The sequence below is a fragment of the Collinsella aerofaciens ATCC 25986 genome, assembly GCF_010509075.1.
Lineage (GTDB): Bacteria > Actinomycetota > Coriobacteriia > Coriobacteriales > Coriobacteriaceae > Collinsella > Collinsella aerofaciens.
The window spans coordinates 2187678-2245348 of record NZ_CP048433.1 but is presented as its reverse complement, the minus strand read 5'-3'; the positions used below and the strand labels follow the sequence as shown (position 1 = coordinate 2245348).

The 57671-nt window shown below is 60.6% G+C and carries 47 protein-coding genes, 1 tRNA gene and 1 other RNA gene (2 of these 49 cut by a window edge); 15 read left to right on the top strand and 34 right to left on the bottom strand.

Going from position 1 to position 57671, the window contains the following annotated elements:
* Together GXM19_RS09965 and GXM19_RS09960 are read right to left on the bottom strand one after the other, a co-directional pair.
* Positions 1–918 carry the 5' portion of a site-specific integrase gene (locus tag GXM19_RS09965; RefSeq protein WP_006234664.1) on the bottom strand. It extends 153 nt beyond the left edge of the window, so 918 of the gene's 1071 nt are visible here — the first part of the coding sequence; the start codon lies at positions 916–918; the stop codon falls past the left edge of the window.
* 1 nt (position 919) lies between these two features.
* Positions 920–1123 (bottom strand): hypothetical protein, encoded by a 204-nt coding sequence (locus GXM19_RS09960; RefSeq protein WP_006681531.1) that lies wholly within the window; start codon positions 1121–1123, stop codon positions 920–922.
* 140 nt (positions 1124–1263) lie between these two features.
* On the opposite strand from GXM19_RS09960, the gene GXM19_RS09955 reads away from it, so the two are divergent.
* Positions 1264–1677, top strand: coding sequence for a helix-turn-helix domain-containing protein (locus GXM19_RS09955; protein ID WP_006234666.1), 414 nt, complete (start codon positions 1264–1266; stop codon positions 1675–1677).
* A 617-nt stretch (positions 1678–2294) separates the two neighbouring features.
* Here GXM19_RS09955 and guaA read toward each other — a convergent pair.
* On the bottom strand, positions 2295–3893 hold the full coding sequence (guaA, locus tag GXM19_RS09950; RefSeq protein WP_006234667.1) for a glutamine-hydrolyzing GMP synthase: 1599 nt from the start codon (positions 3891–3893) through the stop codon (positions 2295–2297).
* Positions 3894–4160: 267 nt separating this feature from the next.
* Between guaA and GXM19_RS09945 the strand changes: the two genes are divergently transcribed.
* Entirely contained in the window at positions 4161–5174 is a 1014-nt protein-coding gene (locus GXM19_RS09945) for an asparaginase (RefSeq protein WP_006234668.1), read from the top strand.
* 21 nt (positions 5175–5195) lie between these two features.
* On the opposite strand, the gene GXM19_RS09940 is transcribed toward GXM19_RS09945, so the two are convergent.
* Positions 5196–5414 (bottom strand): helix-turn-helix domain-containing protein, encoded by a 219-nt coding sequence (locus GXM19_RS09940; protein ID WP_006234669.1) that lies wholly within the window; start codon positions 5412–5414, stop codon positions 5196–5198.
* Between the two features lie 76 nt (positions 5415–5490).
* Between GXM19_RS09940 and GXM19_RS09935 the strand changes: the two genes are divergently transcribed.
* A complete protein-coding gene (locus tag GXM19_RS09935) occupies positions 5491–5880 on the top strand; it encodes a hypothetical protein (protein WP_040358750.1) in 390 nt (129 codons plus the stop codon).
* Between the two features lie 9 nt (positions 5881–5889).
* Here GXM19_RS09935 and GXM19_RS09930 read toward each other — a convergent pair whose 3' ends face one another.
* The 7 genes from GXM19_RS09930 to GXM19_RS09900 form a co-directional block, all read right to left on the bottom strand.
* Positions 5890–6273 carry a DUF1648 domain-containing protein gene (locus tag GXM19_RS09930; RefSeq protein ID WP_006234671.1) on the bottom strand — a complete coding sequence of 128 codons (384 nt, stop codon included), beginning with the start codon at positions 6271–6273 and terminating at the stop codon, positions 5890–5892.
* An 11-nt stretch (positions 6274–6284) separates the two neighbouring features.
* Positions 6285–7361 (bottom strand): redox-regulated ATPase YchF, encoded by a 1077-nt coding sequence (gene ychF, locus GXM19_RS09925; RefSeq protein ID WP_040358752.1) that lies wholly within the window; start codon positions 7359–7361, stop codon positions 6285–6287.
* Between the two features lie 114 nt (positions 7362–7475).
* On the bottom strand, positions 7476–8729 hold the full coding sequence (locus GXM19_RS09920; protein WP_006234673.1) for a 4Fe-4S binding protein: 1254 nt from the start codon (positions 8727–8729) through the stop codon (positions 7476–7478).
* 151 nt (positions 8730–8880) lie between these two features.
* Positions 8881–9681, bottom strand: a complete 801-nt coding sequence (locus GXM19_RS09915; RefSeq protein ID WP_006234674.1) for a glycerol dehydrogenase — start codon at positions 9679–9681, stop codon at positions 8881–8883.
* Positions 9682–9696: 15 nt separating this feature from the next.
* A complete protein-coding gene (locus tag GXM19_RS09910) occupies positions 9697–9948 on the bottom strand; it encodes a dehydroquinate synthase/iron-containing alcohol dehydrogenase family protein (RefSeq protein WP_006234675.1) in 252 nt (83 codons plus the stop codon).
* A gap of 113 nt (positions 9949–10061) precedes the next feature.
* A complete protein-coding gene (locus tag GXM19_RS09905) occupies positions 10062–11162 on the bottom strand; it encodes a glycerol dehydrogenase (RefSeq protein ID WP_006234676.1) in 1101 nt (366 codons plus the stop codon).
* Between the two features lie 83 nt (positions 11163–11245).
* Positions 11246–12469, bottom strand: a complete 1224-nt coding sequence (locus GXM19_RS09900; protein ID WP_006234677.1) for an iron-containing alcohol dehydrogenase — start codon at positions 12467–12469, stop codon at positions 11246–11248.
* A 500-nt stretch (positions 12470–12969) separates the two neighbouring features.
* Here GXM19_RS09900 and GXM19_RS09895 point away from each other — a divergent pair, with 500 nt between their 5' ends.
* From GXM19_RS09895 to GXM19_RS09875, 4 genes are all read left to right on the top strand, one after another.
* Positions 12970–14046, top strand: a complete 1077-nt coding sequence (locus GXM19_RS09895; RefSeq protein ID WP_006234678.1) for a tetratricopeptide repeat protein — start codon at positions 12970–12972, stop codon at positions 14044–14046.
* Positions 14046–15089: a hypothetical protein gene (locus GXM19_RS09890; RefSeq protein ID WP_006234679.1), complete on the top strand. Its 1044-nt coding sequence runs from the start codon at positions 14046–14048 to the stop codon at positions 15087–15089. The genes GXM19_RS09895 and GXM19_RS09890 overlap by 1 nt, the downstream gene beginning before the upstream one ends.
* 45 nt (positions 15090–15134) lie before the next feature.
* Positions 15135–17309, top strand: a complete 2175-nt coding sequence (locus tag GXM19_RS11015; RefSeq protein ID WP_203572364.1) for a MurT ligase domain-containing protein — start codon at positions 15135–15137, stop codon at positions 17307–17309.
* 101 nt (positions 17310–17410) lie between these two features.
* Positions 17411–17487, top strand: a tRNA-Glu gene (locus tag GXM19_RS09875).
* Positions 17488–18006: 519 nt separating this feature from the next.
* Here the strand turns inward: GXM19_RS09875 and GXM19_RS09870 are convergent.
* Complete coding sequence (locus GXM19_RS09870; protein ID WP_115596167.1) at positions 18007–20094, bottom strand: glutamine synthetase III family protein; 2088 nt, start codon at positions 20092–20094, stop codon at positions 18007–18009.
* Between the two features lie 426 nt (positions 20095–20520).
* Here GXM19_RS09870 and GXM19_RS09865 point away from each other — a divergent pair, with 426 nt between their 5' ends.
* The 6 genes from GXM19_RS09865 to GXM19_RS09840 all read left to right on the top strand — a co-directional run bounded on the left by GXM19_RS09865 (position 20521) and on the right by GXM19_RS09840 (position 27875).
* The gene (locus tag GXM19_RS09865) at positions 20521–21393 is read left to right on the top strand and encodes a methylenetetrahydrofolate reductase (RefSeq protein ID WP_006234684.1); all 873 of its coding nucleotides are present in this window, start codon (positions 20521–20523) and stop codon (positions 21391–21393) included.
* A complete protein-coding gene (locus GXM19_RS09860) occupies positions 21393–22181 on the top strand; it encodes a hypothetical protein (RefSeq protein ID WP_006234685.1) in 789 nt (262 codons plus the stop codon). Before GXM19_RS09865 ends, GXM19_RS09860 begins: the two co-directional genes overlap by 1 nt.
* A 9-nt stretch (positions 22182–22190) precedes the next feature.
* Positions 22191–24740, top strand: coding sequence for a homocysteine S-methyltransferase family protein (locus GXM19_RS09855; protein WP_006234686.1), 2550 nt, complete (start codon positions 22191–22193; stop codon positions 24738–24740).
* Between the two features lie 108 nt (positions 24741–24848).
* Entirely contained in the window at positions 24849–26213 is a 1365-nt protein-coding gene (locus GXM19_RS09850) for a PFL family protein (protein WP_035136908.1), read from the top strand.
* Positions 26214–26469: 256 nt separating this feature from the next.
* Entirely contained in the window at positions 26470–27417 is a 948-nt protein-coding gene (locus GXM19_RS09845; RefSeq protein ID WP_115596166.1) for a class I SAM-dependent methyltransferase, read from the top strand.
* A 158-nt stretch (positions 27418–27575) separates the two neighbouring features.
* Positions 27576–27875: a YhbY family RNA-binding protein gene (locus GXM19_RS09840; RefSeq protein WP_006234690.1), complete on the top strand. Its 300-nt coding sequence runs from the start codon at positions 27576–27578 to the stop codon at positions 27873–27875.
* 69 nt (positions 27876–27944) lie between these two features.
* On the opposite strand, the gene GXM19_RS09835 is transcribed toward GXM19_RS09840, so the two are convergent.
* The 8 genes from GXM19_RS09835 to ssrA all read right to left on the bottom strand — a co-directional run bounded on the left by GXM19_RS09835 (position 27945) and on the right by ssrA (position 37540).
* Positions 27945–30944 (bottom strand): AfsR/SARP family transcriptional regulator, encoded by a 3000-nt coding sequence (locus tag GXM19_RS09835; protein ID WP_006234691.1) that lies wholly within the window; start codon positions 30942–30944, stop codon positions 27945–27947.
* Positions 30945–31392: 448 nt separating this feature from the next.
* Positions 31393–32121: a glucosamine-6-phosphate deaminase gene (gene nagB / locus GXM19_RS09830; RefSeq protein ID WP_006234692.1), complete on the bottom strand. Its 729-nt coding sequence runs from the start codon at positions 32119–32121 to the stop codon at positions 31393–31395.
* A gap of 271 nt (positions 32122–32392) precedes the next feature.
* Complete coding sequence (locus tag GXM19_RS09825; protein WP_006234693.1) at positions 32393–32890, bottom strand: PTS sugar transporter subunit IIA; 498 nt, start codon at positions 32888–32890, stop codon at positions 32393–32395.
* A gap of 71 nt (positions 32891–32961) precedes the next feature.
* On the bottom strand, positions 32962–34299 hold the full coding sequence (gene glmM, locus GXM19_RS09820) for a phosphoglucosamine mutase (protein WP_006234694.1): 1338 nt from the start codon (positions 34297–34299) through the stop codon (positions 32962–32964).
* A 123-nt stretch (positions 34300–34422) separates the two neighbouring features.
* Positions 34423–34818 (bottom strand): 30S ribosomal protein S9, encoded by a 396-nt coding sequence (rpsI, locus tag GXM19_RS09815; RefSeq protein WP_022094634.1) that lies wholly within the window; start codon positions 34816–34818, stop codon positions 34423–34425.
* A gap of 2 nt (positions 34819–34820) precedes the next feature.
* A complete protein-coding gene (gene rplM, locus GXM19_RS09810; protein WP_022094635.1) occupies positions 34821–35264 on the bottom strand; it encodes a 50S ribosomal protein L13 in 444 nt (147 codons plus the stop codon).
* 193 nt (positions 35265–35457) lie between these two features.
* Positions 35458–36336, bottom strand: coding sequence for a patatin-like phospholipase family protein (locus tag GXM19_RS09805; RefSeq protein ID WP_006234697.1), 879 nt, complete (start codon positions 36334–36336; stop codon positions 35458–35460).
* Between the two features lie 840 nt (positions 36337–37176).
* Positions 37177–37540, bottom strand: a transfer-messenger RNA (tmRNA) gene (ssrA, locus tag GXM19_RS09800).
* Positions 37541–37777: 237 nt separating this feature from the next.
* Between ssrA and GXM19_RS09795 the strand changes: the two genes are divergently transcribed.
* Positions 37778–38212: a hypothetical protein gene (locus tag GXM19_RS09795; protein WP_006234698.1), complete on the top strand. Its 435-nt coding sequence runs from the start codon at positions 37778–37780 to the stop codon at positions 38210–38212.
* A 58-nt stretch (positions 38213–38270) separates the two neighbouring features.
* Here the strand turns inward: GXM19_RS09795 and GXM19_RS09790 are convergent, their stop codons facing one another.
* The 6 genes from GXM19_RS09790 to GXM19_RS09765 all read right to left on the bottom strand — a co-directional run bounded on the left by GXM19_RS09790 (position 38271) and on the right by GXM19_RS09765 (position 45384).
* Positions 38271–38786, bottom strand: coding sequence for a type II toxin-antitoxin system VapC family toxin (locus tag GXM19_RS09790; RefSeq protein WP_162010704.1), 516 nt, complete (start codon positions 38784–38786; stop codon positions 38271–38273).
* On the bottom strand, positions 38783–39136 hold the full coding sequence (locus tag GXM19_RS09785; protein WP_162010705.1) for a hypothetical protein: 354 nt from the start codon (positions 39134–39136) through the stop codon (positions 38783–38785). The genes GXM19_RS09790 and GXM19_RS09785 overlap by 4 nt, the downstream gene beginning before the upstream one ends.
* Before the next feature lie 143 nt (positions 39137–39279).
* The gene (locus GXM19_RS09780) at positions 39280–41295 is read right to left on the bottom strand and encodes a heavy metal translocating P-type ATPase (RefSeq protein WP_203572363.1); all 2016 of its coding nucleotides are present in this window, start codon (positions 41293–41295) and stop codon (positions 39280–39282) included.
* 78 nt (positions 41296–41373) lie between these two features.
* Positions 41374–41619 (bottom strand): DUF6110 family protein, encoded by a 246-nt coding sequence (locus tag GXM19_RS09775; protein WP_006234704.1) that lies wholly within the window; start codon positions 41617–41619, stop codon positions 41374–41376.
* A gap of 180 nt (positions 41620–41799) precedes the next feature.
* On the bottom strand, positions 41800–43557 hold the full coding sequence (locus GXM19_RS09770) for an ABC transporter ATP-binding protein (protein ID WP_006234705.1): 1758 nt from the start codon (positions 43555–43557) through the stop codon (positions 41800–41802).
* Complete coding sequence (locus tag GXM19_RS09765) at positions 43558–45384, bottom strand: ABC transporter ATP-binding protein (protein WP_006234706.1); 1827 nt, start codon at positions 45382–45384, stop codon at positions 43558–43560.
* 114 nt (positions 45385–45498) lie between these two features.
* Between GXM19_RS09765 and GXM19_RS09760 the strand changes: the two genes are divergently transcribed.
* On the top strand, positions 45499–46503 hold the full coding sequence (locus GXM19_RS09760; protein ID WP_040358772.1) for a helix-turn-helix domain-containing protein: 1005 nt from the start codon (positions 45499–45501) through the stop codon (positions 46501–46503).
* Positions 46504–46725: 222 nt separating this feature from the next.
* On the opposite strand, the gene gatB is transcribed toward GXM19_RS09760, so the two are convergent.
* The 8 genes from gatB to GXM19_RS09720 all read right to left on the bottom strand — a co-directional run.
* Positions 46726–48402 (bottom strand): Asp-tRNA(Asn)/Glu-tRNA(Gln) amidotransferase subunit GatB, encoded by a 1677-nt coding sequence (gatB, locus tag GXM19_RS09755; protein WP_006234708.1) that lies wholly within the window; start codon positions 48400–48402, stop codon positions 46726–46728.
* Positions 48402–49916 (bottom strand): Asp-tRNA(Asn)/Glu-tRNA(Gln) amidotransferase subunit GatA, encoded by a 1515-nt coding sequence (gene gatA / locus GXM19_RS09750; RefSeq protein ID WP_006234709.1) that lies wholly within the window; start codon positions 49914–49916, stop codon positions 48402–48404. The genes gatB and gatA overlap by 1 nt, the downstream gene beginning before the upstream one ends.
* On the bottom strand, positions 49916–50227 hold the full coding sequence (gene gatC / locus GXM19_RS09745; protein WP_040358775.1) for an Asp-tRNA(Asn)/Glu-tRNA(Gln) amidotransferase subunit GatC: 312 nt from the start codon (positions 50225–50227) through the stop codon (positions 49916–49918). Before gatC ends, gatA begins: the two co-directional genes overlap by 1 nt.
* Positions 50228–50574: 347 nt before the next feature.
* Positions 50575–51480: a class C sortase gene (locus GXM19_RS09740; protein ID WP_162010706.1), complete on the bottom strand. Its 906-nt coding sequence runs from the start codon at positions 51478–51480 to the stop codon at positions 50575–50577.
* A 131-nt stretch (positions 51481–51611) separates the two neighbouring features.
* Positions 51612–52385, bottom strand: coding sequence for a hypothetical protein (locus GXM19_RS09735; RefSeq protein WP_006234712.1), 774 nt, complete (start codon positions 52383–52385; stop codon positions 51612–51614).
* Positions 52367–53335 carry a MarR family transcriptional regulator gene (locus tag GXM19_RS09730; protein WP_040358777.1) on the bottom strand — a complete coding sequence of 323 codons (969 nt, stop codon included), beginning with the start codon at positions 53333–53335 and terminating at the stop codon, positions 52367–52369. Before GXM19_RS09730 ends, GXM19_RS09735 begins: the two co-directional genes overlap by 19 nt.
* 1166 nt (positions 53336–54501) lie before the next feature.
* The gene (locus GXM19_RS09725; RefSeq protein WP_162010708.1) at positions 54502–56304 is read right to left on the bottom strand and encodes an isopeptide-forming domain-containing fimbrial protein; all 1803 of its coding nucleotides are present in this window, start codon (positions 56302–56304) and stop codon (positions 54502–54504) included.
* Between the two features lie 114 nt (positions 56305–56418).
* On the bottom strand, positions 56419–57671 hold the 3' portion of the coding sequence (locus GXM19_RS09720; protein ID WP_040358783.1) for a SpaA isopeptide-forming pilin-related protein. Its footprint extends 418 nt past the window's final position; only the last 1253 of its 1671 coding nucleotides appear in the window; its start codon lies beyond the right edge, outside the window — the gene reads right to left on this strand; its stop codon occupies positions 56419–56421.

Below are 57671 nucleotides of genomic sequence, written 5' to 3'. Positions count from 1 at the left end.
GCTGTGGCGTATGTCGTGTACGCGGATGCGCTTCACTCCAGACGCCTTGCACCCGCGCTCCATCTCGTGGGCCAGGAAGTGCTTGGTCACGGCGAACAGGCGCTCGTCGGGCGCAACGTCGTCGCGCAGTTCGATGAAGTCCGCCATCTCGTCGCGCAGGAAGGCGGGCATGACGATCGTGCGCACCGACTTGGGCGTCTTGGGGTCGGTCACGGTGTCCACGCCGTGGAGGCTCTGGTACGACTTGTTGATGCGAAGCCGGGAGCTCTCCAGCATGAAGTCGGACGGCGTGAGCGCCAGAAGCTCGCCGCAGCGTATGCCCGTCCAGTAGAGCAGCTCGAAGGCATGGAACGAGAGCGGCTTGTCCATGACGGCCTCGCTGAACCTCAGGTACTCGTCCTTGGTCCAGAACTGCATCTCGCCGCCCTTCTTCGAGCCTATCTTGTCGACCCTGCGCACCGGGTTGTCGGTGAGGCCGTAGTAGCGCTCGGCATGGTTGAAGATGGCGTTTAGCTGGTTGTTCACTGTGCGCAGGTAGGTCGGCGCCCAGGACTTCCCCTCGGCGTCCCGGTGCTCGGTGAGCTCGTTTTGCCACCTGATGACGTCGATCGGCCTCACGTCGCACATGCGCATGTCACCGAAGAACGGCACGAGCTTGTCGTTGATGATGTACTCCTTGGTGATCCACGTGTGCTCGCGTATGCGAGGCTTCACCTCGGAGGCGTACACCTCGACGAACTCGGAGAACGTCATATCCATGGCCCCGCCGTTAAGGCTCTTGAACTGGCCTTCCCACACGGCGGCCTCCACCTCGGAGGAGAAGCCGCGCTTCGTCTTGTGGCGCTTCGAGCCGCGGGCGTCGCGGTAGTAGCACTGCACGTAGAACGTGCCGTTGTTGTCGTCCTTGTACACGGGCATGTCAGTCCACCTCCGGGAAGTACAAGGCGTCGAAGACGTCGCTCCGGACGCGCCCGCGGATCACCACGCGCCCGCGCGCCTCCTGCTCGGCGTTTATCTTCCTGATCACCTCGTAGGCGCTGCCTTTCTTAATCCTCAGCAGCTCCGCGACCTCGTCGGCATCCAGCATGTGCGGCCTCGGCGTCTTCGCCACCTTCTCGTCCATGGTTCCTCCTATCAACAGCGTACGCATACGTACGGTTTACAGATTCAGAGTAAACGTACATATCTGTACTGTCAATAGAATTGCGTACATTTGCGTACGCTGATAAGATGTGTGGGTACGTAATTCCAGGAGGAGGGCGCATGTCCGTAGGCGAGAACATAAGGCGGTACCGCAAGTTGCGCGGCATGACGCAGGCGCAGCTCGCCGAGGCGGTCGGCCTGACCGAAGGGGCCGTGCGCCACTACGAGAGCGGCATCCGCGCCGTGAAGCCCGAACTGCTCGAATCCATCGCCGCAGCGCTCGGCGTGTCCGTCAACGCCCTCAAGGATTACGGCGTCGAGACCGCAGGCGACCTCATGTCGCTGCTCGTGCGGCTGGAGGACTCCTTCGGCATCGTGCCCGCAGCCGACGGCTCGGGGCTCTCCCTGAACCCCAAGGCTCCGCACGCACCCAAAGCCGCGATGGCCATCAAGCTGTGGGCAGAGAAGCGCGCGCAGCTCGAGAACGGCGAGATCGACGACAGCGAGTACGAGGACTGGAAAGCCTCGCTGTAGCGACTCCTAGCTTTTTGCAATCAACGCAACCAAATCAGAACGCCAGACTAGGCGGTGATCGCCGCCCGCTCCTGCGTCTGCTGAGTTTTTACTCCCCATTGCATGTCAAGGCATTTTCGGCGCTCCTGGGGAGTAAATGACGCGGTGGCTTATATGACGGCACGCGGCAGTACGCCGCGGCATTTCCCCTGGTTACTCCCGTTTTCCTTGGGACGGCGAGATTCTTTACTCCCCATTAACCACCTGGGGAAACGCCGTGCGGAGGCTGCCGAAAAGCCTATTGAGTTCGATTTGAGTTTCACGGGCCCTGAAACGGCCTGTTTTCGCCCTCGGGGACAAAAACAGCGCGTCTACTCACTAGGGATAAATCATTACTCCCATTCCTCCGAATACCGCCCCGTGCCTTGCTGTCTCGAAACACGGGGAGTAAATCGCGAAATCGCAGGTGAGAGGGAGTAAAACGGCAAAGAAAAAGCCTCCGTCCCAACGCGGGAACGGAGGCTCGGTTATCGTATTTACTCAACGCCGTCGCTGGCGGCTTTGCCATGACTCTCGTACGAAACGAAACTCAGCGGCACAGTGCGGCACTCAAAATCGCAGGTCAGAACCCTATCGGCCTACTCCCACTCGATGGTCGCGGGCGGCTTGGACGTAATGTCGTAGCAGACGCGGTTGGCGCCGGGAACCTCGGCCACGATGCGGCCGGAGATGCGGGCCAGCACGTCGTAGGGCAGCTTGGCCCAGTCGGCGGTCATGGCATCGCTGGACTCAACGGCGCGCAGGATGATCGGGCGCTGGTAGGTGCGCTCGTCGCCCATAACACCGACGGACTTAATGTCGGGCAGGACCGCAAAGTACTGCCAGCAGCTGTGCTCGGAGTTGCGCTCGCCGGTCTGCTCAAACAGACGCTGGTTGTAGGCGTCGAGCTCCTCGCGCACGATGGCGTCGGCGTTCTTGAGGATTTCGAGCTTCTCCTTGTCGACCGCACCAATGATGCGGATGGCAAGACCCGGGCCCGGGAAAGGCTGGCGGAACACGATGTGGCCCGGCAGGCCCAGCGCCAGACCAAGTGCGCGGACCTCGTCCTTAAAGAAGTGGTCGAGCGGCTCAATAAGGTCGAAGTGCACGCCCTCGGGGAACGGGATCAGGTTGTGATGGCTCTTGATGGTGGCCGTCTTGCCGCCCGTCTTGCGAGCGCCGGACTCGATGATGTCGGGGTAGATGGTGCCCTGAGCCAGATACTTGACCGGTTTGCCATCGGTCTCGAGCTGCTGCGCCACGGCGAAGAACTCTTTCCAGAACTGCGTACCGATGATGCGGCGCTTCTCCTCGGGCTCGGTCACGCCGGCCAGAAGCTCGGCATAACGGTCCTCGGCGTGGACGTGAATAAAGTCGACGTCAAACTGCTTGGTGAAGACCTCCTCCACCTGCTCGGGCTCGCCCTTGCGAAGCAGACCGTGGTTGATGAACACGCAGGTCATCTGCTTGCCCACGGCGCGGGCGCCCAGCGCAGCCACGACGGAGGAGTCGACGCCGCCGGACAGGGCCAGAATCACGCGGTCGTCACCGACCTTCTCGCGGAACTCGGCCGTCATGGTCTCAACCAGGTTGTCCATGCTCCAGTTGGGCTCCAGGCCGCAAATCTCAAACAGGAAGTTGCTCAGCAGCTGCTGACCGTACTCGGAGTGCTTGACCTCGGGGTGGAACTGCGTGGTGAAGATCTTGCGCTCGACGCACTCCATGGCAGCAACCGGGCACACGTCGGTGCTGGCGGTAACGGTAAAGCCCTCGGGCACCTCGGAAACGGCGTCGCGATGGCTCATCCACACGGTCTGCTCTATGGGCGTGGAGTTAAAGAGCTTGGCGCCTGCCGTGCGCGTGATGGTGGCGCGGCCGTACTCGCCCACCTCGGAGTGGCCGACCTTGCCGCCGAGCGTCACGGCCGTGATCTGATGGCCGTAGCAAAAGCCCAGGACGGGAAGGCCCAGGTCAAAGATGGCAGGATCGATGGACGGAGCGTCCTCGGCGTACACGGAGGCCGGGCCGCCGGAAAGGATGAGCGCAGAGGCGTTCATCTCGCGAATCTCGTCGGCCGAGATGTCGCAGGGGACGATCTCGGAATACACGTTGAGGTCGCGGACGCGACGGGCAATGAGCTGACCGTACTGCGCACCAAAGTCGAGTACGAGGACCTTTGCGGAAGCCTTTTGATCCATGGTTCCCCCTCTTGTTGGCGGGGAGCCGGTGCCCACCCGCGTGAATGAACGAAAATAACCTCCATAGTGTACACGTTATATGGGGTTTCTTGCCCCTCGCAGCCATCAGCGCACGGCAAACGCACGACCTGGGCCCCTATTTGACGGCAATTGAAGTGTTACCAAACGTTACGGATGATGTAATACGTTTGAACATTGGACGCCCTGTGCCACAATACTGCCGAACGACTCCGCCTCTGGGGCGGCAAACACGATAGGAATACCAGCATGAAGCGCATCCTTCTCATCGCCACGGGCGGCACCATCGCATCGACCGAGGACGGCAACGGCCTCTCTCCCGCCCTGACCGGTGAGGAGCTCGCCCAGAGCGTCCCCGAGATCTCGGGCCTCTGCAAGCTTGACGTGGTGCAGCCCATGAACATCGACAGCACCAATATGCGCCCCAGTGACTGGATGCGTATCCGCGACGTCGTCGTCAAGGGTTATGCCGACCACGACGGCTTCGTGATTCTGCACGGCACCGACACCATGAGCTACACCGCGGCGGCGCTTTCCTACCTGATCCAGGACAGCCCCAAGCCCATCGTGCTCACCGGCTCGCAAAAGCCTATGGGCAACCCCTTTACCGACGCCAAGCTCAATCTGTATCAAAGCTTGCTCTATGCGCTCGACGAGAATTCGCACGACGTCTCGATCGTGTTTGGCGGCGTAGCCATTGCCGGCACGCGCGCCCGCAAACAGCGCACCATGAGCTTTAACGCGTTCATTAGCGTCAACTATCCGCCCATCGCCTATATCCGCAACGACCGTATTGTGCGCAACGGGCTCCACGGCACGCATCAGGGCGAAAACCCAGTTCGTTTCTACGACAGCATCGACCCACGCGTGTTTGTCCTTAAGCTCACGCCCGGCGTGAACCCGGGCATCCTCGACGCCCTTGCCGATAGCTACGACGCCGTGATTCTGGAGACCTTTGGCATTGGCGGTATCCCCGAGTTTGGTGAGTCGGGCGAGTCATTCCAGGAGGCGATTTTTCGCTGGGTTGATTCGGGCCGTACTGTCGTTATGACCACGCAGGTCCCCGAGGAGGGCCTTGACCTGGGTGTTTATGAGGTCGGCCGAGCTTACGCCGATCATCCGGGTATTTTGCGCGGCGACGACATGACCACCGAGACGCTCGTGGCCAAAACCATGTGGGCGCTCGGTCAGTCACGTGATGCGGCAGAGATTCAGCGCCTGTTCTACAGCCAAGTCAACCACGACCGTATCCCGATGGTGTAACCACCGGTCAATAGGCATCTTCTATTCGATGCCCTCGAGAAGCTCTGACACCGTCATGCCGAGTGCGGGTGCGATCTTAAATAGAACCTTGAGCGTGAAATTTGCCGTCCCGCCTTCGATTCGGTCGAGGTAGGGTCGGCTGATTCCTGTCGCCACACAAAAATCAACCTTGGAGATGCCAAGGTCTCTGCGTGTCTCTTCGACCCGCCTGCCAAGAATCTGTTCCGCGCGTTCGTCCATGCAGACGAGTTTGAAATGGAGCCGAACATAAACGTAAACTATAGTTTACGTTTTGCCGAATACACAGGAGTTTTCTATGTCGGGTTCTTCGGTCCGCATGCACCGAACTACGCTTCGCACAAACAGCGCGCCGCCCAAGCTCGTCGTCGTTGAAGCTGCATGCCTTTCGCCCGATGAGCGCACGGCATTTGCATTGCTATCAAGTCGCGTCGCCGCTGTTCTGGTCCCTTGCCCGGCGCAAGGCGAACTTGCCATCCAATGCCAGACGCACAGTTGCTCGCTCAATCAAGCTGCCGTAATTGCAACCAGCCAACGCGGCCTGCCCCTTCTCTTGGAAGCCGGTATCGCGCTCGCCCTTCGCGGTGCCGGATACGAAAACGAGGCCGCCGCCGACATGGTCTTTAAACCACGATCGAGCGGCGGCCTCGCAGCAGCCATCGAATTTGCTTGTAGGCTCGTCGCCTAAAGGTGCAACCTAAAAGCCGAAGCCAAAGCCCGTTCCGGTAATCGCCGAGTACATAAAGTAAACGTTGATCACGTTGAGGAACACACCCGTGATACAACCGTTGCGCAGGTAGCGCTCGCACACGATACGCGCCATGGCGACGGAGTCATCATTGTTTTTAGCCTGGCGTCCCGCCGTAAAGTACGTCGCCACGCTCAACAGCAGGTTGAGCACCGGAAGTGCCAGCAGCTCGTAGCTCTTGCCCCAGCGCGTCACCTCGCCGGCGGCATTAAACTTCGTTGCCACCTCGGGACCAATGTTGGGGATCACAAACGCTGCGACCACCAGCGGAAGCACCGCAAGCACCAGCAGCGCGATGCCCATGTAGCCAGCTTTTTTGCCATATTTGAACATGCGCGTCGTCCTTACACGTTAAAGCGGAAGTGTACGACGTCGCCATCGGCCATGACATACTCTTTGCCCTCGATGCGCAGCTTGCCGGCGGCCTTGGCGCCCTGCTCGCCGCCGAGCTCGATGTAGTCGTCATAGCCAATGACCTCGGCCTTAATAAAGCCGCGCTCAAAGTCGGTGTGGATGACGCCGGCAGCCTGCGGGGCGGTTGCGCCCCGACGAACCGTCCAGGCCTTGACCTCCATCTCGCCGGCCGTAAAGAACGACTGCAGACCGAGCAGCTTATAGGCCGCCTGCGCGAGCACGTCCAGACCGGGCTGCTCCAGGCCCAAGCTCTCCAGGTAGTCGGCCGCATCCTCGGGATCGAGCTCGGAAAGCTCGGCCTCGATCTTGGCGCAGATGGGCAACGGCTTGACGCCATCGATGGGCGCCAGGTCCTCGTTGAGCATATCCTCGTCTACGTTGGCCACATACAGGATGGGCTTCATGGTGAGCAGGAACAGGCCCTTGGCAGCGGCGCGCTCCTCGTCGGTCATCTCCATGGACGCGGCGCGCTTACCCTCGTTGAGCCAGGCAAGCAGGCGCTTGGCGACCTCAAACTTGGGCATGAGCTCCTTGTCGCGCTTGGCCTCCTTCTCGAGCTTGGGCAGCTGCTTCTCAAGCGTGCCCATGTCGGCCAAGATGAGCTCGGTCATGATGGTGTCGGCATCGCCGGCGGGATCGACGAACTCGCCCGTGCGGCCCACCTCACGCATGACGTTGGGGTCCTTAAAGTAGCGCACGACCTCGCAGATGGCATCGGTCTCGCGGATGTTTGCCAGGAACTGGTTGCCCAGACCCTCGCCCTCGTTAGCGCCCTTCACCAGACCTGCGATGTCGACGAACTCGACCGTCGCCGGCACAATGCGACCCGGGTTGACGATGTCGGCGAGCTTTTGCAGGCGGCTATCGGGCACGTCGACGATACCCACGTTGGGGTCGATCGTGGCAAACGGGTAGTTGGCGGCAAGGCCGGTCTTTTTGGTAAGCGCGGTGAACAGCGTCGACTTGCCCACGTTGGGCAGGCCCACGATACCGATGGAAAGGGACACGACAGCTCCTTTTGATACAGGTACTTCAAACTGCATAAGTATAGCGCCGCCGCAGCATCCGGGCGAACCCGGACACCACGGCGGCGCAAATGAAGCAGAGATTAGGGTCGCTAGCTAGTCCGCGAGCTTCTCCACTTGGTCGAGCATCTTGTCGAGCTTGGCCTTTGCCTCTGCCTTGACCTTCTGGGCCTCTTCGTGGGCCTTTGCCTTCTGGGCGGCCTTTTCCTCTGCCTCGGGATCGACGACGACCAGATTGGACGCGTCGTGCTCAACTAACTTGAGCGCATGCTCGGGGCACACCTTGACGCAGGCACCGCAGCCCAAACAATACGTGGACTCCAACGCAAAGCGGCCGCTTCCCACCAAATCGCAGGCGAACGTGGGACATACATTGACGCACTCGCCGCACGACGTGCACTTGTCAAAATCGCACTCCGGCGTGCTCACCTGCATGTTCTGGGCAAGCTCGGGATGGTTCTGCAGTGTTGAGAGCACCAGCTGGCGACCGTGCGTGAGCGTACGGCGACGCTTGGTCGTCGTGGTGCCGCACATGGTGTTGAGCGTACGCTCGAGCTGGGTAATCTGGTGGCGGTGGGCTTTGAGCTTCTGCGTCACCGAGGCCAGCGCCGCCGTTGCCGGGTTGAGCTTGGTCACGGTCAGACCCGTGGTGCGGGCGATCTTTTCCATGTACTCCTTGCGCTCGTACTCGCGGCGCTTATGGCACTTGAGGCTCTTGGGATCGACCTCCAGACCCATGCCTGTGCCCGCCCACTCCTCGGCGGTGGCAATGGCCTCGCCCAGGATGTCCTCGCCACCGGTGTTACGGCACTTATCGCACACGCCCAGCGGCAGGTACACGCTCACGTTGGGATAATCGGCCAGCACCGAGAACCAGGTCTCGGCCGTAATATCGCCCACACAGGCGACAACAACCTCGTTCTCGCGCGGCATGCGCTTAAGGGCACGCGTGCAGGTAACGTAGGCGGTCTCGTGGCTCGTAGCCGCCGAGACAATGTCGTCGTAGACGTTTTTGGGTGCAAGGCGCGGAGAGATGATCGCCTCCGTCGGGCAAGCAGCGGCGCACAGGCCGCACTTACGGCAGCTGTCGAGAATCTCGATAGCATCTTCCTCGATCTCAATGGCATTCACCGGGCACACGTCCATGCACGCGGTGCAGCCGCTCTTTTCGTTTTTGCAGGCCAGGCACGGAATGGTGTTGCCGCGCGGACGCTCCTTATAGTCGGCAGGATTCCACTGCGGCGCCGACGGATCGAGTGCATCGGTCACACCGCCAAGCGGGTTTTTAAGAAAGTCGAAACCCTTGCTGATCTCGATAATGTCATCAAACAGATCGTGTTCCTGCGCCATGCGCGGCCCCTCCCTGAGCAGTGCAAACAAGCAAGAGATAATGATACGCTATCGGCCCACGCCTCGGGCAAATTACACGCGGAGCATCTTTGCGGCAAATAGCCCATGGCCTATCGCCGCCTCGATCGCACAAGGTCAATCAAGCGCCAGACTATGCCTCGCACATGAGCTGCACGAGCTTTTGTTTGGTCACCTTGGCCTGCTCGTTGGCCATGTTACGCTCGTTTCTAAAGACCGCATTTGCAACATCCCGCAAATCGGTATCGGAAATCTCGCCAAGGCCCAGCTCCGCGAGCGTCGTCGGCAGACCAACGCGCTGGCAAAACTCGAGCACCTGATCAAGCTCGGGCGCGCGCTCCAGGCGCAGCTGCACCACCAGCCCAAATGCCACGGCCTCGCCATGCATGGCCTTGCACTCGGGCAGAATCGTCAGACCGTTGGCGATGGCGTGCGCCAACGCCAAGCCACCGCTCTCAAAACCGACGCCCGAGAGCAGAATATTGCACTCGATCAGGCGCTCAACCGCCGGTGATGTACGACCCTTCTTGAGGTCGCGCTTAGCAGCCACACCGCACTCGATGAGCGTGTCGTAGCAGGCGCGAGCCGCAACCAGAGCCAAGTGCCCCGGCGCGCCGCCGTGTTCGTTGGTGCCGTGCGCCGCGGCACACGAACGCGCCTCGAAATACGTTGCCAGCGCATCGCCCATACCAGCAACCGTCATACGCAGTGGGGCAGCCGCGACCACGTTAGTATCGACCACGACCAGGTCTGGATTCTTCTCGAGCATCAGGTAGCGGTCGAACGACCCATCCTCGTGATACAGCACCGAAATCGCGCTGCACGGACCATCCATCGAGGCCGCCGTGGGGCATACGCACAACGGCAGCTCGGCATAAAACGCAACGACCTTTGCGATATCGAGCATCTTGCCACCGCCAATACCCACCACCATGTCGCAATACTCAGCCTAGGCTTCCTTAGCCATTTTTACAACGGCCTCTTCCGTACACGGACCGTCATAAATCTTAAAGAACGGCTCGCTTAGATTTTCATCCAGAAATCCATCGACGATCTGCCTGCACAGCCGATCCTCGGTGCCCTGGTCAAACAAGACATAGGCAGCGCAGCCCAACCATGACAAATACCTGCCCTGACGCGAAAGTTCGCCCGGCCCCTGAACATACCGGCCGGGACCGTCATAAACCATGGGAAGCGCCATACGAGAATCCGCCCTTCATCAAACAACGATTGGTGCAAACTAACCTGCCCCCTTTGCACCATAGCAAAAAGGGGCAAAGCCATCTGCTGGCTTTGCCCCTTCCTTAGCTTGATTTACTCATCCATGAGATAGTAGTGGCCCAGCGCGTCGGCACCCAGGATGGCGTTTGCGACCATCTCGGGCGTCACCTCAAACGGCATATTGCACATAGTGTCATCGGGCGCGCAGGCGGCCTCGGCAACGACCATGGCCTGCTCGCGCGTAAGCTCGGCAACGCCAAGTTCCTTCATCGTGACCGGCAGGCCCAGCTCAATGCAGAAGCCCAAGACTTCCTCAAGCTTCTCGGTCGGGGCATCCTCGAGTACCAGCTGGACGATGGTGCCAAAGGCGACCTTCTCGCCGTGATACATGCTGTGGCACTCGGGCAGCATCGTCAGGCCATTGTGGATGGCATGAGCAGCAGCAAGGCCCGAGCTCTCAAAGCCAATGCCCGAAAGCAGCGTGTTGGCCTCAATGATGTGCTCGACGGCAGGCGTGAGCGCACCCTTCTCCAGCGCAACCTTGGCCTTGACGCCATCGGCCATAAGCGTCTCGTAGCAGAGCTTGGCGAGCGCCAGACCGGCCATTCCGCCCTTACCGCCGGCGCAAGTGCCACCGTCGGCATCATGCGTAGCCTGGGCCTCAAAGTAGGTTGCGAGTGCATCGCCCATACCGGAAACCGTCAGGCGCACCGGGCTCGCCGCGATAACCGTCGTATCCATCAGGACAATGTTGGGGTTTGCCTTAAGGAATAGGTACTTATCGAACTGGCCGTCGTCGGTGTAGAGCACCGAAAGTGCCGAGCACGGCGCATCGGTCGAGGCGATGGTGGGGCAAATGATAACCGGGGACTCCAGGTAGTAGGCAACGGCCTTGGCAGTGTCGAGGATCTTGCCGCCACCGACGCCGACGATGATGTCGCAACCGTTGTCGCGAGCGAGCGCAACCAGGCGATCGACCTCGCCCTTGGAGCACTCGCCGTTAAAGTCCTCAAACAGCAGCTCGGCCTTAGCCTCGGCAAAGCCGCCCTCGATCTTGGCACCGACGCGCTTCTTGCCCGAAGGCGTCACGATGACGAGGGCCTTAGCGCCGAGCGGCTCGACATAGGAGCCGAGCTTGGCGAGCTCGTCCGGACCCTGGATGTACTTGCTGGGGCTATTGAAAATTGCAGCCATAACTATCCCATTCTCTAAAAGAAAAAAGAAAGGGGCTCCGTACAGATACGTGCGGAGCCCCTCGTTACGATAACAAGAGTCGATTAGAAATCGATGTCGGTGTCGTAGTAGCAGGCCTTGAGGATCTTCTCGAAGTCGGCAGCCTTGGTCTCACGCGGGTTCTCGGGCGTGCAGGCGTCCTGCTCAGCGTTCGCGGCGATCTCGGGCAGCTTGGCGAGGAACTCCTCCTCGGAAACCATCTGCGGGTTCTCGGCGTCGACCTTCACGCCACCATTCGCGTAATCCTTGATGGACTGCGGAATGTTGAGCTGGTCGTTGAGGTCGCGGATCTTCTGGACGAGCGCAGCGATGAGCTCCTCGTTGGTCTCGCCGGGAAGGTGCAGGATCTCCTTGGCCACGTAAGCGTAACGCTCGGCAGCACGGGGATCCTTGGAGTTCCACTGGATGACCTTGCCCAGGTACATGGCGTTAGCAGCACCGTGGATGATGTGGCCGTTCTCAAAGGCCGCACCGGTCTTGTGAGCCATGGAGTGAACGATGCCCAGCAGGCCCGAGGAGAAGGCGATACCGGCGATGCACTGAGCCTCGTGCATGTGCTGACGGGCCTCATGGTCGCCAGCATAGGACTTGGGCAGCCACTCGACGATCTCGCGGATGCCGTGCAGAGCGTTGGCGTCGGTGAACATGGAAGCACAAGTGGAAACGTAAGCCTCCATGCAGTGGGTCAGAGCATCCATGCCGGTGTGTGCGCACAGCTTGGCGGGCATGGTGTAGGTGAGCTCGGGGTCGACGATGGCGACATCAGGGGTGATGTTGAAGTCGGCCAGCGGGTACTTGATGCCCTTGGCGTAGTCGGTAATGACGGAGAACGCGGTGACCTCGGTAGCGGTGCCGGAGGTAGAGGAGATGGCGCAGAAATGAGCCTTCTGACGCAGCTCGGGGAAGCTGAACGGCTGGATGATGTTGTCGAAGGACTCCTCGGGATACTCGTAGAAGACCCACATGGCCTTAGCGGCATCGATGGGCGAGCCGCCACCGATGGCGATAATCCAGTCGGGCTCGAACTCGCGCATGGCCTCGGCGCCCTTCATGACCGTCTCGATGGACGGGTCGGACTCGACGCCCTCGAACAGCTTGACCTCGAAGCCGCCTTCCTTAAGGTCGTTCTCGACGTCCTGCAGGAACCCGCCGCGGCGCATAGAGCTGCCGCCAGAAACGATGATGGCCTTCTTGCCCTTGAGGTTCTTCACCTCGTGGCGAGCGCCCTCACCAAAGTACAGATCGCGAGGATTGGTAAAACGTCCCATACTGTGCCTCCTAAACAAGCCCCTCTTAGACTTGCGTATATAACGGAGCACCCAATTGGCTCCGTTAGGACCGGTTTGCGCGTTGCCGGCGATGACAATGCGCGATGTCTAAACGTCTCAACGCTCAGACAAACACTATTTTACCGTTCTGGTTGGTCAGTTATTCACCTAAAGCCGCCAATGATGAAACGTTTTTTCTATCCCTGAAGACCCTTGTGCGGCATCCATACTCCCAAGCTGGGCAAACGTTTTATCAAGGTTGACTACATATCCCGGGCAGGACTGTGCCCCTCCAAAATATGCACCGTTCGCCGCCAAAAATCGACCGTTTGCGGCACCGTGATACCACTCGGCCGTCCATGGTGCCGACATTTGTGCGACATCCGACTTCGTGGTGCAAAGGTGCAAGTCCAAGTGCGGCACCCCCGGTGTGCCACATGCGGGTAAACTAGAACCTTATATAGAAACATCTGAACCCTAACCGCAGCAAAGGAGGCCCCATGGCATTCGATCCCATTCAAGAGGATTGCCATCGCCTCGTTCTTGAGGCCTTGCGCCGCGACAATATCCCGCTCACCGACGGTGCCGCCGTAGAGCGTCTGATGGAGCAATTCACCCGCAACCCCGCACCGCTCATCGTGCACGACCGCGACCGCGCCGGGCATCTGATTGCCAAGGTGGTCGAGGCCGTTGACTACCGCATTCCCTTTATCCCTGACGATACCCAGGCAGAGCAAGAAGAGGCCGCTGCCGAGAACATGCTTCGCGAGGCAGCCGCGCTCGACCCCACCAACTGGGACGCCCAGCGCATGCTGACCGCCCTCACCGCCAACTCCAACGAGGAGTACGTACAGTATCTGGTGTCCAAGTGTGACGAAGTGGAGCACGATCTGGCGCTCAAGATCGCCTCGGCGCAGGACCCCTACGAGCGCGAGGCCGCAGGCGACCTTACGCGCCGCCCCTATCTGCGCTGGCTTGCCTCCCTTGCGTCACGCGCCCTCATTAGCGGCCGCTATCGCATGTCGCTCGAAGCCGCAAACCGCAGCCTCGACTTTGCCCCCAACGATCCGGCCGGCGTCCGCCACACCGCGATGCTCGCCATGGCAAAGCTCGAATACCCCGCCGAGGAGCTCAAGCGCTTTCGCTCCGCTCACTCCGTGCCGTACCTCGCGAATACCCCGCTGCGCCGCCGCCCCAAAGATGCGGAGCGTGACTTGGACCCGTGGACGCTCATCGCGCTGATAAGCGCTGCCTGGCGCGAGCTGGACTACGAGGGTGCCGAACACTACCTGCGTATCCTTGTGCGTTCGTGCCCGCACGCAGCCGAGGCGCTCTACTTCCAAACCGAGTTTCCCGATGGCGTCTATGCCCGCGTCAATGTGAGTGTGGGCTCCACCGACGAACTTGTCCTTGCGCTGTCCGAGGCGACGCCGGTACTGCAGGAGGGCCTGGGCGCCCCCGACAACGCCAGTTTTGCCGCCTGGGTCGCCACCAACGATATCGTGCGTTCCCAAATCGATGAGCGCATACTGCGGGCGGCCGAGCAGGGTTTGCCGTTTAAGGGAGGAGACCTCTAATGGATCCGAGCGTCTACATCCCCGCCTACCTGGAGCGCACCTATCTGGCGTCGCACCCCGAGCTCACCGATGCAGCACGCGAGCTTGTCCATAACGACATTAGCGCGAATCCCCAAAAGTATGCGCAGTCCGAGCATGCCCAGGCGCTGCTGTCCTACGCCGGTGTTCATCGCCACCTGCTCGACGAGCTCCATCGCATCGAGGACATGGGCAGCGACGAGGAGTTCGAGCAGACGCGCAATCGTCTGTTCGACGACATGCGCGATGAGCTGCTCAAGATTGTCCGCGTCGATGCGTATGTCCTCGATGCCCAGCTGCTCGCCATCATCCTGGCCGACACGCCCGTTGACGCCTGCCTGGGCGACCTGATGAAGCTCGAGGCGACCACGGCCGATTACCTGCAGCAAAGTGTGCCCGGGTTCGACATGGAAGCCCCGCACTACTGGGCCAATAATGTTTTGGCCGATGGTGTCACCGCAGCAGACCTTACCGTGAGCGAGCCGGCTCTTATCGGGTGGCTTCATACGCTCGAGGCCATCTCGCAGCTGTGCATGGCGAGCGCCCGCTACCGTGCTGCCGCCAACTACGCCCGCCGCGTCCTTAAGGCGGAAGGCTACCCCACCCGAGCCGCAGGCACCGTGTTGCTCGCCCTCGCTCGCCTGGAAGACCAGGACGGCTTTTTTGCCCTGGCCCACCAGCTCGAGGAAGAGATCGGGGCTGACGCGCTCGAGAACTCTCCTTGGTATCTGCTCGCCCGCACGATTCTGCTGTTCAAAACAAACAAGATGCGCCCGGCGACACGCGCGCTACGTGAGTTTGCCAACCGTTGCGAGGGCGGTGCGTTCTTCTTACTGAACCCCATGTACCAGACACCGTACCTTCCCTGCCGGCCCGAGCCACACGATCCCTGGGATCTTTCGCACCAGGCCGTTTGGGAAGCGGACGGTATTATCTCGGACACTCCCGACTTTGCCCCTTGGGCCAATGCCTGCGAAGACGTGTCGCAGCTTGCCCAGGAATTTGCGCGCCGCTACGGTTTTTAGTGACGCACTCGACCCGACCATGTCGTTTACGTTAGGAACGGTTTCATGAACCTCCGCTCATCTCTTGCCTGCACCTCGAGCGATATCGCTCGCTGGGGGCTGCGCTCCGTCCTTAAGCGCCAGGGTGGCGTGCTTCCCGGCCGCATCGCCATGAAGATCGACCCCGAGTTGCTGAGCGACCTCGCTGCCCTTGTCGACCGCAGCGTGGTGATCACCGGCACCAACGGCAAGACCACCACCTCCAACCTCATCGCCGACGCCGTTGCCGCCAGCGGCGCCACCGTGGTATGCAACCGCGCCGGCAACAACATGGAGCCGGGCGTGGTGGGCGCACTGCTCGAGGCGCGCAGCGGCCTCAAGCGAGCCGGTGGCAAGCGCGTGGGCGTTTTTGAATGCGATGAGCTCTACACCGTGCGCGTCCTGCCCAAGCTCAAGCCGACGTACTTCGTGCTGCTCAACCTGTTCCGCGACCAGCTGGACCGCTACGGCGAGATTGACCACACCCAGGACGTCATCGCCCACGCGCTGGAGCTTTCGCCGGCAACGACGCTCATCTACAACGCCGACGACCCGCTGTGTGCCGCAATCGCCGCGCGCGTTCCCAACGCGAGCATCGCCTTTGGCATCGACGGCGCCACCAACACCGAGTCCGACCGTATTAGCGACTCACGTTTTTGCTCACAGTGCAACGCGCCGCTGGAGTATGACTACGTGCAATACGGCCAGCTCGGCGCCTACCATTGCCCCTCGTGCGGCTGGGCCCGCCCTGCGCTTGTCCGTCGCGTGACGGGCGTGGAGCTCGGCTGCGACGGCTATGGTTTTGACCTGGTGTTTGGATCTGATTCCAGCGCGCCAGCCGCACACATCGCCACGCGCTACAACGGCCTGTACATGGTCTACAACGTTGCCGCCGCATTCTTTGCCGCACATGAGTTAGGCGTGGATACGGCGCACCTGCAGCCCACGCTCGATGCCTATGTGCCCGCCGGTGGTCGTATGGGGCGCTGGGATATCGCCGGCCGCACTGTCGAGGCCAACCTGGCTAAGAATCCCGTGGGCTTCGATCGCCAGATTCAGTCCATTAAGACGGCGGGCGGCAGACTCTGCGCTTTCTTCCTCAACGACAACGATGCCGACGGCCACGATGTATCGTGGATCTACGACGTCGACTTTGAGCGCATCGCCGATACCCCAGGGCTTGTCGCCTTTGCCGGAGGCACGCGTGCGCACGACATGCAGGTGCGTCTCAAGTACGCCGGCATCGATGCCGCGATTATCTCGGACGTCGCGCAGGCAATTGGCGCCGTGGCAGACGAGGCCGCCGATGACACCTTCTACGCCGTCGCCAACTACACGGCCTTCCCGCCGCTGGTCAAGGAGCTCGACGGGCTGAAAGGCGCCACCGCCGACGCTGTTGCCGGGCGCGCCGTAGCCCGTGCCGACGGCAGCGCTCTTCCTGTCGGCATCGCGCCAGTCGAGCTTTCGCGCCCGCTGCGCATCGTCTACCTGTACCCCGATGCCCTCAACCTCTACGGCGACGGCGGCAACGTTATCGCCCTCGAGCGTCGCTGCGCCTGGCGCGGCATCCCCGTTCGCGTGGACGAGGTCCGCATGGGCGAGTCGCTCGATCTCACCGACACCGACATCGTCATGATGGGTGGCGGCTCCGACCGCGACCAGCTGGCGGTTGCACATGAACTGCTCGCTCAAAAAGACAAGGTCGCATCCTATGTTGAGGACGGCGGTTCGCTGCTTGCCATCTGTGGCAGTTATCAGCTGCTCGGCCGTTCGTACTATATGGGTGAGGATCGCATTGAGGGTCTGGGCGTCATTGCCGCCGAAACCGTACGCGGCTCCGATCGCCTGATCGGCAACGTAGCCGTCAAAACCGATCTGGCACCTGAGCCCTTTGTGGGATTCGAGAACCATGGAGGTCGCACGCTTTTGGACGCCGAGGCCACGCCGCTCGGAACGTCCGTCATCACGGGCACCGGCAACAACGGCGACGATGGCTTTGAGGGCCTGATCTACAAGGGCGTCATCGGCACGTACCTACACGGACCGGCACTGCCCAAGAACCCCGAGCTCGCCGACTGGCTGATCGCGCACGCCCTCGAGCGCCGCGGCGATGCGCAGGCCACAGCCCTGCTGCCGCTCACGCCCCTCGACGACACCTACGAGCACGCCGCCCACGACGCCGCCATGAAGCTCCTCCCCTAACGCCCCAACCACCACAAAGGGGACAGGCACCTTTGTGGTGGTTTTTCAGTTTGCCAACGATATGTGAACAGTTAAAAAAGTCTGCTATACTCTTTCCCGCTGTCCCCATCGTCTAGCGGCCAAGGACGCCACCCTTTCAAGGTGGATATCGCGGGTTCGAATCCCGCTGGGGGCACCATTTGAATTGAAGAGCCCGTTACCCTCGCGGTAGCGGGCTTTTTGCTACCGAAATGCCGGGATTCGAACCCGACAGGGTGCGGAGCTGAGGAAACGCGAAGCGTTTTCCAGCGCAGCACGCAAGGAGCGAAGCGACGCAGCGGAAGCGGGCGGCGCCAGCCGCACGCGGACATCCCGCTGGGGGCACCACAGAATCTGAGGAGCCCGTTACCAATTCGGTGGCGGGCTTTTTGCTACCCATGCGCCGGGATTCGAACCCGACAGGGTGCGGAGCTGAGGAAACGCGAAGCGTTTTCCAGCGCAGCACGCAAGGAGCGAAGCGACGCAGCGAAAGCGGGCGGCGCCAGCCGCACGCGGACATCCCGCTGGGGGCACCACAGAATCTGAGAAGCCCGTTACCCTCGCGGTGGCGGGCGTTTCGGCGGCAAAACGGACCTCAAAGCGTCCTTCGCAAACAAAAAGCCGGGGCCCGCCTGATGCGGACCCCGGCTCAATACCGTGACGATATGTCAGTTACGCTCTACACGTAGAACAGGATGTCGTCGTAAGTCGGGACCGGCCAGTAGTCGGCTGCCACGATCTCTTCCATGGCGTCCACGGCGGCGCGCAGCGTATCCATAGCGGGAACGACCTCGTGCGCGTACACGTTGGCCTGCTCCTGGCCATCGAGGGCCTCAGCCTTCTGATGCACGGCGTCAAGCGCCTTGATGGAGTCGTTGATGGTGGTGATGCCGTTGCAGAGCTTGTTGAGCGTGTTCTGCTCGCACTGCATGGCGGCCTCGGCGCCGGCGGCACGAATAGTCTCAAGGCCCTTAGCGACCTTGGTGGCATAGGCGGTAATGACCGGGCGATAGGTACGACGCGCCTCGCGAACCATCGTGGTAGCCTCGATGTTCATGAGCTTGTTGTACTTCTCGAGCTTGCAGTCGTAGCGGCACTGAGCCTCGGCCTTGGTCAGGACGCCCGTCTCCTCAAAGAGCGCGATGGCCTTATCGGAAACAAAGGCGGGAAGAGCGTCGGCCGTGGTCTTGTTGTTGGCAAGGCCGCGCTTCTTGGCCTCGATGGGCCACTCGTCGGAGTAACCGTCGCCGGAGAACAGGATGCGCTGGTGATCGGTCAGCACCTTCTTGCAGTATTCGAGCGCGGCGTCCTGGAACTTGTCCTCGGGCGTACCCTCAAGCGCGTCGGCGAAGGACTTGAGCGACTTGGCCACGGCGGCATCGAGCACCAGGTTGGAGTCGGAGACGTTCTGCTCGGAGCCGCAGGCACGGAACTCGAACTTATTGCCGGTGAAGGCAAACGGGGAGGTGCGGTTGCGGTCGGTGTTGTCCTGCATCAGCTTGGGCAGAGTATCGGCGCCCAAGTCGAGCACGCCGCGCGTGGCATGGACGGAAGCCTTGCCATCGATGATCTTCTCGACGACCTCGGTAAGCTGGTCGCCCAGGAAGATGGACATAATCGCCGGAGGAGCCTCGTTGGCGCCCAGACGATGGTCGTTACCGGCCGAGGCAACGGAGGCACGCAGGAGCTCCTGATAGTTATCGACGGCCTCGATCACCGCGGTGAGGAAGACGATGAACTGCAGGTTGTCGAGCGGAGTGTCGCCCGGATCGAGCAGATTCTCGGACTCGGTGCCAAGCGACCAGTTGTTGTGCTTGCCCGAACCATTGATGCCCTCAAAGGGCTTCTCGTGCAGCAGGCAGACCAAGTCGTGGCGGGAGGCGATGAGCTTCATTTTCTCCATCATGACCAGATTCTGGTCGATGGCCTCGTTGACTTCGCCATAGACGGGGGCGAGCTCATGCTGGCAGGGAGCAACCTCGTTGTGCTTGGTCTTTGCCGGAATGCCGAGCGCCCACAGTTCATCGTCCAGATCCTTCATATAGGCCGAGACGGTGGGGCGGATAGCGCCAAAGTAGTGCTCCTCGAGCTCCTGGCCCTTGCATGGAGCAGCACCAAAGAGGGTGCGGCCGGTGATGACCAGGTCCTTGCGCTTGCGGTAAGCGTCCTTCTTGATCAGGAAGTACTCCTGCTCGTCGCCCACGGAAGGAACGACCTTCTTGGGGGTTTTACCGAACAGCGCCAAAACGCGCTTAGACTCACGCGAGAGCGCGGTCATGGAACGCAGCAGCGGGGTCTTCTTGTCCAGGGCCTCGCCCGTGTAGGAGCAGAAAGCCGTGGGGATGCACAGGACATCGTCCTTGATAAAGGCGGGGCTAGTGGGGTCCCAAGCGGTGTAGCCACGGGCCTCGAAGGTAGCACGCAGGCCGCCGTTGGGGAAGCTGGAAGCGTCGGGCTCGCCCTGGATGAGGTTCTTGCCCGTAAACTTGGTAATGGCGGTGCCGTCGTGGTTGGGCTCCAGGAAGCTGTCGTGCTTCTCGGAAGTAATGCCCGAAAGCGGCTGGAACCAGTGCGCGTAGTGCGTCGCGCCCTTGGAGATGGCCCAGACCTTCATGGCATGGGCAACGGCGTTGGCCACATCCAGGTCGAGCGGCTCACCGCCCTCGAGGGTTGCAGCAAGGCGCTTCCAAATGTCCTTGGGGAGGTAGTCCTTCATGACTTCCTCAGAGAACACCATGGTCCCGAAGCGGTCAGTAAGATCGGCCATACGGAACTCCCTTCGTATCGGCACCGCGTGAGAAGCGGTGTTGATTACTAACGAACGAGTCATAGCTTAGACTCGCCGTGTTTCCGCGACATTACCGTTATGTTGCTGTCGCGAAACCAATCAATGAGGTTACCCTATCGAGGCGGCGTTGCCACCCTCAACAGCCAATCAACTGCATAAATTGCAGACCTCTCCCCATGGTTTAAGGGCGGTCAATTTGGGATGGGGCTCTATTAACTGGTATTTTGCATCAGATACCAGTCTTTATAGTCCGTGCCTAGATTAGCCGCTCTGTTATAGAGAAAGCCGATAGCAAGGCATCTTTGATTGGTATCCCCAAATAGCCAGTGAAACTCCACCGTGGCACAGTGGTGCAGTAGAATCCTTACAACACATCGCACTATTACGTATCTAGAGGAGCACGATATGCGCGTCGACGAGGTTTTTAAGCAGGCAGCATCCCAGGGCACCGCGCCCATTTCGTTTGAGATGTTCCCGCCCAAGGGCGAGCTGACCCTCGACACGGCTCGCGAAGTGGCAGGCAATCTGTGCAAGCTTTCGCCGAGCTTTGTCTCGGTCACCTGCTCGGCCGGCGGCTCGGGCAACGGTGCCGCCACCGCCCCCATCGCGCATATGATTACGAGCGAATTCGACACGCCCTCGGTGGCACACCTTACCTGCGTGGGCCGGTCGCACGCCGATATCGCCGCCAAGATCGACGAGTATCGCACCGCCGGCGTGGAAAACATCCTGGCCCTGCGTGGCGATCTCCCTGCCGGCGCGACCGAGGACGACAAGCCCGCCTCGGACTACGCCTACGCCCGCGACCTCATCCCCGAGCTCGTCGACGCCGGCTTTTGCGTGGGCGCCGCAGCCTACCCCGAGGGCCACATTGCCTGTGAGGATCTCAACCTCTCGGTCGAACACCTCAAGCAAAAACAGGACGCTGGCGCGAGCTTCTTTGTGACGCAGCTCTTCTTTGATAACGAGTGCTTCTACCGTTTTCGCGAGCTTGCCGACAAGGCCGGCATCACCGTGCCCATTACCGCGGGCATCATGCCGTTTATGGGCAAGTCACAGATCAGCCGCATGGTCTTTATGTGCGGCGCTTCGCTGCCCTCCCCCGTCATCAAGATCCTCGCCAAGTACGAGAATGACCCCGAGAGCCTGCAGGCAGCTGGTGTAGATTATGCAGCCCGCCAGCTTTGCGACCTCAAGGAGCACGGCGCTGACGGCCTGCACTTGTACACTATGAACCGTCCTGCGATCGCCGCGACCATTATGGAGCGCCTGGGGTAATGGAAAAACCGCACATCGATACAACCGCTATCGAAGTGCCGGCCGACCTTGCGTCGCCGGCGCTTTACCGTGTCGATGCTGCGCACCATCCCCGTGTCGACCGTGCCGAGATGCTGCGGTATCTGGGTTACGGCGGCCAGCAGATTGAGCCCGAGCTGTCGCAGCGTATTGAGCTTGTGGTCGAGCGTCTGGAATTGGACATTGAGCCCCGTGGCGTGCGCCGCGTGTTTGCCGTCGATGCCACGGGTGTGGACGAGCAGGGAGAACCTTGCATCCGTCTGGTCGGCACCAATGTTGAGCTGCGCGGTCGTGATATCTATCGTCATCTTAAGGACGCCCGCTTTGCCGCGCTCATGGCATGTACCCTCGGCATGGACGCCGAGCGTCGCCTGCGCACCACGGGAGCCCAACATCCCCTGGAGGGCGCCGTGCTCGACGCCGCGTGCTCCGCTTACGTGGAAGCCGCCGTCGAGCAGATGGACCAGCAGGTCAAGGCTGCGGCCGCCGCACACGGACTCGCCGGCAACTGGCGCTTCAGTCCCGGCTATGGCGACTGCCCGCTCTCGGCCCAGCGCTCGATCGTCAATGCGCTCAACGCCACGCGGCTCATCGGCCTGACCGTCACGCCCACCAGCCTGCTCATGCCCACCAAAAGCGTGACCGCGGTGATCGGTCTGTTCGACGGCGAAGTCCACGACGCCCAGAGCCGCCCCACCTGCAATATCTGCCGCATGCGCGAGAACTGCCGCTTCCGTGCCGCCCACACCACCTGCTATTCCAGCCATTAGGAGCCCCCGATGTTTACTCCGCTTATCACTCATGATTCTGACGGCACTGCATTGGCGGCACCCGTTGATGCCGTACGTCGCAACGGTGCCACGTACAAGACGCGCACGATCGACGATCTGCGCATTAAGGACGATCGCCTGCGTGCGGCCATCGAGGGCACGGGACACCTGCTGTTCGACGGCGGCATGGGCACCATGTTGCAGGCCGCTGGCATGAAGGCGGGCGCCCTGCCCGAGCTGCTCAACTTTGAGGAACCCCAGGTCATTACCGACATTCAGCGGCAGTACGTCGAGGCTGGCTGCGACGTGATTACCGCCAACACCTTTGGCGCCAATGCCCACAAGCTCGACGGTGCCGCCACCGTGGCAGACGTCTTTGCCGCGGCCGTCACCTGTGCCCGCGCGGCCGGTGCCCACTACGTCGCCGGCGATATCGGCCCCATCGGCGCACTGCTTCGCCCCCTGGGTACCCTCAGCTTCGACGAGGCCTATGACCTCTTTGCCGAGGAAGTGCGCGCCGGCGTCGCCGCGGGTGTGGACCTCTTTATTATCGAGACTATGACCGACCTGGCCGAGATCAAGGCGGCGGTCCTCGCCTGCCGCGAGAACTCCGACCTGCCCGTCTTTGCCACCATGACCTTTGAGGAAGACGGCCGCACCTTCTTGGGAACAAGCCCCGAGGTCGCCGCCATCACGCTCGATGCCATCGGCGCCGACGTTTTGGGCATCAACTGCAGCCAGGGACCGGCCGAGCTCCGAGGACTCGCAGCACGTATGCTCACCGTTACCGACAAGCCCGTTATGGTGCAGGCCAACGCGGGACTCCCCCATGTGGACGACGACGGCAACACCGTCTTTGATATCCAAGCCCCCGAATACGCCGAGGCCGTCGCCGGCATGATCGCCGACGGCGTGAGCGTCGTGGGCGGTTGCTGCGGCACCACGCCGGCGCACATGGCGGCCTTGCGCACGCTTATCGACAACCACACGCCCAGCCCGCGCCACCGCAAGCCCAGTATGTCGGTCACGAGCGCCCAAACGGTCGTGGACCTTCCCTGCGACGGCCACAAGATCGCCGTCATCGGCGAGCGCATCAACCCCACCGGCAAAAAGCGCCTGCAGCAGGCCCTGCGCGACGGCGACCTGGACTACGTTGTGAGCCAGGGCATCAGCCAGCAGGAACAGGGCGCCGACATCCTGGACGTTAACGTGGGCCTGCCCGAGATCGACGAGGTCAAGATCATCCAACAGGCGACCGAACAGCTCCAGGGGTCCACGCTGCTGCCGCTGCAGATCGACTCCACCGACCCCGCAGCCGTCGAGGCCGCCGTGCGCCGCTACGCCGGCAAGCCCATCATCAACTCGGTCAATGGCAAGCAGCAAATCATGGATGAGATCTTTCCGCTGGTCGCCCACTACGGCACCAACGTTGTCGGCCTTACGCTCGACGAAGGCGGCATCCCCGATACCGCCGAGGCTCGCTTCGCCATCGCCGAGCACATCGTGGCCGAGGCTGCCCGCTACGGCATCGGACCGGACCGCATCCTCATCGACTGCCTGGTCATGACCGCCTCGACCAATCAACGCCAGGCCGAGCAGATCCTGCGCGCCATGTCCCTGTGCAAGGAGCGTCTGGGCGTCAAATGCGCGCTCGGCGTGTCGAACATCAGCTTTGGCCTGCCTGCCCGCCCGCTGCTGGGCTCGGTCTTTTTGGCCGCCGCTTTTGGCGCGGGTCTGGACGCCCCCATCATGAACCCGGGCTCCAAGCGCTTTATGGATACTGTCTACAGCTATCGCGTCCTGAGCGTTGAGGACGAGGGCTCGACCGGATACATCGAGCGCTACGCCGGCTGGACCGATCCGTATAAGATCGCCGCAAACCCGGCAGCGGCTCAGGCCGCATCGACCGACACTGTGCCCGCTGCTGGCACCGCCGGCACCGACGACCCGATTCGTCGCATGGTCGTCTCGGGCCGCAAAGGCGAGATCGCTGCCGAGACCGAGCGTCTGCTGGCAGACCACGACGCCATGGACCTCATCAACAATCACTTTATCCCCGCCCTCGACGAGGTCGGCGTCCTCTTTGACCAGGGCAAGTTCTTCCTGCCGCAGCTCATGGCCTCGGCTGAGGCCGCGCGCGTGGGTTTCGACACCATCAAGCGCCTGATGCCCGCCGGCGAGATTGCCGACAAGGGCAAGATCTGCGTGGCCACCGTCAAGGGCGACATCCACGATATTGGCAAGAACATCGTCAAAATGCTGCTCGACAACTACGGCTACACCGTCTTTGACCTGGGCCGCGACGTCGATCCGCAGGAGGTACTCAAGACCGTCAAGGAGCGCGATATCAAACTCGTCGGCCTCTCGGCGCTTATGACCACCACCGTCGTCGCCATGGAAGAGACCATCAAGTTGCTCCATGCCGAGGTTCCGGGCGTCAAGATCATCGTGGGCGGCGCCGTGCTCACCCCCGAATACGCCAAGCAGATCGGTGCGGACTACTACGCCAAGGACGCCGCCGAAAGCGCTCGTATCGCCGAAGAGGTCTTTGGGCAGTAACACAACGGAAACAACCGAGCACCAAAACGTGCCGCATGCGCCACTTGGCACGTGCGGCACGTTAGAATAGATAAGACTATGCTCGTTTTGGCAGATAGGAGCGCAAGGATGGCGATCACGCCCGCAGAAATCGCGGAAACCCGCGGCATGGTTGAGGAACAGAACCTCGACATCAGGACCATCACCATGGGTGTTTCGCTCATGGGTTGCGGCGACGAGAACCTCGACCGCATGTGCACGAAAATCTACGACCACGTGACGCACACGGCTGAGCATCTGGTCGAGACCGCCGAGAACCTCGAGCGCGAGTACGGTATCCCCATCGTCAACAAGCGCGTTTCCGTCACCCCGGTGGCGCAGATTGCCGCGTGCTGCAAGGATGAGGACCTCACCCCCATCGCGCATGCCCTCGACCGCGCGGCCGAGACGCTCGGCATCGACTACCTGGGCGGCTTCTCCGCGCTCGTCCAAAAGGGCATCGGCGACGCCGACCGCCGCGTCATCCAGTCCATCCCCCAGGCGCTCGCCACCACGAGCCGCGTCTGCTCCAGCGTCAACGTCGCCAGCCTGCGCGCCGGTATCAACATGGATGCCGTGCTTATGGCCGCCCAGACCATCATCGATGCCGCTAAACTCACGGCCGACCAGGATTCCGTTGGCGCTTCCAAGTTTGTCTGCTTTGCCAACATGGTCGAGGACTCCCCGTTTATGGCGGGCGCCGTCCACGGCGGTGGCGAGGCCGACGCCGTCATCAACGTAGGCGTCTCGGGTCCCGGCGTTATGGCCGCAGCCCTGGAGACGCTGCCCGATTCCGCCTCGATGATGGAGGTTGCCGAGAAGATCAAGCAGACCGCCTTTAAGATCACCCGCGCCGGCGAGCTCATGAGCCGCGAGGCCGCCCATCGTCTGGGTGTCGAGAAGGGCATTGTCGACCTGTCGTTGGCACCTACGCCTGCCATTGGCGACTCCGTTGCCCGCATCCTCGAGATCATCGGCGTGGGCACCTGCGGTGGCCCCGGCACGACCTGCGCGCTCGCCATGCTCAACGATGCCGTCAAGAAGGGCGGCGTCATGGCCAGCTCCAGCGTGGGCGGTCTCTCGGGCGCTTTCATTCCCGTGTCCGAGGACGCCGGCATGATCGCCGCCGTCGAGGCCGGTGCGCTTTCGCTCGAGAAGCTCGAGGCCATGACCTGCGTGTGCTCCGTCGGCCTGGACATGATCGCCATCCCCGGCGACACCCCGGTCGAGACCATCGCCGGCATCATCGCCGACGAGATGGCCATCGGCGTCATCAACAACAAGACCACGGCCGTCCGCGTGATTCCTGCCATCGGCAAGGGCGTGGGCGACTGCGTCGAGTACGGTGGCCTGTTTGGCCGTGCGCCCATCATGCCGGTGAACCCCAACGCCGGCACCGTGCTTGCCCACCGTGGTGGACGCTTCCCGGCACCGCTGAACTCGCTGAAGAACTAGCTGAGGGGTTCGGGCGAGGAGCCCCGGGGAGGGCAAATATATAAGGTCGCCTGCTCGGACAGTCCTGGCTCGCACGGAGAGCACATTAAGTGCTCTCCGGCTCGTGCGGAACTCGCGATCGACCTTATATATTTGCCCTCCCCGGGGCTCCCGCACAACGGGATCTCAGTTGGGTTCTATCCCGGTTGCAGTTGCTTCGCTCCTGCACCACTTGGCTGGTGCGGCGGTTTGGCGTTGGAACGGTTCTTTCTGATATATGCTGGTTGCGGCTCTTCTTTTGGGAGGAGTCGCTTTTTTGTTGCTAGGAGGTTGGCCCGTGGTTGATGGGGATGCTCGCTCTGAGCTTCTTTCTGCTGATTGGAATCAGGAATGGATGCGCTTGCAAGCTGGTCGGCGGCGGGCTGATGATTCTTTTGAGTGGGATAAAAGGGCACGGCATTTTCGGCCGCTTGAAACTGCTCCGTATGCCCGGGATTTTATAAAGCTGTTGGCGTTAAAGCCTGGTGAATCGGTGCTTGATATGGGGTGTGGGGCTGGGTCGATTGCTATTCCGCTTGCTCAGGCTGGGCATCCTGTGATTGCGGCTGATTTCTCCCCCGCCATGCTGGGCACGCTTGATGCTGGTATTGAATACTATGGACTCGAGGATCTCATTACGCCGCTTGAGCTTGCTTGGGATGATGATTGGGATTTGGTTGGACCGGTCGTGAAAGCGGTAGATGTTGCCTTTGCCAGTCGCTCTGTCACCACGACCAACCTAAAAGGCGCGCTTGCCAAGCTTGATCATACGGCTCGTCGGCGTTGTGCTGTCACGATGGTCGCTAACTCCAGCCCGCGCTATGATCTGCACCTGATGAACGCCATCGGTGCCTCGGTTACCTGCAGTAATGGCTTTGTGTATGCCTTTAACATCCTTATTCAGATGGGTGCCCTGCCGCAAGTTACGTACTTTGAATCGCCTCGTCGCGATACCTTCGATAGCCTCGAGGCAGGCGTGACGGACTTCTCCCGTATGCTCGAGCATGGCAACGAGGATAAGGTTGCCCGCCTGCGCGACTACATCGCCCAACACATGATCGAGAACCCCCATGCCGGCGAGCCGGGCTCCAAGGGCGTGCCGCAGGGGCGCTATATGCTCGATCATGTCCGCAAGGTCCGTTGGGCGTTTATTGCATGGGAGCCGGTCTCTGCGCCCAGCTCATAGCCTGTTCGCAGCCCACGCCGCCCACTCACTCGGCATCCGCATTCTTTTTGAACTGGGCAAACGCGCCCCACACCGCACCGTTCCTGCGCTATCGTGGGACAGCTCACGTAGATTAAGGCCCCGTCGCGGGGCGCCCCATACATAGAAAGCGAGAACCCATGGCACTGACAGGAGCCCAGGTCAAGCAGCTTCGCAGCATGGCCCATCACCTCAACCCCGCTATCATCATCGGCAAGTCCGATGTCAACGAGGGCACCGTCGAGCAGACGGTCGCCTACCTGGAGAAGCACGAGCTCGTTAAGTGCTCCGTGCTCGATGGCTCCAGTCTTTCCGCCCGCGAGGCCGCCGAAGAGCTCGCTGAGCGTTGCCACGCCGAGGTCGTCCAGGTCATCGGCCGCAAGTTCTCGCTGTATCGCGAGTCCTCGCGCAAGGACATCGAGAAGATCAAGCTCGTCTAAGAGCCAATGATCCGGCGAGCCAACACATAGCAAGCTTACGGGTGCCCGAGCACTTCGGGCACCCGTTTTTTATCGCTCGACCAGCACGCGATTGAGCCGCCCCTCCACCAAGCGCTCGTATAGACGCCGCGTCTCGGGCTCGGGCACGCCATTGACCTGCTCCCTCAGATGGTGCATATGCCCGCTGTACAGCTCGACGATATCGCGCCGCCGCCCCGCCGCACTGTAGACGCGCATGGCGCAGCGCACCATATCCTCACGCGCCGTTTCCTGTCGAAGCCCCGACTCTGCCAGCCAAATCGCCGACTGCAGATCATTTTCTTCTAGAGCGGCATTTGCTCCCTTAATCATGCAATCGATGTACTTTGACTGCATAATGCGTCGCATGCGCAAAAAGTAGGTGGGATTACAGCCATTGGGAACATACAGCGGTCCGGCATAAAGCTGCTCAATCTTAAGGCACAGCTCAACTAAATGGGGCCCGCGCGCACCCGTGCGATTTCCCAAAACCTCGCGGCTTATCTGGTCAAACAGCCGTACATCGGTCTTGACGTAGTCGCTGTTGAGTCCGATGCATTCATTTTGGATGAGCACACACGACTTGCCATCCGGCGTCGGTCCCAAAGCCGACCGCAAGCGCGATATCGTCGAGTACAGGTTATTGCGGGCGCTATTGAACTCGGCATGGGGCCACAGCTCCATGGCCAGCGTCTCACGATCGACGAGCGCATCCATGCCCAGCGCAAGCCGCTCGGCAAGTGTCGCCGCCTTCTTGCGGCGCCACATTTTATCCGTGATGGGAAACCCGTCGCGCTCGGCGCGAAACGCACCAAACATGCGAATCTCGATATGGTCGATGGTATCAACGGCTTCAACCTCGCCGGCCTGGAACAGGCGCTCGCCCTCCCCTTCCAAATCGTCGCGCAGCGAGTACCGCGACAGCTCGCGCACGGGAAGCTTCTTGCGTATCCTGCCCGCCGGCTCGCCCAGACAATGCATGGCAAGGCGCGCAAAGAGCCGGTACGATGGCTCTAGAATCCCCGCACGATTCATGGACATCCAGGCCGCAAGGTCGCTGTCTCGGCCCGCACAGGCCAAATGCAGCGCCACCATCCAGGCTTCTGCGCCACCAACCTGCGTCTGGCTTATATCGAGTAGTTCCGCTTCCTCGCGCACCGAAACCATCGAGGTGTTACGCAGATATGCCGCGCGCTCCAGCAGCAATGCGTTATCGCGCATGTACGCAATCGACTCCTCGGCAAGTTTGAGCACTTGGACCGCACGGAACTTTGCATTAACCGGCCGTCCCTCTGCCAGCGACTGCCAGCCTTCTAGCAACAGACCAAACAGCTGAATCTGGTTGTCGCGCATGCGCACGGCAAAACGATCGAGCTCGTTGAACGCCGCGTCGTCGGTTACCGGCAAGCCGGAAAGGAGCCGCCGTGCCGCCAACACCATGCGCACCCAGATAGCCATCGCCTTAAGCCCACGTACGTCGAGCGCCTCCCGCACCACCGTCATCTCGTCGTCGCGCTCGTCGGTTCCCGCAAACGACCCGTCAAAGAGCTCCACCAGCATACTATCGGCCCGTATAACAATCCCCACGATGTCGAGCTCGCAGTCGTAGGCCTTGCTCGTTTTGAGCTGCCGTAGAACGCCGCCGTCATCTCCCCGCTCGGTCAGGCAGCGCTTGACCTCGATATGCGCAGACAACATATCGAGTGCGGTATGGGACGTCTCTATTTCTGGCACGGCCAGGTTCGTAGGAAGCCCAAGCCCGTTGTCCCCATAGCAAACAGCCGTCAGTGTCTGGGCCACCCTCCATGAAACAGGGTCTATTTCGCAGGCCGCCCGTTCGCCCCCGCGCTCGATGACCGATGCCATATAGCGGGCGAGCTTTGTATTGGACACGCTGACCGCTGCCAGATATACGCCAAGCGCCTCGGCAGGCGTTGGCTCTGGAGCCGGATCGTCGGCATCGATCGTGCCCAGCGCTGCTCGGCAGATATCGGCCCCATGCCCCGTCAGAGCAAGATCGACCCCATACTGTCCAGCAAGTTCAAGAACCGCTTCACGGTCCAAAAAGGCGTCCGCTAGGCCCATCGCCGCATCGCATCGGCCCGCCTTAAGCAAAATCCGGGCCGCCCTCGGAACAAGTTCGGGGCGAACCTCGGCCACCAACTTACGCAAACGCAAGCGTCCGTTATCCTCCGTGCCCAGACACGTAAAACTCCGCTCGGCGGGATCTAAGCCAAAGATCGGGTAGTCGCGTACAAAGTAGGACTGGTCGACCATCGACAGCCTCACCCCACAAGCCTCGAGTTCTGCGATATTACCCTCGCCCATCAAAACCATGAGACATGCCACGCAAAACAGCGCATTATTGTCGAGCGAAGCCAGATCGACAAGTGCCGCGCCATATACGTTGACAATTTCGTTTTCGAGCAGACCGGCTACGTCACCTTGGCCATACAGACCCGTCTGCAATGCCGAAACGAGCTCGGGCACGCCCTGCGTGAGCTGATAAAAGTCGAGCGATGTGCTGATCGAAAACGCCGATGCCCATGCCGAATACTCATAGGCATGCACCTTGAGCATCTGCGCATTGATCTTAACCGAATCGCCCAGCCCATGAATCAGCTGACGATTTGAAGGACGGCAGGAGATCAAGACCCCTATCCCCATAGCGCGCAGGCCGCGAATCCTGTCGATGAGGTCTTCGGTATCGTGCTGATCGAGGTTTGGCACATTATCAATCGCGATAAGGGAGTGCGGTTTGTCTTTGAGTTCTTCGGTAACCACCTCGAGCTGCATAAACACCTCGCGCCCAGTGGCGCGATCGGCCTCGATAATCCGCACGGGGCCTCGCGTCGGGTCGCATTTAACCTCGTGGGTGTACTGCAGCAGCACCGAGGTCTTCCCAAACCCGTCGGGTGCATAAAGAACCACGATGCCGGCCTTTCGGCCCTTGGCGATAAGCTCATTCATCAAGCGTTCGCGTCGCACCATATAGCCTCCGCCTAACGGCATCAGCTCGAGGTCGTCTATACCGCTCAAATCGTTTACCATGCCCGCTCCTCAACTCGACCGTATGGACACTGTAGCCGCAAGACCATACAAGCCGCGCTATGAATAGAGCGACCTTGTGTTATAGGTTGTCTTTTGGTACGCAAGCGGCAAGTTTTTGTACAGCGAGGGCCGATTGTTATTAATCCCCCGACTAATCGGTCTTTAAGCAGGTAAATGAGCTTGTCAGCTTGTCCCATCTAAGCGGCAGTGTAACGCAGATGAACAAGGTTCAGTTATGTCATTCAACTCGCCTAGCACCCGCTACCGTCTACGACCTTCTAGTGGCATTTTTGCATAGAATCTGGTATGGAATGAATCAAGCTGTTGGGCATCCGGCATTCATCAAGCTTGCGGCAAGATTTTGGTCAAGTGGGCGGACAGGGATAGCAAAAAGGCCCCCGCAAAGCGGAGGCCTTAGGCAAGGCTATGTCGAGCTGCAGGATTCGCGCTACTCGCAGAGCGAAAGGGCGGCCTCGTCGGCAACGACAACGCAGTTGGTGTGCAGCTGCAGGATCGAAGCCGGGCACTTGGGCGTAACCGGACCATAGCACATATCGTGCACGGCCTGAGCCTTGGCCTCGCCGTTGGCGACAACCAGGATCATGCGGGCATACATGATGGTCTGAGTGCCCATGGTGTAGGCCTGACGGGGAACATCGTCGATGCTGTCGAACAGGCGGCTGTTGGCCTGAATGGTGCTCTCGGTGAGGTCGACGCAGTGTGTACCCTTGGAGAAGTGGTCATCGGGCTCGTTGAAGCCGATGTGGCCGTTGTTGCCAATGCCGAGCAGCTGCAGATCCGGGTAACCGGCGGCGGCGACGATCTTGTCGTACTCAGAGCAGGCAGCGGCGGCGTCGGGGTTGGAACCGTCGGGTACATGCGTGTTGTTCAGGTCGATGTTGATGTGATCGAAGAAGTTCTCACGCATGAAGTAGTGATAGCTCTGGGGATCGTCGTGCGAAAGGCCGCGATACTCGTCCAGGTTGTAGGTGCTGACCTCGGCAAAGTCGACGTCGCCCTTCTTGTACCAAGCAGCGAGCTGCTTGTAGGCACCGATCGGGGTGGAGCCGGTGGCAAGACCCAGCACACAGTCGGGCTTGAGGATAACCTGGGCCGAGATGATATTAGCGGCCTTGCGGCTCATATCCTCGTAGTCTTTAGCTTTAATGATCTTCATTACGCGTCCTTTCTCGTACAAGAGAGGCAAGGCTCCCTTACAAGCACTTGCCCGCGGCCCGCGTCGGCCGCAACCAACGTGTGCGGCCACCAGGGCGAGGTCGCGTAATGTATGTGTCTCGTGTCTAGCCGCGTCGAGGCCCCTGCCCGTCCACGGTGACCCAAAGCCTTTTAGCTTCGGACAAATCCCATCTTGCCACTGAGGGCGTCCTCTTTCAAGGGCGCCCTCCGTAAACGTGTTTGAATTGTAGACTAATGGCCACGTGCACTTGCTAGCGCTCGCGAGCAACGATGAGCTGGTCCATCTCTTCGACATGCACGCCAACGGAGCCCTTGATGCTCGAGAACTCAACGGAGTTGCACACCAAGATGGGAACCGTCACATCGTAGCCCTCGGCAGCAATTGCCTCGCGATCGAACTCAATGAGCACATCGCCCTTATGGACGATGTCACCCACTTGCGCATGTACGGTAAAGTGCTTGCCCTCGAGCTGAACGGTATCCAAACCAACGTGGATGAGCACGTCCAGGCCATCGACCGTGTTAAGCGCAACAGCGTGTCCCGTGGGAAAAATGGCCTCGACCTTGGCATCAGCCGGTGCAATCACACGCGTTCCGGTGGGCCGAATCGCCACGCCCTGGCCCAAAAGGCCGGTGGCAAACGTCTGGTCGTTTACCTCGGAAAGCGGAATGACGTCGCCCGAGATGGGAGCATCCAGCGTAAGGACTCGACCACGCATACCAAAAGACCTCAGGACTTTAGTGAACATGCTCCCCCTCGGACATACCAATCAATCAAAATAACCTTAACAGTCTACCACTTGGCACCCGTATTTGACCATTAGGGAAGTTCGCGCTTGACAACCTCGACGATGTCGTCAACAACGCGCTGGGTCAGCTCGTGCGTCTCGGCCTCGGCCATCACGCGGACCAGCGGCTCGGTACCGCTCGGGCGCACCAGAATGCGGCCGCGGCCGTCAAGCTCCTTCTCGGCAGCAGCGACGGCATCCCAGATGGGCTGGCAATCGTCCAGGCCGGCCTTGTTGTCGGAATGCACGTTGACGAGTACCTGCGGGTACTTCTTCATGATGCCGGCAAGATCGGTGAGGGTACGACCGGTGCGCTTGAGCACGGCCAGCAGCTGCAGAGCCGTCACCAGGCCGTCACCGGTGGTGTTGTGCTCCAGGAAGATGATGTGGCCGGACTGTTCGCCGCCGATGACGGCGCCGTCCGCGAGCATGCGCTCCAGAACGTAGCGGTCGCCCACGGCGGTCTGGACCATCTCGAAGCCCTGCTCCTTCATAGCGATGGAGAAGCCCAGGTTGCACATGACGGTCGAGACGATCTCGGAGTTGGCGAGCTTGCCGCGAGCGGCGAGGTCAGAACCGCAGATAGCCAGGATGTAGTCACCATCGATCTCATTGCCCTCGCTGTCCACGAACAGTACGCGGTCGGCGTCGCCGTCGTGGGCCAGGCCGATGTCGGCATGGGTGCGCAGCACGAGCTCGCGCAGGGGCTCAAGATGGGTGGAGCCGCACTCAACGTTGATGTCGGTGCCGCAATAATCGGTGTTGATGGCATGGACCGTGGCGCCTAGGCGCTGCAGCGCGGCGGGCGTGGTCTGGCAGGAAGCACCGTGGCCGCAGTCGACGGCAACGACCAGGCCATCGAGCCTCAGGCCATCAAGCGTATCGATGGCGTGGTCGACATATGCCTTGCGGGCGTCCTTCATCTTGATAATGTGGCCCACGCCGGCACCGGTCGGCAGCGTGTCGGCAGCCATGGCTTCCTCGGACATGACCCAGGCGCTGATCTCTTCCTCGACAGCATCGGGAAGTTTCATACCCTTGCGGCTAAAGAACTTGATGCCGTTGAACTCCGGCGGATTATGCGAAGCAGAGATGACGATGCCGCCGTCGAGCTCGTTCTGAACGGTGAGCAGCGCCACGGCGGGCGTGGGGATAACGCCGCAGCAGTGCGGACGGCCGCCCTCGGCCATAATGCCGGCGGTCAGAGCGCTCTCGAGCATGGTGCCCGAAAGGCGCGTGTCACGGCCGATGCAGATGTCCGGACCAAGGAACTTGGTCGCCGCGCGGCCCAGGCGAAACGCGAGGTCGCACGAGAGGTCGGCATTGGCGACGCCACGGACGCCGTCGGTACCGAAGATGTTCTGGGGCATAGGATCGCTCCTTCCCTAGCAGGCGATATGCAACCGCCCGCCCTAGTCGAAAAAGAAAAGCGGGACCCGCCGAGGAATCGGCAGGCCCCGCTTGTACATTGTATCTCGAAAGGAGATAAAACCTTAGCGCTTGGAGAACTGGGGAGCGCGGCGGGCCTTCTTGAGGCCGTACTTCTTGCGCTCGACAACGCGAGCATCGCGCGTAAGGAAACCGGCCTTCTTGAGGTCAGCACGGTAGTCGCCAGCGTTCAGAAGAGCGCGAGCGATGCCCAGGCGCAGAGCGCCGGACTGACCGGAGATGCCGCCGCCATCGCACAGAGCGATAACGTCGAACTGACCGGCGGTGTCGGTCACCTTGAAGGGAGCAAGGGCGTTCTCAACGAGCTGATGACGGCCGAAATACTGCTCGGCGTCACGCTTGTTGATGGTCACCTTGCCGGTGCCGGGGACGAGACGGACGCGGGCGACGGCGTTCTTACGACGGCCGGTACCCTGGTAGACAACGGTGTTCTCAGCCATCTTTAAGCCTCCAGCTCAATCTTCGTGGGGTTCTGGGCAGCATGCGGATGCTCGGCACCAGCGTAGACCTTAAGCTTGGTCATCTGGGCACGGCCGAGGGTGGTCTTGGGCAGCATACCGCGAACGGCGCGCTCGATGACCTTCTCCGGGTGCTTCTCCATAGCCTGGCGGAAGCTCTCAGCCTTGAGGCCGCCGTTGTAGCCGCTGTGGCGATAATAGGTCTTCGTGTCAGCCTTGTTACCGGTAAGCTGGACCTTATCGGCGTTGATGACGACAACGAAGTCGCCGCAGTCGCTGTTGGGCGTGAACTGGGGCTTGTTCTTACCGCGCAGGATCATTGCGATCTGGGTGGCAAGACGGCCCAGGACAGCACCATCGGCGTCGACGAGAACCCAGTTGCGCTGGACCTCGCCCTGCTTGGCGTAGTGAGTCGATTTCGAAATCACTTAGACTCCTCCATGTACAGTACGTGTTGTTACAGAGATTCACGGGGCTCTGCAAGTAACCCGTCCATATTACCCCGCTCTCCGTACGAGTCAACAGGTATTTTGGCTCCGACCAGAGTTTCTGCACATGTCATCCACGAGCCGTGATTTTCCAGCTCTTTAGCTGTTGTCATCTTTTGAGGGTTCGCCGTCGTTAGCGCTCAACGAATTCTTGGATTTCCGCGAGCAGGCGCTTTGCCTCCTGGCGGCCCTGGATATACAGGTCCAAAAGCTTTGCCGAATCGTGCTCGACATGACCGACCTCGACCGGCTTTTGCGGAGCGACGACCAGCGCACGGCCCTCGCGCTCATACTTCCACAGGTGCATGCGTTGTATGTTGTAGCGGTCGTGGCGCGTCTCGATTCCCTCGAGCAGATAGGGGTAGTCGGCATAGCGGGCGCGCGCGGCAGGCATAAACTCGTAAGGCTTTTTCTCATACGAACGGTCCTGCGTGACGATGACGACTGCACGGTCGAAGCCCGCCTCCTCCAGCACGTGCTCGATGGGGATCGAATCGGCTACGCCACCGTCGACGTATTTGTGCCCGTCAATCTCGACTGACGGCGTCACCAGCGGCAGCGACGTCGAGGCGCGCACGGCATCGAGGTCAAGTACGGCGCTTTTGACCGGAAGGTACGTGGCGGTTCCAAAGAGCATGTCCGTCGCGACGGCGTACATCTCGATGGGGCTCGCGTCGAACGTCTCGTTGTCAAAGGGATCCAGGCGGTCCTGGACATCGTTGAAGATAAAGTCGTAGCCGACGATGGAGCCCGTGGACGCAAACGATGCGGCACCCATGAAGCGGCTATCGTTGCAGAAAGCCAGGTTGATGCGGTTGGCACGGCCGATCTGGTGCGACTTGTAGTTCACGCCGTTGAGGGCGCCGGCCGATACACCGTAGACAGCCGGAATCTCGACGCCAGCCTCCATGAGGACGTCGAGCACGCCTGCGGTAAATTGCCCGCGGAAGCTGCCGCCCTCCAAAACGAGCGCGACCTTGCCAGCGTTCTTTGCCTTATCTTCTGCAGTCATGTTGACCTCCTGCGATTGCGTTTTGGCTTTCTTCTACCCAGTTTTGGGATGGCGAGCGCGCAGTTTTTGGAGTTGAGGAGGGCGGAGCGGTCGGCGGGAAAGCGTGTCCCGTTCTCAGAGCAAATTCCGGGTCGCATTTTCCGCTGAGCCCGTCATCAGGAAAATGAATCCCATTTCGAGCTTAGATTCCGGGATGCGCTTTCCGCTTGATGTGTCATCCGGAAACTACGTCCCAGTCTGAGCGCGGATTCCGGGACGCGCTTTCCGCCTGGGCTGCCATCGGGAAAGCGTGTCCCGGTCTGCGTTGCCGTAGCGTTTTCTTTACGCCCGCGCCCTGCACAGAGTTCGATTCTCCGCGGGTGGGGGGGGGATCCGTTGATGGGTTGAAACCGGGGCATGACGCCCGGTCGGCATCTCATCTATATCTGGCTGAGGCTTTGCGCGGAGAATCCGCGTATTTGCTTCGCAAATCCGCACCGGCTTCGGCCGCCTGCCGGCGTCCTCGCCCGCGGGCTAAAAACGCTTACGCGTTTTCTTTACGCCCGCGCCCTGCACAGAGTTCGATTCTCCGCGGTACGGGGTTCCGTTGGTGCGGGGCATGGCCGGCTGAGATTCGATAAACATCGCATCTGTTCTGGGCTGGGGCATTGCACGGAGAATCCGCGTATTTGCTTCGCAAATCCGCACCGGCTTCGGCCGCCTGTCGGCGTCCTCGCCCGCGGGCTAAAAACGCTTACGCGTTTTCTTTACGCCCGCGCCCTGCATAGAGTTCGATTCTCCGCGGTACGGACAATAAATAAAAAGGCAGGTAGATATGAGTATCTACCTGCCTGTTACTTATGGTGGAGGCGCGGAGAATCGAACTCCGGTCCACGAAAGCCCCCTGATTGGCATCTCCAAGCTCAGTCGCTGGTTTTGTCTCGGACGCTTTGCGCGCAGCGACACGCTCGCGGCGTCCTAACCGGTTCGGTCTTAGCCTGCGCCATACCGATTACGTGCGCAGGAGCATTCCCCTAAAATGACGTCGCACCGGTGTCGGGGAAATCACCGGGTTGACGCGCCGCTATAAACTAAGCAGCGAGAGCCATAGGCTCAAAAGAAGAGTTGTTGTCAATTCAATTTGACGGTACCCCTGTTTAACGAGGCGAGGAGACCTCGGCTTGCTTCCTCTCTCAGAGCTATCGTGTCGAAACCAGTCGCCCCCGAATGTCGGGAAAGTCTGGATGGTATTGGGCACGAGCACCCAACACCCGTCGACTTTTCAAGGAACATACGGAGCGAGCCCCGCTTGTGGAGTGTTATCTTACCACGTTCTGAAAGCGGACAGCTGTTCTATGCACGAGCTGTGAAGACCCCAATGTGCGCCGCACTTCGCACTTTTGCTACCGATCGCGTCACGTATATTTTCGCCAAGCAAAATTGACCCATCGAAAGGATCGTTATGGATACCAAGCAGCAACTCGTCAATGCACTCGCAGGCCTGGGCTCAACCATTACCGAAGCTATGGATGTGATCGAGGGCTTTGTTCCCTGCGGACATCCCGCCCTCACGGTATCGAACGCACTCGTCGCGCTGGACGCTGACGATGATGCGGCTCTCGCCCAGCAGCTTGAGACCGTCGAGGGCTTTATCGACCACGTGAGTGAGAACCGCGGCGTGGCCGCCTACCACGGCATCGAGGTCGAGCTCGCGGGTCCCAAAGCCGATCTGTTCGCAGCAATCCGCGAGGTAGGCGCCCTTATGCAGACCGCAGGCGTCAAGAACACCCAGGTCAACGAGTGGGTCTACCGCAGCCTGGCAGCACTCGACAGCTCCGACGAAAAGGCAGCCGAGCAGCTCGCAGAAAGTCCCGCCATTAAGGCCGAGCTTTTGTAAATAGAAGACGCGGGCCCCTTGGCGCATCGTCGTCCATGAGGCCCGCAAACAGTTCGCGTCAACCGATAGCTGCGCCGCCGCGTTCGGCCAAAGCAAGAATCGGCATCATTTGACGAGGTGTCTTTGCTGCAAGATCGGCATGTTCGAGCAGTTTGCGATCGTTGGTCACCAAGTAATCGACCTGCGCGCGCTTGCACGCGGCGAGTACCAAGTTGTCCTCGTAATCGCGATGGAGCGACAGATATTTGTCGGCTAGCCACAGATCGGATGCATCAGCGCCCACGGCCATAGCGTTTTCGGTCATATTCCGAACAAACGCCAGCGCCGCATCGCCAATCGCGCGGGCAGAAGCCTCGTCGAGCGCTCCCCCGCTGGCAAGAACGCTACGCTTTAGCTCGTGTTGGACAACGTACAGTACGTCCTTAGCGATATGCACCGGGAAGAACAGCAACGCCCCCGTCTCCGTCGCCTGCCCAATAAACGCACGCGCAGCAAGCGACTCGGCATGGTCAACGCAAAACGAATCAACCCACACATTCGCATCCACCATGATTTTAAGAGGGGCTCCGCTCACAGGATCATCCCCTTTTGGCGATAGCGCTCGTCCATGGCTTCGGAATAGATTGCGTCCCAATCGCGATCGTCGGACACAGGCGACGTAGCGATGCCCATGTCCGCGTAAAGCTGATCCGCCGCCGCCCATGATGCGGCGAACGGCGTATCGGGCGCGATGGTCTGCTGCCGGTCATCGACGGCCGCAAGCACTTCCTCGCACTGCCCGCCACCCTGCGCGACCTTGGCCACCACCTTTTTGATGAGCTCGGGCAGCGACCCGCCCGAAAGCCGCAGCGCCTCCTCGGCACGGTTCTTGACCTGGCGATCTACGCGAACGTTCACCTGCGCCATGCCGCTAACAGAACCCACGTTGATCCTGCTCCCTTCAATTGCTAGCATCGCTAGCAACACTATATAGAGAAGCTAGCAAATGGTCAAATGCAAAAGGCCTGCGCCCGGACGACACCGATGCCGTCTGGGCGCAGGCCAGATAACGTGGGCGAACGCGTCTGCTAACGCAGATACGCTTTCGCGTTGTCCAAGCTGTACGCAATCGTCGAGCCGTTGTGCAGCAGCGACGACGCCTGCGGGGTAATCGCGCCGGTAATGCCCAGTGCCAGGAGCACTGAGTTGGTGAGCATCACCTTAGAATAGGAGCTCGTCAGACGATCAACGAGGCCCTGGCTCATGCGGCGCAGGCGCACGATTGCGGCCAGATCCGTATCGGTCAGGATGATATCGGCGACCTCCTTGGCAATGTCGCTTCCACCGCCCATGGCCAGACCCACATCGGCCAGGCCCAACGCCGGTGAGTCGTTGACGCCGTCGCCCACCATGGCAACGTGGCGCCCCTCGCTCTTAATGCGCTCCACATACGCGTACTTGTCCTCGGGCAGCAGCTCGGCCTTAAACTCGTCGACTCCCGCCTCGCGCGCAATACGTGCGGCCGTGCGCTCCGAATCGCCCGTGAGCATGACCACGTGCTTAACGCCCAACGCGTGCAAGTCGGCGATGGCCTCGCGCACTCCGGGCTTGAGCGGATCCTCGATGCCGAGCACGCCCACGACCGTGCCGTCGACCGCCAGGTACAGCGGCGACAAACCCTGCATCTGGGACTCGATGCGCTCCTTGATGTCGGATTCGAGCTGCGCGCCCTCATCCTCAAATACAAAGTGCGCGGAACCGATGATGGCGCGGCGCCCTTCGATGGACGAGGCAATGCCGTGCGCCACGATGTACTCGACGGCGGCGTGGCGCTCGCGATGCTCGAGCCCGCGCTCACGTGCCGCATTGACCACGGCGCGCGCCACCGGATGCGGAAAATGCTCCTCCAGGCAAGCGGAAAGGCGCAGGACCTCGTCCTCGCTCCAGCCATCGGTGGTGAGTACGCAGGCAAGGCGCGGCTGCGCCTCGGTCAGCGTGCCGGTCTTATCAAACACAATGGTGTCGGCCTTGGCAAACGACTCAAAGTACTTCGCGCCCTTGACCATGACGCCCATCTTGGCAGCGTCGCTCATAGCAGTCATAACGGCGACGGAACCCGTGAGCTTGAGTGCGCACGAGTAGTCGACCATCAGTGCCGCCGAAGTCTTGATGAGGCTGCGGGTGGTAAGCGCAACCAGGCCCGCGAGCAGAAAGTTCCACGGGACGATCTTATTGGCAAGGTCCTCCATATGCGACTGGCCCTCGGACTTGAGCGAATCGGCCGTCTGCACGAGTGAGACGATCGAGCGCAGCTTGGTTTGCGCTGTATTGGCGCGCACACGCACCAAGATGCTGCCATCTTCCACGACGGTGCCGGCGAACACGTCGTCGCCCACGCTGCGCTCGACGGCCAACGGCTCGCCGGTCAGGGTCGCCTGGTTGACCATGGCGCTTCCCTGCTCGACCACGCCATCGATGCAGATGGACATGCCAGTGCGCACGGCGACCAGGTCGCCGGGCTCAAGCTCGGTCGCGGCAACGCTTACCTCGGTGTCGCCGACCACTTTTTGCGCCTTGTCGGGTACGTCGAGCAGCGAGTTGATGAGCTCGTTTTCGCTCATGGCGCGGGTGTAGTCCTCGAGCAGCTCGCCCACGTTGAGTAGGAACATCGTCTGGCCCGCGGTGTCGACATCACGCTTGACGAACGAAATGCCGATGGCCGAAGCGTCGAGCACGGGAACGGTCAGGCGCGGCTGCGCCAGCTCATGAAGGGCAGCGCGCAAAAATGCCATGTAACCGGCCACGACAAATACCGCACGCAAAGGCGTCGGCAAGAACCAGCGACGTGCGTAATGGGCACCGACGAGTGTCGCCAGGTCCATAACGAGTTTGTGCTTGCGCGGCTCGAGTTGCATCACGTAGCCCGACTTGGCATCGGCGATAGCTTGAGCATCGAGTGCGCCCAAGGCGTCGAGCACGCTCGCGCGGCGTGGCTCGTCGTACTCCAGCGCCATCTGGCCAATGCGGCCATACACGCGCACCTTGTGCACGCCGTCGATATCGCCGCTGAGCTTAAGAAGTGCATCGAGATCGCTCTCTGGCACAGGACCCGCCAATTGAAGACGGGTCCTGCCGGGGATCTCGCTAACAATCGAGAATCTCATAGTTTGTGCCTGGGAGCGCTACTCAGCTGCGTTGTCCGCGGCGGCCTCGCTCTGGGTGATGTAGGCAGCCTCGGCAACCATGTCGTCGACATTAGCCTTGGCCTGCTCGACCATGTCCTGATAGCAGTTCTTGACGCGCATACCGCACGCGATGCCCTGCACGCAGGCATTCTTTACCGGAGCGCTGGTGAGCAGTTTGATGCCGGCCGTGCCGAGCAGAAAACCGCCACCAACAAGCAGGGTGTTAAACGTGGACTTCTTCATGATGTCTCTCCCTTTTCCGCAACAACTGCGGCACGGTGCCTTAGCACCCGAGTAAACAAGTTTGCTCGAGCACACTTTTGAGACTAGTTTAGTATAATTATTTGGTCAACAACGGCTAACTTTTTGGAAACTATGGGGGTGAACTCAATATGACAAAGGGACTGTCCCTTTGTCACACTCCTACAGCTGCCAGGCCGCCGCTTCCTTTTGCAGCGCAACCATGCGGGCGAATTCTCCACCTGCCGCTTTGAGCTGCGCCGGGGTGCCCTGTTCGGCAACCACGCCATTCTTGAGCACAACGATTTTGTCGGCATTTTCCACCGTACGCATACGGTGGGCAATAACGATAACCGTCTTACCTGCAAGCAGACGGGAGAGTGCCTGTTGCACCACGGTCTCATTCTCCACATCCAAGCTTGCCGTCGCCTCGTCCAACAGCACGATAGGCGCGTCTTTGAGCAGTGCGCGGGCGATGGAGATGCGCTGGCGCTCGCCGCCGGAGAGTTTGGAGCCGTTCTCTCCAATCATAGTGTCATAGCCCTGCGGCATGCGGTTCACGAACTCGTCACAGTTGGCGGCACGCGCGGCTGCAAGCACTTCCTCATCGGTGGCATCACGACGCCCGAGGCGGATGTTTCCCATCACCGTGTCGTCAAAGAGCAGCACGTCTTGGAACACAATGGCGTAGTCGCGCAGCAGCACCTCGGGATCCACGCCCGCAACATCCACACCGCCCACGGCAACCTTGCCCGCAGTGGCATCCCAAAAGCGCGCGGCCAGGCGGCTCACCGTAGACTTACCGGAACCCGAAGGACCGACCAGCGCCGTGACCTCGCCTTCCTTGGCGGTAAAGCTCACATCGGTAAGAACTTTCTCGCCGGCGCGTCCGTCCTCGCCCGCACCATAGCCAAATGCCACGTGATCGAACACCACATCGTGGCCCGCAGGCTTAAAGTTCTCGCTGCCCCGCGCCACAGGCTCTTCCATGATGGAACGCATGCGCTTGGCAGACGACTCGGCGGCAAACAGCTCGGACATTAACATTAATGCCTGGTCAAAGGGCGCATAGATACGGCTCACCATAAGCAGGAAGGCAAACAACACCAAAAAGTCGACCTGCCCGGAGGCGACCATCGCGGCGCCCGTGACCAGCGTGGTGGCAATGCCCAGACGCAGGATGGCAAAGGCGGAGTTGACCAAAAGCCCGTTAACGAGCTCGCCCTTGGTGGTCTCGCGCTCCTCGGCATCGATCACGGCGTTGAGTCCCTCAAGATAATGGGCCTCCTGGTTGGTGGCGCGAATCTCGCGAACGCAGTCGAGCGTCTCTTGAATAGCCTCGGTAACCTTGACCTTCTCGGCGCGCACGCGATCAAACACCGGAGTCATGGGGCCGCGTGTTAGATACAACACGGCAAAGGCCACGGGAACGCTCCAAAACGCCGCAATCGCCAGCTGCCAGCAAAAGAACAGCGATGCCACGAAGACAATGGCGCTTGCGATGATGGCACCCCAAAGCTCTCCCAGCACGTGGCTGTAGGCGTGCTCCATGGCCTGGACGTCGCCCATGATGGTCTCGGTTAAATCGGCCAGATCACGACGACCAAAAAACGACAGCGGCAGTTTGCGCAAGCGCTCGGCAATCTCCATACGCTGCTTGCCGCACTCCTCGTAAAAGATGCAGTAGGTGTAGTAATACTGCTGCCAGTTAGAGGCAAAGAGCAACACGAAAAAGACCAGGAGGCCGCACACAATCGGCAGGGCATCCGGCAGGTCAGCCCCGCTGGCGAGATGCTCGACAAAGCCGGCCATAACCAGGAATAAAAAGCCCATGCCAGCCATGGTAATAAGATTAGTGAGCGTGGTCCATAAAATGCCGCATTTTACGCCGGCGACGCCTTTATCGGATAGGAAATACTTCTTTTGGAATGAGGCGAACATTTAGGCCTCGCCTCCCTTCGTGACGGCGGCATCCGCGGTCGCAGCAGTAATCTTCCAGCTCGCGGCCTGCTCGTATTCGGCCCACATCTTGGCATACAGGCCATTTTGGGACAGCAACTCGGCATGGGTACCCGACTCCTGCACGCTGCCCTGGTTGAGCACCACGATTTGGTCTGCGCCCACCACGGTCGAAAGCCGGTGCGCAATCATAATGACCGTGCGACCCGCCGCCAGCTTGCTAAAGGCGCGCTGAATGAGCGCCTCGTTCTCGGGATCGGCAAACGCCGTGGCCTCATCGAGCACCACGATAGGCGCGTCTTTAAGGATCGCGCGGGCGAGGGCCACGCGCTGGACCTCGCCGCCCGAAAGATATGCTCCGCCGGCACCGAGCATGGTATTGATGCCCTGTGGGAGCTTGGCCACAATGTCGTCGCACTGAGCTGAGGAGAGGGCCGCACGCACTTCGTCGTCAGTGGCCGTAGGCTTGGAGGCGCGTACGTTGTCGGCAAGTGTTTGCCGGAACAGCTGGTTGGTCTGGAACACGAAGGCGACCTGGTCCATAAGCTCGTGCGGATCCATATCGCGAACGTCCACACCACCTACGAGCACTCGACCCGAGGAAACATCCCAAAAACGCGGAATCAGGCTTGCGCAGGTTGACTTACCGCCACCCGAGGGACCCACCAGGGCGAGGGTGCCACCAGCGGGAACGCTGAAACTTACATGGCTAACGGCGGGTGCTTCGGCACCCTCGTACGTAAAGCTCACGTCCTCAAATCGCACGTCGCCGCCGGCAGGGTGCTTGGGTTGGGCGGGCACGGAGAGCTGCTTGGAATCCATGACGCTTCGAATACGAGCCAGCGAATCGGCACTCATCTGAGAGGCCTCGCCCACAAACATGAGCTTGGTCATAGCCGTCGGTACCACGGCCGAAAATATCGCGTAAAACGTGAAGTTGGTCATAAAATGCGCGAAGTCCGTCTCGCCTGGCGCCAACAGCAACGCCACGGGCAATAGGAATGCCACAAGACCATTGAGCGCGGTAAGGTTGAGTACCTGCGGACCTCGGCAGAACGTGCCCGCATAGTTTTGTGCCATGTCGGCGTATTCGGCGATCGCATCGTGGAAGGCCTTAAAGGAGTAGACCGTCTGCTGAAACACCTTGACCACGGGGATGCCACGTACGTATTCGGTTCCGGTCTTGTTCATCTTGACCAGCGCTCCCATGTAGGCCTTCATGAACTCGGCGCCTTTGCCGCTCATCATGGTGGCCATGGCGCCAAACGAAACGACGACCGAGATAAGGCATGCCGCCCCCAAACGCCAATCGAGCGCGAAAAGCAGCACGAGCAGGCCTGCGACCATGGCGGTGGCGCCTGCGATATCGGGCAGCATGTGTGCGAGCAAAGTCTCGGTGGAGGCGGCGCATCCGTCTACAATACGGCGCAGCTCACCGGTGGCGTGCGTGTCAAAGTAGCCAAGCGGCAGCTTAAGCAGGTGCTCGCTCGTAGTCTTGCGGATATTGGACGCGCAGCGAAACGCGGACAGATGCGTGCACATGAGCCCCACGAAATAAGCTACGATGCTTGCCAGCGCAAACCCCACGGCCCACCAGCCATACGTCGCGATGTCGCAGGCTTCGCTCCAGTTAGGTGCCACGGCGATCAGATCGCGCGCGACAAGCCAAATGCACACGTACGGGCCAAAGCTCAGCAGCTGCGAGAGCGCCGAGAGCGCCATGCCCAAATACGTTAGGAATTTACGGTCGCCGGCATATGCAAGCAGCTCGCCGATACCGCCGCCTTCCCTTTTTGATCCCTTTGCCATGAGATTCCTTTCTAACGGCTTGAGAGTTAACCGTAATGAACTTATCATTGATGTGTTAGCCATGGCTCACAATTAAGCCAGGCATGGACGTTTCTGCAAAGGAAAGGGACGCTTTTGCAAATACGGCGGGCAGCGACCGACATAACCGAGCTCTACGCACCGCAATTTGAGCAGTTTGGCCTGGAGCTTACCGGCAAGGGCGCCGTCTTTACCGGCGAGGTGGCAAACGACCGGGCGCACGGCCGCGCATGGATCATGCCTCTCTCCCCCACCTGCATCGTCATGGAGCATTTCATAACCCCGACGCACGATATGTACCTGGCCGAATACACACCCGAGCCATACGCCTGTGTGAGCGAGGTCAGCGCGCCCACACTTACATGCATGCCCGAGGCTGGCATAACGCCCGCGAACCTTAAGCCATTGCATGGACCGTGGCCAAACAATGCCGTTTGCAGCTTTATCCAAAACAACTGTGGCGAGGAGTTAAGCCCGCTGTTTGCGGGGCAGCTCTATCACTCGCGCTCGGTGCTCTTTTTGCCTGGATATTTTGACGAACTGGAACACCGCTATCCCACCGAGTTCGTGGGAATCTTTGAGGCGTTTGCCGAGCCATGGCACGAGGAAGCGACGTCTGCCATCTGCCACACGCTGCGCCGGATTAACGAGGACCGCGCCCGCACCGTAGGCGGACACGTCTATATGCAGGGCATCGTGGAGACCATGGTCGCGGAGCTCGCCTGTTCGTGCGCGGCCCACAAGCAGGCGCGGCAGGCGGCAGGCACACGCGTCAGCATAACCATTGCCGAAGAAGCAACGGCAATGATTGAGCGCGCGCTCGACAAAGGCAGACATGTGGGTATCAACGAGGTGGCCGAGAGGCTCTACACAAGCCGCTCCAAACTATGCGCCACCTTTAAGGCCCAAACTGGCGAGTCCCTGGGCGCCTACATTCGCAGACGCCGTATGGAGCGAGCACAGGACCTTTTGGCCGATAGCGCGCTCACAATAGCGCAGGTGGCAGAGCGTCTAGGCTACCCTCAACAGGCCGCCTTCACCCAAGCCTACAAACAATACACCGGCACCACCCCCACCACCTGGCGTTCCCAACATATATAAAGAATGAGGGCGCCAACGGCGCCCTCATTCACCAAATTCAATCCAGCCAACCTGACCCGAACGGCCGAGTCGTCACAGAACCCGGGAGCCCCGGCAGGGCGGGTGCTTCCTCAAAATGAGTTCCGCACGCAAAGAAGGCCACTTAATGTGGCCTTCGTCTTGCGCAGGACTGTTCGAAATTTTGAGGAAGCACCCGCCCTGCCGGGGCTCCCGGGTTCCCGCTTACGAGAGCGACGTTCTCAGCAACTCGTTGAAGAGCTTCGGGTTGCCCTTACCGCGGCTCGCCTTCATGCACTGGCCTACCAAAAAGCCGATAACCTTCTGGTTGCCGTCACGATACTGCTGCGCCTGATCGGCACAGTTAGCCAGCACCTCGTCCACAATCGGCTGCAGCGCGCCGGCATCGCTCACCTGGCGCATGCCGCGCTCGTCGACGATCTTGTTGGGATCGTCACCGGTCTGGGCCATGGCCTCAAAGACCTCGTGCGCCTGGTTGGAGCTGATGGCATCGGTCGCCAGCAGCTTGGCAAGGGCTGCCACCTGAGCCGGCGCAATGCCGGACTCGGCCAGCGACACGCCTGCACCCTTAAGGTAGGCGATCATCTCGTTGACCAGCAGGTTTGCGACCGTCTGAGCCTCTTTGCCAGCCATACCGGCAGCGGCCGCCTCAAAGAACTCGGCGAACTCCGGGTCGCCGGCAATCTGCTCGGCATCGGCCGTCTTAATGCCAAAGTCGGCCTCAAAACGGGCGCGCTTGGCATCGGGCAGCTCGGGAATCTCGCCACGGCAGCGGTCGATGGACTCATCGTCCAGATCAAACGGCGCCAGATCGGGGTCGGGGAACAGGCGATAGTCGTCGGCCGTCTCCTTCACACGCATGACCACGGTGCGCTTGCGACTGGGCTCCCAGTGGCGGGTCTCCTGGTAGATAATGCCGCCCTCCTCGAGCACCTCGGCCTGGCGGCAGATCTCGTAGGCAAGGCCGTCATGCAGACTCTTAAACGAGTTGAGGTTCTTGAGCTCGGTCTTGGTGCCCAGCTTGGTCTCGCCGCGGCGGCGCAGCGACACATTGCCGTCGCAACGCATGGAGCCCTTCTCCATGGAGCAGTCCGAAATGCCCAGTGTCACAAAGATGCGACGGAGCTTCTCCATAAACAGGCGAGCCTCCTCGGGCGTGCGCAGATCGGGCTCGGTGACGAGCTCAATGAGCGGCGTGCCGCAGCGGTTGTAGTCGACGAGCGACTCGGCCGCGGCGGTAATGCGGCCCTCGGCGCCGCCCACGTGGACCATCTTGGCGGCATCCTCCTCCATGTGGATGCGCAGGATGCGAATGGGCACCGTGTAGGAACCATCCTCGCGGCGCTCGGGCATCTGCAGGCTGGACGCGTCATAGCTGGCCAGGTGGCCGGCACGCTGGTTGCCCTCGCGCATGGTCGACGTCATAGACGTGGACAGGCCCTCGGCGTTGGCCGAGGCGCTCGCCAGGCTCTGGGCCTCTGCCTCACCAAATGCGCAGTCGGGGCGCTCGGCGGCACCGCGACCGGTCACGTCCAGATCCAGGTGACCGTACATGGCAAAGGCGACCGGGCCCTGCGTGGTCTGAAAGTTCTTGGCCATATCGGGATAGAAGTAGTGCTTGCGGTAGAACATCGAGTGGCGCTGGATCTCGCAGTTGGTGGCGAGACCGGCCTTGACGATGCTCTCGATGGCGCGCTTGTTGGGCACCGGCAGGGCGCCGGGCAGGCCCAGGCACACCGGGCACACGTTGGCGTTGGGCTCGTCATCGTGGCTGAGCTTGCAGTTGCAGAACATCTTGGTATCGAGTGCGGTGAGCTCGGTATGGATCTCCAGGCCGATCACGGCCTCCCAATCCTGCAGGACCTCGGAAAGCTCCTTCATTACAGCTCGCCTCCCTTCCCGGCAAAATCGGGCGCGACGGAAAGCACGGGCGCACCCGTGGCGGCATCGGCAAAGCCGCGCTCCAAGGCGCGGGCAAACGTGAGCAGCTGACGGTCCCTAAAGGCCGGACCCACCAGCTGGGCAGAAACGGGCAGCTGAGTATCCTCGCCCAGGCCCAGCGGCACCGAGATACCGCCGTTGCCGCAAATGTTGAGCGAGATGGTGTACAGGTCGGAGAGGTACATCTGCGTGGGGTCGCTGATCTCGCCAAACTTAAAGGCCGTGCGCGGCGAAGCGGGCATGAGGATGGTGTCCACCTTGGCATACGCGGCGTCGTAGTCCTGCGTGATGAGCGTGCGGGCCTTTTGCGCTGCGTAGTAGTACTTGTCGTACACGCCCGAGCTCAGCAGGTAGGCGCCGAGCATCTGACGGCGCTTGGCCTCGGCGCCAAAGCCGTGGGCGCGCGACAGCGAGCTCTGGTCGGACAGGTTGGCGCAGCCCTCCTCCTGATAGCCGTAGCGAATGCCGTCGAAACGTGCCAGGTTGGAGAACGCCTCGGCAGGGCCGATGACGTAGTAGGCGGCGATGGCGGCGTCCAGGTGCGGCAGGTCGACCTCGACCAGCTCGGCACCCTGATTCTGCAGCTCCTGGGCGGCGCGCTGAACAGCGGCCTTGACCTCGGGCGTCAGGCCCTCGGCCTCCATAAACGCAGGGATAATGCCCACGCGCTTGCCCTCGATGCTGTCGTTGAGATGTTCGGTAAAGTCGACGGCGCAATCCTGGCTGGTGCAGTCGTACGGATCGTGGCCCGCGCCGGTAAGCGCGTTCATGGCCAGCGCGACATCCTCGACCGTGCGGCCAAAGGGACCCACCTGGTCGAGCGACGAGCCAAAGGCAACCACGCCGTAACGGCTCACGGCGCCATACGTGGGCTTAAAGCCCACCACGCCGCACAGCGACGCCGGCTGGCGAATGGAGCCACCGGTGTCCGAGCCCAGCGAGAGCGCGACCTCGCCCGCGGCAACGGCGGCAGCGGAGCCGCCCGAAGAGCCGCCGGGCACGCGCTCGGTATCCCAGGGGTTGTTGGTGCGGTGGAACGCCGAGCTCTCGGTGGAGCTGCCAAAGGCAAACTCGTCCATGTTTGCCTTGCCCATGGGCAGGCAGCCGGCATCGAGCATGCGCTGGACGCAGGTGGCGGTGTAGACGCTCTGGTAGTCCCCGAGCATGCGGGAAGCGCAGGTGGTGCGCGTGCCCACGAGGTTCATGTTGTCCTTAATGGCCAGCGGCACGCCCGCAAGCGGGGGCAGCGGCTTGCCGGCGGCACGGTCGGCATCCACGCGCGCAGCGGCCTCGAGCGCGAGCTCGGGCGCCACCTGCAGGAATGCCTGGACCCCGTCCTCGCGCGCCTCGATGGCGGCAAGGGAGGCCTGGGCCACCTCGGTAGCGGTAAAGTCGCCGGCGGCAACGCCCGCGGCAATCTGAGCGGCGGTAAGGGAATCGAAGCTCTGAGCCATTACTCGCTCTCCCCCTCTCCCAAAATGGACGGCACGCGGAAGTAGCGGTCGCGCGCGCTGCCGGCGTTTTCGAGCGCGACGTCGAGCGACAGGTCGCGCTCGGGCTCGCGCAGATCATCGCCCATCACGTTGGACAGGCTTCCGATAGGATGGAACGTGGGCTCCACGTCGGGCAAGTCATATTGCAAGACGGGCTCGAGCATCTGGACGGCGTCGTTCAGGTAGGACGTCATCTGGGTGAGCTCGTCATCGGTCAGTGCGATCTTTGCGTACTCGGCGATGCCGCGCACGTCTTTCTCGCTGAGTGCCATAGGCGCTCCCTTCCGCATAACAGATAAACCGCTCTAGTATACAAGGCAACGCCGCTTGGAGCAGGTGCTTTACCCAAATGCAGCGAAAACGTAACGAGGGCGGCGGGCTGGCAAGCGGCGGGCCGGCGGTTCTGCAGCGAAACCGCACCGTCCATAGCGAAAACCGTCTCGCCCGAAACGAAAACCATCCCGCCCGAAACGAAAACCATCCCGCCCGAAACGAAAACCATCACAACATTCGACGCTTTTCGTCAAAATCGAAATTTTCATCGAATGTTGTGATGGTTTGGAAGCCCCCGACCACCACAAAGGTGCCTGTCCCCTTTGCGGCGGTTCTGAAGAATGTCTTATGCCGAGGCCTTGGCCTTGCGGCGCTTGCGGACCGCGTGGATCACGATGTCCAGCAGCAACAGCACAATGGCTACGACCACAATGAGCACGGCAAACTCGCGCTTGCCCCAGTGGCGGCCGGCCAGCGACTTTTGCTTGTCGACGTCCTTCTTGTTGTACTTGGTGCGCACGCAATGCACCAGCAGGCGATGGTCATTTACGCCGTAGGGTGTGCAGGTGACGAGCGTCACCTTGTCAGCGCCGGGCTCGATGGTCAGCGACTCCATCTCCTCGGGCAGCACCACCTCGGAGTCCACCATCTTATAGGCGAGCGTCTTGTTCATGGTGTGCAGCAGCACCAGGTCGCCGGACTCCAGCGAGTGGATGTCGTCGAACATGCTCAGGTTGCGCATGCCCGAGTGCGCGGTGAGCACGCAATGCGTCGAGGTGCCGCCCACCGGCAGGCTCGTGCCCTCCAGGTGGCCAACGCCCGCCATGAGGACTTCTTCGCTCGTGCCGTGGTAGATGGGCATACTCACATCGATGGAGGGGATCTCGACCCAGCTCATCATGGGGTCGCGGTCAAAGATGAGCTGCTGGGCGTAGGGCTCGATCTGGTCGGCGGGAAGCTCGGTGGCCTCGCCCGCCAGCTGCTCGTTATAGGAGCGCGCCTGGAGCAGGATGCGCTCACGCTCCTCTTCAGACAGCGCATCCACGGTGCTGGACACGGTGCTGATCTGGTTGAACACGCCCGAGGCCTCGAGCCGGTCCAAGATCCACGGCCAGGTCATAAGACCCACGCCAATAAGGATGATGACGATGGTGATGAGCCGGTCGGCCCAGCGCGGCAGCCGCTTGCGGCGGCGCTTGGGTTTGGGCTGAGGGCTTGAGCCGCCGTTATCCGCGGCGTTATTGCTCTTCATATGTTTGGCGCCCTGCACCATCGCCAGTCACTCCTCTACAACTCAAGTTGTCTAAACAAATAATAGCCGATTAGCGAGCCCCGCGCCGGATAACGCAGCCAGATTGCACCGTCCGGGCCACGTAACCCCACTCAACCAATCAAGCCATATGTTGCTTTCATCGTCTCGAGCAACTGCACCATCGTTGCGCCCGCAACCCCAATCTGTTTCAGATTGACGTCGCCCACCTCGCAATCTTTAACAAACGCAAGCATATCGTCCTTCAGTTCTCCGCGCAGGTCGACGCCTTCCGACTCGCCAAGCAGCTGAGCAAGCCTCAGCGCATCGCGTTTATGCTTTTTTACCTTCCTCGAATCAACGTTCTCCCCCGCTTCCCTTCTAGCTTTTAGGTCGAGATACGCCTTCGCTTTGAACGGGACAATGTATTCCGTGCCCAGGACCGAAACGCCGCCTACGGTCCGAATTCCCTGAAGGAACAAGCTGTAGTAAGCATCGTCCAACAAAATTGCCGAAAGACTGCTTATGTTTTCATCAACGTGAATTGGCGCCACATCAATCCCCTCACGACCCTTTAGAAAGTCGGGGCACTTCGCGAAGAGCTCGATCATATGGGGGTAACCCGGCCTCTTTGGCTCTGTAAACCGATAAAAACATGAGCCTTTACCTTCGCCCCAGCCGCAGCGGTAGCCGCCATCACGCACCAAAGTCCATATGGCTTCTGCCGTCTGAGGCAACCGGTCACCGGCGACAATTACCACATCAAAATCGTGAGTCGCCCTGAATGAAAGCCCCGCCTCCGCGAGCAAAATGTCGCATGCCGTGCCGCCGATAAGGGCATACGATCCTGCAGCTTCTTGCATATGCTGCTGAAATTCTTGGAGACCTTCTACAGCGCTTCTCGCCATGGATATTCCTTTCCAAACATGCGATCGACTTCGAGCTGAATTCGCTCATCGTCGATCGCCGCCAAAGATAGCGCAAGCGAAATGTCATCGACGCGGGAGGAGTCGGCAAACACGGGCGCATAGCGCCACACTTGGATCATCGCCGTTTCGTTATCCGGCAACTCCCCGTCTGCGACTTCGAGGTCGCTCAGTTGACGCCATGCACTTCTTAAGACGGCCTTTTGTTCCATGCCCGGCGCAGCGAGCATCGAACGCGCAGCGAGCGCCGTCTCCCCGGCGTCTACAAGATAGTCGATCTGCGGCGTCTTCCTTGCAAAAATGACCTTCGAGACAGGCGAGGAGAGTTCTGCCATGTGCTCGCTGAGCAAAAGATCAACGGCGACAGGGAGCACGACGACACGTCGCTCGCAACGTTCGCGCCTCGCGAGCCCCCTGTCGACAAGCTCGGTTATGGCCTCACTCGCGCGGCTTGCCGAAATCCCAAGCGCACGACAAAGGTCATAGGGACGATATGGCTCCTGGGCTGCTCCCCAGATTGCGGCAGCCTGTGCGTTGGGTGACATCTTGGTCGCGTGATTGTGAAACCGGGCACCGCCCCTCTCCGTGCAAGCTGTGCCCATAAATGGAAGAAAAACCTGTCTACCGGGGCAGACAAAGGGAATCCCATGTGCGACCAATGCTTTGCGCTGACGTGCATCGGCATCAGGAAATGAAACGGCAACAGGAGTCTCCGCGCGCAAGGCTAGCTGACTATAGACTCTCTTAGCCTCGGGAAGCCCGACGCCAGTAGGCAAGCTTGCAAGCAAAAACGAAAAACCGTTTGCGTCAACAGCGCGGACCTCAATCGCCCGCAGATGCAGTGGCAAGCGTGCGGATCCAGGCCAAGTTTTGGTCTTGGCGGAGAGGCCTAGTGCTTCTTGTAAGTAGATTAGCGCTTCGTTCATTTCCATCGTTTTCGTTTGATTCCATTTCATATTGGAATTATACATAATTTTCGGAATTAACGAGATTTCGTTCGTGCCTAAGCCCATACTTGCGTTTTCAAAATATCCCGAATCGGCAGAGCGATTCGGGATACAATGTCAATAGAAAACGACGCACCCCGCGTAAGTGTACGAGAGCGCGGGCGGCCTAGTTTTCTGGTTTTGTTAAATGCCCGGGATCCGACCCCCGGGCATTCTTATTTGCGCTTTCGGCGCAAATGCCTTCTACCGTCCGCACTGCGCGTGCGCCTACGGACCTTAAACCGAACCTCATACGAGTCAAGAAACGCGATGACGAACGAACCCACCGCCGCTAGGGCGGCGAGCGCGTTAAGGAATTTCAGCATTTGGGGACCTCCGATCGAGTCGTCGGCCGCCCGCGCACGGGATGCGTCGCAAGGGTATTTTACTGCGAGCGTATGCACCCGCAGCTGGTAAACGCGATTTTGACAAACATTTGTTCGATAGTTACAAACACGGTTCCTCATCCAGCGGAGCCTGGCCGCATTGTCCGCGTTTGCCCGACGTGTTTGCGTTTTCAAAATGTCCCGTATCGGCGAAGCGATTCGGGATACAATAACTACAGGAAACGACGCACCCCGTGTAAGTACTTAGGAGCGCGGGCGACCAGTTTCCGACGTTGTTAAATGCCCGGGCTCCGAACCCCGGGCATTCTTATTTGCGCTTGTTGCGGCGCAAATGCCTTCTACCGTCCGCACCGCGCGTGCGCCTACGGACCTTAAACCGAACCTCATACGAGTCAAGAAACGTGATGACGAACGTGCCAACCGCCGCGAGGGCGGCGAGCGCGTTAAGGAATTTCAGCATTTGGGGACCTCCGATCGAGTCGTCGGCCGCCCGCGCACGGGATGCGTCGCAAAGCCATTTTACTGCGAGCACTCGCACTTACAGCTGGTAAACGCAATATTTGCAAACATCTGTTCGATATTCATACGCTTGATCCATCGGGCAATGGAGGCTGGCTACGTTATCCCAAAAAAACGGGGCAAACTCCAGCGCGGAGTCTGCCCCGAAAAGAGAATGGCAAAGCAAGAACGTCGATGGACGAGAAAAGTGTCCGCAAGTCTCATGGCCATCACATCCCACCTGCCAAAGGGATGGGTGAGCGAGCGTTACTCCTGCTCGGACTCCTCAGCCTGCTTACGGCTGCGGATGAGGTGCGCCACGCCGATGCACAGCACCGCGCCACCAGCAATCCAAGTGAAGGTCACGCCGTTAAGGCCGGTGAGGGGAAGGCCAACCTGCTTGGTATCACCGACGGTGATGTTGAAGGTACCGTCGTCGTTTGTGGCTGTGCCAGTTTTGACCTCAAGCTTGTTATCGCCAACCTTACCCTCGCCATCATCATTGATGCCAGCGATAAGCTTGTCAGTTTGGGACATAGAAAGCGTTACCTTATCAATTTTAGTCCCATCCTCTGACATGGTCGGAACAATCTTGAAATCGAACGGTGAGATATCGGCATAACCATCGAGATGTTTCTCTGTCACGGTATATGTGCCGGCATCGAGACCCCTCACTGTAAAATATCCGCCGTTATCGGTCGTGAATACATACTCATCGGCGGAGAGGGTGCCGTCGCCCTGAACAAACATATCAGTTGAGGTCTCATCGTCTGCTTCCTTCACCTTAATGGTAAACTTGGCACCGTTCAGAGCCCGCTCCGTTCCCAAGTCGACCTTGTTGATCTTGAGGCCGTAGGTGTAGTCCTCAACTGTATCGGACGCCGAGGTGCCAGTGCCACCTGACATGGGGTTGTTGGAATACTCGAGCGTAACGGTGTTAGGATTGACCTTCAGCTGGTTGTTTGCACCCGCAATATTCGCGCTTGCGTTGAGCTTCGCCTTGTAGAAAACGACGATTTTAGTCTTCCCATTAATCACAAGCTCTTCGCCATTTTTCGCAGTGGCCGACTTCAAGCCATTTTCGCCCTTATTAAAATCGACTACCAGGTCACGACTAGAGCCAGAGGGTTTAGTCACATTGTAGCTAGTCGAACTGATCTCGATATATGCACCATTATTCAGTGCATAAACGCTGAGCGATTCATCGATGTAGTCGAGACCTTCCGGCAGCTGATCCGTGAACTTGTAGGAATAGGAGTCATAGCTGGCGTAGTTATCTGCAATCGTACCGGTAAGTCTATAGCTCACTTCCTGACCAATCTGGGAGTCGGCAGCGTCCTTCCAATGGGCCTCTGTCACCCCAGTAATTGCACCGCTCGTCACGTTGGAATCATTGAGGATCTTTTTCTCAACCGTGGGGATGCTGGTCTTCTCACAAACGGTCACAGCGCTACCACCCACGACCGCGAAAATAGGAGACGTACCAGTGTTCTTATTGCCGGGTGCCAAGCTACTTCCGTCGGTCACAAACAAGTAGTAGCCGTTGCCATTCTCGGCGTCAGGAGTCCAGGAAGTGCCTGCAACGATACCGGACTTAACCGGCGCCTCATTCTTTACGGCATCCGCAACTGCGTAGAGGATGTTGTCGGTAGTAACTCGCGTTCCCTCATTCTTTCCGTCAGGCGAACCTGCAGTTGGATCATCCGCATGCGCCATGAGGAAGTCGGCGACTTCCTGGGCCGTAGGCTTGCTAGGCAGCCCATCTTCAACCTTCAAGCTGTGATTCTTCTCCCAGCTATTAATGGCATTAACCACCTTCGCGCTAACCGTTTCGTTCGCCCACGTGATGTTCTGAGCGGTCTTGCCGCCGTTTGCAGTGTCGGTCACCGTAGCCTTAAAGATCTGGTACGCCTTGAACGTGGTGCCATCGTTTTTCTCGGCCTGACTAATGGTGATGCTGCCGTCACCCTCAGCCGCAAACGCCATGGTCACCGGGGCCATGACTCCGCCGAAGCTCAGCGCTGCTGTGAGGCCGGCGGTTACTGCCAGGCGTGCGATGTTCTTGCTCATGCTCATCTTCTTTTCCTCCGTTTTCCGTTTGATTCTCATTCGATCGGTCATCATCTGTCTGTGTCTTAGCATCTACTTCGCTACGTCTCGCCCCGCTCTCTGTGGGGCTGCCAGCTACTCTTTATGGCTGCCACCTCCCCGCTTGACCAGGAGCGCGACCACGATGAGCGCGGCTCCGGCGACCGCTGCGGCGGCCGCGGCGTACATTGCCATATCGCCAGTCGAGGGCATAAAGCCTCCGGTGGTAATGCTAGGGGGTGTGCCGGTGGGCGTGTTGATGAGCGACGCCTCCAGGCTGCCCGTCGACCCGTCCGCGCTGTCGGCGCGTAGGGGCGACTCGGCCGTGATGGTGAGCTTAGGCTTGGCGGCGGCCACCTGGTCGACGTCCAGGCCCTCGGCCTTGACCGTCACGGAGCGCGTGCCCTCAAAGGCGGTGTAGCCCTTGGGCGACTTGAACTCGCGGACCTCCAGCTTGCCCGAGTCCACGCCCGAGACGGTCACGCGGCCGTCCTCGCCCGTGGTGACGGTGGCCTTGCCCTCCGCATCCCACGTGCCGTCGGCCGTCAGCGTGCGACCGCGGTCGTCGATGATGCTCAGGACCGCCCCGGCAAGCGGCTTGTCGCCGTCGCTGCCGCGCTTAGTGAGCGCGAGATCCCAGGTGTAGGCGCACGCGTCGTCGCTCGGCGTGCGGGTAAAGCCGGCGTCGCCGGACTGGTCGGCAAAGGGGGAGCGCGGGTAGCGCAGGTAGACCTCGTTGGGGTTGCCCTTCGCGATGCCGTGGTTGCACGCGCTGTTGAGCGGCGCATTGTACACGGCGACCACGCGGGCGCCCGCGGTGAAGGCGTCGGCCCCGCCGAGCGCGGCGATCAGGTCGCCGGTGCGCACGGTGAAGGTCTTGCCGTCGGCCGCTACCTTGGTGGCGCACTGGGCCGTGATATCGGTCCAGCCCTTCGCGGGCTCGATGCCGGCGCGGCCGTCCTTGCCGGTCTGGACGGCGTCGAAGCCGCCGTCCGCGCCCGCCGCCGCGTACACGCGCATGCTCGCGGCCACCTTGGAGGGGTCGAGCCCCGCGCTCATGGTGTCGACGAACCGCACCGTATAGGTGTCGTAGGCAGTGAGCCCGGCCGGGACCGTGGCAGAGAGGCGCCAGTACAGGTCGTCGGCGACCGTGGCGTCGGCGGCCTTCTGCCAGGCGGCGGTGCCGTCCTCCAGCACGTGTTTGGCGACCTTGGGGGTCGCCGCCTTGGGCTTGACGGTGACGGCGCTGCCGCCGACCAGGGCCATGATCGGCGCGGTGCCGACCTCGCCTTGGGCGATGGCGTCGTCGTCGGCGACGATGAGCCAGTAGCCACAGGGCAGCTCGGCCT

Excerpts from the sequence above, each read along its gene's own strand:
- GXM19_RS09960 (WP_006681531.1), bottom strand. The coding sequence starts at position 1,123 with ATGGACGAGAAGGTGGCGAAGACGCCGAGGCCGCACATGCTGGATGCC.
- GXM19_RS09955 (WP_006234666.1), top strand. The coding sequence starts at position 1,264 with ATGTCCGTAGGCGAGAACATAAGGCGGTACCGCAAGTTGCGCGGCATG.
- guaA (WP_006234667.1), bottom strand. The coding sequence starts at position 3,893 with ATGGATCAAAAGGCTTCCGCAAAGGTCCTCGTACTCGACTTTGGTGCG.
- GXM19_RS09945 (WP_006234668.1), top strand. The coding sequence starts at position 4,161 with ATGAAGCGCATCCTTCTCATCGCCACGGGCGGCACCATCGCATCGACC.
- GXM19_RS09940 (WP_006234669.1), bottom strand. The coding sequence starts at position 5,414 with ATGGACGAACGCGCGGAACAGATTCTTGGCAGGCGGGTCGAAGAGACA.
- GXM19_RS09935 (WP_040358750.1), top strand. The coding sequence starts at position 5,491 with ATGTCGGGTTCTTCGGTCCGCATGCACCGAACTACGCTTCGCACAAAC.
- GXM19_RS09930 (WP_006234671.1), bottom strand. The coding sequence starts at position 6,273 with ATGTTCAAATATGGCAAAAAAGCTGGCTACATGGGCATCGCGCTGCTG.
- GXM19_RS09920 (WP_006234673.1), bottom strand. The coding sequence starts at position 8,729 with ATGGCGCAGGAACACGATCTGTTTGATGACATTATCGAGATCAGCAAG.
- GXM19_RS09915 (WP_006234674.1), bottom strand. The coding sequence starts at position 9,681 with ATGGTGGTGGGTATTGGCGGTGGCAAGATGCTCGATATCGCAAAGGTC.
- GXM19_RS09910 (WP_006234675.1), bottom strand. The coding sequence starts at position 9,948 with ATGGCGCTTCCCATGGTTTATGACGGTCCCGGCCGGTATGTTCAGGGG.
- GXM19_RS09905 (WP_006234676.1), bottom strand. The coding sequence starts at position 11,162 with ATGGCTGCAATTTTCAATAGCCCCAGCAAGTACATCCAGGGTCCGGAC.
- GXM19_RS09900 (WP_006234677.1), bottom strand. The coding sequence starts at position 12,469 with ATGGGACGTTTTACCAATCCTCGCGATCTGTACTTTGGTGAGGGCGCT.
- GXM19_RS09895 (WP_006234678.1), top strand. The coding sequence starts at position 12,970 with ATGGCATTCGATCCCATTCAAGAGGATTGCCATCGCCTCGTTCTTGAG.
- GXM19_RS09890 (WP_006234679.1), top strand. The coding sequence starts at position 14,046 with ATGGATCCGAGCGTCTACATCCCCGCCTACCTGGAGCGCACCTATCTG.
- GXM19_RS11015 (WP_203572364.1), top strand. The coding sequence starts at position 15,135 with ATGAACCTCCGCTCATCTCTTGCCTGCACCTCGAGCGATATCGCTCGC.
- GXM19_RS09870 (WP_115596167.1), bottom strand. The coding sequence starts at position 20,094 with ATGGCCGATCTTACTGACCGCTTCGGGACCATGGTGTTCTCTGAGGAA.
- GXM19_RS09865 (WP_006234684.1), top strand. The coding sequence starts at position 20,521 with ATGCGCGTCGACGAGGTTTTTAAGCAGGCAGCATCCCAGGGCACCGCG.
- GXM19_RS09860 (WP_006234685.1), top strand. The coding sequence starts at position 21,393 with ATGGAAAAACCGCACATCGATACAACCGCTATCGAAGTGCCGGCCGAC.
- GXM19_RS09855 (WP_006234686.1), top strand. The coding sequence starts at position 22,191 with ATGTTTACTCCGCTTATCACTCATGATTCTGACGGCACTGCATTGGCG.
- GXM19_RS09850 (WP_035136908.1), top strand. The coding sequence starts at position 24,849 with ATGGCGATCACGCCCGCAGAAATCGCGGAAACCCGCGGCATGGTTGAG.
- GXM19_RS09845 (WP_115596166.1), top strand. The coding sequence starts at position 26,470 with ATGCTGGTTGCGGCTCTTCTTTTGGGAGGAGTCGCTTTTTTGTTGCTA.
- GXM19_RS09840 (WP_006234690.1), top strand. The coding sequence starts at position 27,576 with ATGGCACTGACAGGAGCCCAGGTCAAGCAGCTTCGCAGCATGGCCCAT.
- GXM19_RS09835 (WP_006234691.1), bottom strand. The coding sequence starts at position 30,944 with ATGGTAAACGATTTGAGCGGTATAGACGACCTCGAGCTGATGCCGTTA.
- nagB (WP_006234692.1), bottom strand. The coding sequence starts at position 32,121 with ATGAAGATCATTAAAGCTAAAGACTACGAGGATATGAGCCGCAAGGCC.
- GXM19_RS09825 (WP_006234693.1), bottom strand. The coding sequence starts at position 32,890 with ATGTTCACTAAAGTCCTGAGGTCTTTTGGTATGCGTGGTCGAGTCCTT.
- glmM (WP_006234694.1), bottom strand. The coding sequence starts at position 34,299 with ATGCCCCAGAACATCTTCGGTACCGACGGCGTCCGTGGCGTCGCCAAT.
- rpsI (WP_022094634.1), bottom strand. The coding sequence starts at position 34,818 with ATGGCTGAGAACACCGTTGTCTACCAGGGTACCGGCCGTCGTAAGAAC.
- GXM19_RS09805 (WP_006234697.1), bottom strand. The coding sequence starts at position 36,336 with ATGACTGCAGAAGATAAGGCAAAGAACGCTGGCAAGGTCGCGCTCGTT.
- GXM19_RS09795 (WP_006234698.1), top strand. The coding sequence starts at position 37,778 with ATGGATACCAAGCAGCAACTCGTCAATGCACTCGCAGGCCTGGGCTCA.
- GXM19_RS09775 (WP_006234704.1), bottom strand. The coding sequence starts at position 41,619 with ATGAAGAAGTCCACGTTTAACACCCTGCTTGTTGGTGGCGGTTTTCTG.
- GXM19_RS09770 (WP_006234705.1), bottom strand. The coding sequence starts at position 43,557 with ATGTTCGCCTCATTCCAAAAGAAGTATTTCCTATCCGATAAAGGCGTC.
- GXM19_RS09765 (WP_006234706.1), bottom strand. The coding sequence starts at position 45,384 with ATGGCAAAGGGATCAAAAAGGGAAGGCGGCGGTATCGGCGAGCTGCTT.
- gatB (WP_006234708.1), bottom strand. The coding sequence starts at position 48,402 with ATGAAGGAGCTTTCCGAGGTCCTGCAGGATTGGGAGGCCGTGATCGGC.
- gatA (WP_006234709.1), bottom strand. The coding sequence starts at position 49,916 with ATGGCTCAGAGCTTCGATTCCCTTACCGCCGCTCAGATTGCCGCGGGC.
- gatC (WP_040358775.1), bottom strand. The coding sequence starts at position 50,227 with ATGGCACTCAGCGAGAAAGACGTGCGCGGCATCGCCGAGTACGCAAAG.
- GXM19_RS09740 (WP_162010706.1), bottom strand. The coding sequence starts at position 51,480 with ATGAAGAGCAATAACGCCGCGGATAACGGCGGCTCAAGCCCTCAGCCC.
- GXM19_RS09735 (WP_006234712.1), bottom strand. The coding sequence starts at position 52,385 with ATGGCGAGAAGCGCTGTAGAAGGTCTCCAAGAATTTCAGCAGCATATG.
- GXM19_RS09730 (WP_040358777.1), bottom strand. The coding sequence starts at position 53,335 with ATGGAAATGAACGAAGCGCTAATCTACTTACAAGAAGCACTAGGCCTC.
- GXM19_RS09725 (WP_162010708.1), bottom strand. The coding sequence starts at position 56,304 with ATGAGCAAGAACATCGCACGCCTGGCAGTAACCGCCGGCCTCACAGCA.